The sequence below is a fragment of the Streptomyces liangshanensis genome, from assembly GCF_011694815.1.
Taxonomy (GTDB): domain Bacteria; phylum Actinomycetota; class Actinomycetes; order Streptomycetales; family Streptomycetaceae; genus Streptomyces; species Streptomyces liangshanensis.
Genome location: NZ_CP050177.1, coordinates 7,586,065 through 7,643,037 on the forward strand (window position 1 = coordinate 7,586,065; position 56,973 = coordinate 7,643,037).

The following is a 56,973-nucleotide window of genomic DNA, read 5'->3' on the forward strand; positions in this document are numbered from 1 at the left end:
CGGGCCAGCTCGGCCAACCCTTGGTGCAGGCGCGCGTCCATGGTGAGTGCGACACTGCCACCCCGATGGGAGACGACCGGGGGACGCGACCGGTCGAACGGCAGCGCCAACTCCTCGGGCAGGCCGGCCAGCGCCCGGCGCCAATAGGCCAGCTGCTCGGTCAGAAGGCTGTCGGGATCGGCTTCGTCACCCAGCAGCTCGCGCTGCCACAGGCTGTAGTCGGCGTACTGCACCGGCAGTGGCACCCACTCCGGGGGCCGGCCGGCGGATCGGGCCTCGTACGCGGCCGTCAGATCCCGCGTCAGCGGGGCCAGGGACCACCCGTCCCCCGCGATGTGATGCACCATGATCATCAGGACGTGCTCGTCAGGACCGGTTTCGAACAGCCACGCCCGGAGCGGGATCTCCTGGGCCAGATCGAAGTGGTGCCCCGCGATCCGGGTGAGGGCGGCGTGGAGGCCGGCTGCCCGTTCGACCCCGAGGGGGACCACGACGTCTTCGCGCGGCAGGATCCGCTGGCAGGGCTGCCCGTCCACCGTCGCGAACACGGTGCGCAGGACCTCGTGCCGGCCGACCACGTCGCACAGGGCCGCCTGGAGAGCGCCGACCTCCACGGGCGCGGTCAGGCGCAGGGCGGCGGGGATGTTGTACGTGGCCGACGGGCCTTCCCACTCGCCCAGGAACCACAACCGCTGTTGCGCGAACGACAGCGGCGCCCGCTCCGTCGGCTCCGCCCGTACCAGCGGTGGCCGCCTTGCACCGGAGGAGGCCAGTCGCTCGGCCAGGGCGGCGGGTGTGGGTGCCTCGAACAGCGTCCGGATCGGGACCTCGGCCCCGAGGACCGATCGGATACGGCTCACGAGCCGGGTGGCGAGCAGTGAGTGCCCGCCCAGTTCGAAGAAGTTGTCCTCGACGCCGACCGTGGGCAGGCCCAGGATCTCGGCGAACACCGAGCAGAGGAGTTCCTCCCGCACCGTGGCCGGCCCCCGGCCGCTGTCGGTCGCCCGACGGTCCGGAGCGGGCAGGGCCCTGCGGTCCAGCTTGCCGTTCACGGTCAACGGCAGCGCGTCCAGCACCACCAGTGCGGACGGCACCATGTGCTCCGGCAGCACACCGCGCACATGCTTCCGTATCGCGGCGATGTCCGTACCCGCGGAGTTGTTCGCCGGGACGAGGTAGCCGACCAGGCGCTGGTCGCCGGGGTGGTCCTCACGTACGGTCACCGCCGCTTGGGCGACGTCCGGGTGCGCGCTCAGCGTCGCCTCGATCTCTCCCAACTCGATCCGGAAGCCCCGGATCTTCACCTGGTCGTCCGTACGGCCCAGATACTCCAGCTGCCCGTCGGCGTTCCAGCGGGCCAGGTCGCCGGTACGGTACATCCGCTCGCCCCGGCCACCGAACGGGTTGGCGACGAACCGCTGCGCGGTCAGCCCCGGCCGCCCGAGGTAGCCACGGGCCAGCTGCACCCCGGCCAGGTACAACTCACCCGCGCTGCCCACCGGCACCGGCCGCAGCGCCGCGTCCAGGACATACACCTGGGTGTTCCACACCGGGCGGCCGATCGGGACACCGCTCCTGCCGGCGTGAGTGTCAGTATCAGCGTCAGTGCCGGTGTCGCTGTCACACGTCCACGCGGTGACCTCGACCGACGCCTCGGTGGGACCGTAGAGGTTGTGGAGCGGAACGGCCAGCACGTTCCGGAACTGCCCGGCGACCTCGGTGGAGAGTGCTTCACCACTACAGAACACAGCTCGCAGGTCGGTACAGGCGCCGGCGTCCGGTTCGTGGAGGAAGACCTGGAGCAAGGACGGGACGAAGTGCGCGATCGTGACACGTTCGCGCTGGATCAACCCGGCCAGATAGGTGGGATCGCGATGGCCCGAGGGCTTGGCGACCACCAGCGTGGCCCCCTGGAGCAGCGGCCAGAAGAACTCCCGTACCGACACGTCGAAACCGAAGGGGGTCTTCTGCAACACCCGGTCGGACGCGGTCAGACGGTAGGTGCCCTGCAACCAGGTCAGCCAGTTGACGACACCCGCGTGAGGTACGGCCACCCCCTTGGGCTGTCCGGTGGAGCCGGAGGTGTAGATGACGTAGGCGGGGTGGGTGGGGAGCAGGGCGGTACGGCGTTCGGCGTCGGTGGGGCCGGTGTCCTGGATGTCCGCCCGCGCGCCGATGGCCTGTGGCGCGTCGACGGCCACGTACGGCGGGTGGCTGTCGGTGAGGCGGGGGGCGAGGTCCGTGCTGGTGAGGACGAGGAGGGGTCGGGCGTCGGTGAGGAGGTACGTGACGCGGTCGGCCGGGTAGTCCGGATCGACGGGCACGTACGCGCCACCGGCCTTGAGCACCGCGAGGAGCGCGACGACGAGGTCCACGGAGCGGTGCATCATGACCGCGACCAGGGATTCGGGTCCCACACCCCGGTCGATCAGCAGCCGGGCGAGGCGGTTCGCCCGGGCGTCGAGGTCCGCGTAACTGACCTCCACGCCCTCGAAGACCACCGCGACCGCGTCCGGGGTGCGTGCGGCCTGGCTCTGGAACAGCTCCGGCAGTGTTGCCGCAGGTACCTCACGGGCTGTGTCGTTCCAGTCGGTGAGAACCAGGCGCCGCTCGGAGCGGCTCATCAGCGTGATCTGGTGCAGTCGCTCCTCCGTGGTGGAACGCGCCATCCAGCCCATCACGTCAAGGAATCGCGCGGCGTGCTCGCGCACCGCTCCCCGGCTGTAGAGATCCGGGTTGGCGTCCACGACCACGGACATGCTTCCGTCGGACGACCTGTCGTACACCGAGACCGACAGGTCGTTGAAATTGATGCCGCCGAGCCCGTGCGCCGTGCTGGGGGCGTCGCCGAATCTCAGGCTGTAGTCGAACGAGACGATATTGACCAGCAGAGGGTAGAGCCCGCCGCGCCCCACGAGCTTGAGGTCTCTGAGGATGTCCTCGTAGCGGTATCGCTGATGCCGTAAGGCATCTCTCACCCCGCGGGACACCTGCTTCACGAATTCCCTCACCGTGGCCTTCGGCTGCACGGTGAGGCGCAGGGGAATAATATTCGCCGTCATTCCCGGGACGTCTCGCAGCGCGGTTTTCCTGCCCATGACAGGGACCCCGAGAATGATGTCCTCCTGCCCCGTCGCGCGGTGCAGATAGGCGGCGCTCGCGGCGATGGACAGTCCCGAGAGGCTCGTTCCCAGCCGACGGGCGGAGCTTCTGAGTTCCGCGGCGGCCTCGGGCGGGATGCGGAGCGTGTGACGGGTCAGTTCATTCGGTGTGGTGGACGGCTCCCGGCCGCTCAGGCTGACCGTCCGGGGGCGATCGGAAAGCCGCTCCGTCCAGTACTCCCGGTCCGCTTCGAATTCCGCGGACGCCCGGTAATCGGCGTCGGCGTCCATCAGTACGGAACTTGAGGGAAGCGTACTGTCCGCGAGGGATTCGCCGGCCAGCAGTGCCGTGTACACCGCGGCCACCCGGGCGGCTATCCCGGGTCCCGCGAGTCCGTCCGCGATGATGTGGTGTATTCGCTGGTACCAGAAGAAGTGGTCTTCCCCCACCTTGAACAGCGCCTCGGCGAAGAGTTCGCCGCCCCGGAGATCCGCCGGACGTCGCATGTCCGCCCGCATCCACGTCTCCGCGGCGGAACGGGGATCTCCCTCACCGCTCACGTCGATCACGTGGAACGGCCAATCGTCCCGCGCGTCGAAACGCTGCTGCGGGAGCAGGTCCGCCGCCCCCTCGAATCGCAGATGAAAACAGTCGACTTCCCGGACGACTCTTCGCACGGCCGCTTCGAAGACGCCGGTGTTCACCTCTCCGTGAATCTCTATGTATTCACCCATGTTGTAGATCGGATTGTCTGGATTCATTTGCTGCGCGTGCCACACGCCGAGCTGCCCGGCCATCAATTCACGACGGCCGCCATGTGATCCAGACATCTCCGCACCCCGGTCAACGCTCGCGCTCCGCACCGGGAGCAATCAATTAAGCAATTTGACATCAATGTCGATCAACTTCACTCTCTCAAGCCGAACTGGACACTGTCAACGTTCTTGCCGAAGTGGGCATCTAGGTGGTGTTTGGTGTTTGTTTGCGATGGCTGTCCGGTGTTGCGCCATATTTGTCGCCGGTCGACCGCCGGTCAACAAATCAGGCGTAATGCGGCGGCGCCCCGCGAGGGTTCGTGAGAAGGTTGGGCCGTGCTGCTCGAAACCCCCCGGCTCCGCCTGCGCCACTTCCGGGCCGACGACGTGCCCGCCTTCTCGGCCTACCGGTCCGACCCGGACGTCGCCCGCTACCAGGGCTGGACCGCGCCGGTGCCCGTCGAGGAGGCCGCGGCGCTCGTCAAGAAGTTCGCCGCCGACGACCCCGCCCTGCCCGGCTGGTTCCAGTACGCGATCGAGCTCAAGGCCGACGGCTGCCTGATCGGCGACGTCGGGGTGAACCTGCACGAGAACCTGATGCAGGCCGACCTGGGCTTCACGCTCGCCGCCGACCGGCAGGGCCACGGCTACGCCACGGAGGCCGTACGGGCCGTGCTCGACGACCTGTTCGCGCGCGGCCTGCGCAGGGTGTCGGCGGAGTGCGACCTCCGCAACACCCGCTCCGCCCACCTGCTGGAACGGGTCGGCTTCCAGCGCGAGGGCCTGCGTCCCGCGTTCAGCTGGTTCAAGGGCGAGTGGACCGACGACCTGCTCTTCGGCCTCCTCGCGGACCGCCGGCCGCCCTCAGCCTGAGCGGTGCGACGGTACGCCGGGCGGGGACGCGGCCAGCCGGTCGAGCACCTCGATCAGCCCCGGCAGGGCCGCCAGCTCCGCGGGGCTCAGCGTCGTCTCGATGGCGTACGCCAGCCACGCCTCGCGCCCCTCCATGGCGGCGCGCAGCACGTCCCGCCCCTCGTCCGTGGCCACCACCAGGAACCGGCGGCCGTCGTCGGGGTCGGGGTGGCGGGTGATGAGCCCGCCCTTCTCCAGCGCGGCCAGCGTCTGCGCCATCGACTGGGGGCGCATGTACTCCGCCGCCGCCAGGTCGCTGGTCGTGGCGGGCGGCCCGCCGGCCACCCGGTGCAGGGCGGCGAGCTGGCTCCTGGTCCACACCGACGAGCCGGGACCGCCCTCCGCGCGCAACCGTCCCCGCAGCCTGCCCAGGGCGAGCGACAGGTCCACCGCCGCCCGCGCCGCCTCGTTCCTCCGACCGGTCATGGGTCGCATCGTACCGCAGACTGCACAGGTAGCCTGAAGAACGGGCGGCGGTCCCGTCAGCGCTCCATGCGGTCGATCTGCCGGATCTTGTTCGTCACGTCGAGCGCCGCGACCTTGTACGACTCGGCGAGCGTCGGATAGTTGAACACCGCGTCCACCAGGTAGTCGACCGTCCCGCCGCACCCCATCACGGCCTGGCCGATGTGGATCAGCTCGGTCGCCCCGGAGCCGAAGCAGTGCACTCCCAGCAGCCGCCGGTCCCCCGGTGAGACCAGCAGTTTCAGCATGCCGTGCGTGTCGCCGATGATCTGGCCCCTGGCCAGCTCGCGGTAGCGCGAGACGCCGACCTCGAACGGCACCTTCTCGTCGGTCAGCTGGTCCTCGGTCTTCCCGATGAAGCTGATCTCCGGAATCGTGTAGATCCCGATCGGCTGGAGGTGGTGCATCGCGTTCACCGGCTCGTCGCACGCGTGGTACGCGGCGGCGCGGCCCTGCTCCATGGAGGTCGCGGCCAGCGCGGGGAAGCCTATGACGTCCCCGACGGCGTAGATGTGCGGCACGGTCGTGCGGTAGTGCTCGTCCACACTGATGCGCCCGCGCTTGTCGGCGCTGAGCCCCGCCTTGTCCAGGTCGAGTTCGTCCGTCAGCCCCTGGCGCCCCGCCGAGTACATCACCGCGTCGGCGGCTATCTTCTTGCCGCTCTCCAGGACGGTCAGCGTGCCGTGCTCGTGCCGCTCCACCGCCGCGACCGTCTCGCCGAACCGGAACGTCACGGCCAGGTCCCGCAGGCGGTACTTGAGCGCCTCCACGACCTCGACGTCGCAGAAGTCCAGCATGCCGTCGCGCTGTTCCACCACGGTGATCTTGCTGCCGAGGGCCGCGAACATGGACGCGTACTCCATGCCGATGACCCCGGCGCCCACGATCACCATGGACCGCGGCACGTCGGCCATGTTGAGGACGCTGTCCGAGTCCATGACCGTACGGTCGTCGAACTCCACGGTCGAGGGGCGTGCCGGGCGCGTGCCCGTCGCGATGACGATGTGGTCGGCGGTCAGCAGCCGGTCCTGGCCCGCGCCGTCCCGTACGGCCACGGTGTGGTCGTCCACGAACCGCCCGGTGCCCGAGAGCAGCGTGATCTGGTTCCTGGCCAGCTGGTTGCGCACGACGTCGACCTCACGGCTGACCACGTGCTGCGTACGGGCCGTCAGGTCCGCGACGGTGATCTCTTCCTTGAGCCGGTAGCTCTGGCCGTACAGGTCACGCTGGCTGAGCCCGGTGAGGTAGAGCACCGCCTCGCGCAGGGTCTTGGACGGGACCGTCCCCGTATGGATGGAGACGCCCCCGACCATGTCGGGGCGGTCGACGATCGCCACCCGGCGACCGAGCTTGGCCGCGGCGATGGCGGCCTTCTGGCCGCCCGGTCCTGATCCGATGACAAGCATGTCGAAGTCGGGCACGGGAGGAGTCTGTCAGCCGTCCGCGCTTCCCGGAAGGGCGGGTCCGCTGCGCGGGACGGCCCCATCAATCACGGCCGAGGCCCCGCGACATGGGTACGTTTTGTCCTGCCCCACACCATTCAGCCACCTTCTGTGCGGACATCTCCCCGCCGGTGGCCGAGACGGATCGAGGAACCCCCGTGCCCGCAGTCCCCACCCGTACCCTTAACAACGGCGTCACGATCCCGCAGCTCGGATTCGGCGTCTTCCGGATCCCGCCGGAGCGGACACGCGAGGCGACCCTCCTCGCCCTGGAGACCGGCTACCGGCACATCGACACCGCCGAGGCCTACGGGAACGAGAAGGAGGTCGGCGAGGCGGTCCGCGCATCCGGCATCGATCGGAGCGAGATTTTCGTCACCAGCAAGCTCAACGACCGGGCCCACGCCCCCGAGGACGCCCTGCGGGCCTTCGACCGGACCCTGGAGGTCCTGGGCATCGGCCACCTCGACCTCTTCCTCATCCACTGGCCGATGCCGTCCGTCGGCGACTTCGTGGAGACCTGGCACGCCCTGGAGGAGATGTACCGCGGCGGGCGGGTCCGGGCGGTCGGCGTCTCCAACTTCCAGCCGCACCACCTGCGCCGGCTGCTCCAGAACAGCGTGATCGTGCCGGCCGTCAACCAGATCGAGGTCCACCCGTACCTCACCCAGGACGACGTGCGCGCCTTCAACGCCGAGCACGACATCGCCACCGAGGCCTGGTCCCCGATCGCCAAGGGCAAGGTGCTCGACGACCCCACCGTCACGGCCATCGCCCAGCGACTCGGCCGCACCCCGGCCCAGGTGACCCTGCGCTGGCACATCCAGCGCGGCGACATCGTCTTCCCGAAGTCGGTCACCCGGGCCCGGGTGGAGGAGAACTTCCGGCTCTTCGACTTCACCCTCACCGAGGGAGACATGGCCGAGATCTCGGCCCTCAACCGCGACGAGCGCACGGGCTTCGACCCCGACCGCTATCCCGACCGCTGACCCGGTCCGTCGGCCGCCCCGCCAGGACGGTGTACGGCGCATGATGATTCACTGGGCCGGAGATCCGCGCCTACGTACACCGATGACAGGGATGATGGGGTAGCCAGTGATTCTGAAGACCTTCCGGTGGGCCTTCGTGGTCACCGCGCTCGGCCTGGGGCTGGGGGTCCTCTACGACGGCGCGAAGGCGCTGGGGATCGTCGCGATCCTGGCGGTGCTGGAGATCTCGCTGTCCTTCGACAACGCGGTGATCAACGCCGGGATCCTGAAGAAGATGAGCGCCTTCTGGCAGCGGATCTTCCTCACCATCGGTGTGCTGATCGCCGTCTTCGGCATGCGGCTGATCTTTCCCGTCCTGATCGTGTCCATCACGGCCAAGATCGGTCCGATCGAGTCCGTACGGCTCGCCCTGGACGACAAGGACCGCTACCAGCAACTGGTCACCGACGCCCACCCGTCGATCGCGGCCTTCGGCGGCATGTTCCTGCTGATGATCTTCCTCAACTTCATCTTCGAGGACCGCGAGATCAAGTGGCAGGCCTGGCTGGAGCGGCCGCTGGCCAAGCTCGGCCAGGTCGACATGCTCGCCGTCTGCATCGCGCTCGTCGCCCTGCTCGTCGCGTCCATGACGGTCGCCACCAGCGCCCACCAGCACGGCGGGCACCATGCCGACAAGACGTCCACGGTTCTGACCGCCGGGGTCGCCGGCCTCATCACGTACCTGATCGTGGCCGGGCTCTCCAGCTTCTTCGAAGGCAGACTGGAGGAAGAGGAGGAACGCGAGACGGAGAAGGCCGAGGCGGCCGACCGGGGCCCCTCGGCGGTGGCCGTCACCGGCAAGGCCGCGTTCTTCATGTTCCTCTACCTGGAGGTCATCGACGCGTCGTTCTCCTTCGACGGGGTCATCGGCGCCTTCGCCATCACCAACGACATCGTCCTGATGGCGCTGGGCCTCGGCATCGGCGCGATGTACGTCAGGTCGCTGACGGTCTACCTCGTGCGCAAGGGCACCCTGGACGACTACGTGTACCTGGAGCACGGCGCGCACTACGCGATCGGGGCGCTCGCCGTCATCCTGATCGTCACCATCCAGTACCAGATCAGCGAACTGATCACCGGCCTCGTCGGCGTCGTACTGATCGGCTGGTCGTTCTGGTCCTCGGTCCGCCGCAACCGCCGCCTGGCCGACTCCCCGTCCGACGCCTGACCCCGCCCCGGGCGGCCGCGGGGCCGCCCGGACCCCGGCTAGTGGCCGCTCACCACGGTGAACATCCCGCCGTCCGGGTCGCGCAGCGTCGCCTCCCGGCCGGTCGGCGGGGACGACGCGGGAGCGACGACCTCGCCGCCCGCCGCGACGGCGGCGGCCTCGGCCGCGTCCACGTCCGGCACCCTGAACGAGACCTGCCAGCGCGGCCGGATCCGCGGATCGGGAGCGCTGCCCACCGCCCCGCCGCGCAGCGAGCAGACCGTACGCCCGTCGTCCCGCACGTTCACCCGGTCCTCCTCGTAGTGCACGTCGAGGCCCGGTGTCCCGCCCGGCGCCCCCTCCGCGGCCCACTGGAGGACCTGCCCGTAGAAGATCGCGGCGGCGAAGGCGTCCCGGGTACGCAGCTCCAGCCGCGCGGGGCCCTGCCCCTTCCCGATCGACCAGCCGGGGATGATCCTGCCCTCCCAGAGGCCGAAGACCGCCCCGTCCGGATCGGCGGCCAGCGCGCCGCGTCCGGTCTTCATGGCGAGCGGACCGACCGCGACGGTGGCGCTCCGCTCCCGGACCCGGGACGTGGCCGCGTTCACGTCGTCCACCACGAAGTACGGGGTCCAGGCGACGGCGGTCCGCAGGGTGGACGCGAGAGCGCCGATCCCGGCGACGGCCTCCCCGTCGACGAGCCCGACGGAGAACTCGTCGCCCAGGGACGTCGAACGGAAGGACCAGCCGAGGACGGCGCGGTAGAACTCCTGGGCGGCGGGGAGATCGCGGGCCATCAGACCCACCCAGCAGGGGGATCCGGTGACGGCTTGAGGTGACGCCGACATGACGCTGGTGCGCTCCGTTCGTCCGGGCGGGGACGGACCGACCCCGCCCCGACGCATGACCCCACCTTGCCGCCGTACACGCGCTCGCGCATGTGACGCGCCGCAGCCCCGCCGACCCCTTGGAGACGTCCCCGCGGCATCGCGCCTACACCGTCGCGTCGAGATCCGCCGCGTAGTGCGTGAGGGCCCGCCGGTACCGCTGTACGGACGGGTCGCCGCTCGTCGCGGCCAGCAGCTCCAACAGCGTTCCGGTCGCCTCGCGGTGCGCGCCCGTGTTGTACAGGGCCATCGCCAGGAACGCCCGCAGGGCCCCGTCCTCCGGATAGCGCGCGACGCCGAGCCGCAGGGTCTCGACGGCCTGCCCGTACCGGCCCAGCACCCGGTAGGTGGACCCGAGCCCCAGCAGGGCACCCCGCCGGTCCTCGTCGTACCGCCCCGGACAACAAGTCGTTCCTGCTCCGCGCGCTCATGGGCGACATGCTCGCACCTCCCGCATTGGGGTGAGCCCAGGTCAGGTCCGTTTCCGGCGGCGCGGGGCCGGGCACTCAGGCGTGCATGACCCGGGAAAGTGTTTGTGTGAAATATGACGTGACGCGTCTGGTGCTGGTGGGGCTGGTCTCCGGACTGCGCAGCCAGCTGGGGGTGGCGGCCGTCGCGCTGACCACCGAGCCGGGGGAGAGCGCCCGGCCCGCGTCGCTGTTCGCGGGGGTGTGGGGCAAGCGGGGCGCCGCCGCCGGGGCCGTCGGCGAGCTGGTGGCGGACAAGCTGCCGTGGACGCCGAGCCGGCTGACCCCCGCCGGGGTCGCGTCCCGGATGGCGTTCGGCGGGTTCGCCGCCGTGGCCCTCGCCTCGCGCGAACCGGACGGCGCCCCGCCGGTCCTCGCCGCCGCCGTGGGGGCCGCCGCGTCCGCCGTCGGCACCCTGGCCGGCGCGTACTGGCGCCGCACGGCCGCCGAAGCGGGCCGCCCCGACTGGCCGGCGGCCCTGCTGGAGGACGCCGCCGCCCTCCTGCTGGCCGGCACGGCCGTCGGGCACACCGACGCCGCCCGGCGCGCGGTGGCGCGGGCCGGGGGCGCCGCGTCGGGAGCACTCGCGGGCGCGCTCAGCCCATCGCCCGGTCGAGGTTGATCGCCGAGCTGATCAGCGCGAGATGGGTGAACGCCTGCGGATAGTTGCCCAGGTGTTCACCCGTCAGCCCGATCTGCTCCGCGTACAGCCCGAGGTGGTTGGAGTACGTGAACATCTTCTCCAGCGACAGCCGCGCCGCCTCCACGTCCCCCGTCCTGACCAGCGCCTCCACCCACCAGAACGAGCAGATCGAGAACGTGCCCTCGGTGCCGTCGAGACCGTCCGGCGCCTGCTCGGGGTCGTACCGGAACACCAGGCTGTCCACCACCAGCCGGCGCCGGATCGCCTCGACCGTGGAGCGGAAGCGCGGGTCCACCGGCGAGACGAACTTGACCATCGGCATCAGCAGCAGCGAGGCGTCCAGGATGTTGGCCGGCTGCTGCCCGTCCTCCGCGGAGAGCCGCTGGACGAACGTCCGTTCCTCGTCGTTCCAGCCGCGCGCCATGATCTCGTGGTAGATCCGGTCCCGCACCGAGATCCACCGGCCCAGGTCACCGGGCAGCCCCCGGCGCCGCGCCATCCTGATCATGCGCTCGACCGCGACCCAGCACATCAGCCGCGAGTACGTGTGGTGCTGCTGGCCCGACCGGGTCTCCCAGATCGACTCGTCGACGGTGTTCCAGTGCTCCAGCAGCCAGTCCAGGACGGCGCAGAGATCGGTCCAGCTCTCGTGCGAGATCCCCGCGCCGTACTTGTCGAACAGGTAGATGGAGTCGATCAGCTCGCCGTAGAGGTCCAACTGCCGCTGGCCGCTGGCGTCGTTGCCGGTACGGACCGGGTACGAGCCCCGGTACCCCTCCAGGTGCCCGAGCACCTCCTCGGGCAGGTGCGGGTGGCCGTCGATCGAGTACATGACCCGCAGCGGCCCCGCCTCCCCGTCCGTCGCGTCCCGCAGCCGCTCGGTCAGCCAGTCCATGAAGGACTGCGCCTCCTGCGTGAACCCCAGCCGCAGCAGCGCGTACAGCGAGAACGCGGCGTCGCGGATCCACACGTACCGGTAGTCCCAGTTCCGCACCCCGCCCAACTGCTCGGGAAGCCCCAGCGTCGGCGCGGCGATCACCGCCCCCGACGGTTCGTGGGTGAGCAGCTTCAGGGTCAGCGCCGAGCGGTGGACCATCTCGCGCCAGCGGCCCGTGTACGTGGACCGGCTCAGCCAGCGGCGCCAGAAGGCCACCGTCGCCATGAACAGCTCCTCGGCCGCCGCCGCCCCGACCGTGCCCGTGGAGCCCGCGGCGGACCCGTCCGGCCCGGCGGCCCCGGCGGACGTCTCCAGCACGAACAGCGCCGTCTCGCCCTCCGCGAGGACGAACTCGCCGTACGCGTCGGCGTCGTCCAGCTCCAGACCGACACTCGCCCGTACGGACACGGCGAGCGCGTCGCTGGTGAACCGCACCCCCTCGGGGATCCGCTCCGACCGGTGCTCGTCGCGCGCGTAGTTCATCCGAGGCGCGATCCGCGTCGACATCGCCATCCGCCCCCGGATGTTCACCACCCGCCGCACGAGGCGCTGTTGGTGCTCCGCGTCGTTCTCCCGCAGGATCGGCATGAAGTCCTGGATCTCCACGATCCCGTCCACCGTGAACATACGGGTGATGAGGATGTTGGTGTCCGGGAAGTAGAACTGGTGCCGGTCCACCACCTCGTACACCGGCGCGATCTCCCAGAACCCGCCGCGCCGGACGTCGAGCAGCGACGCGAACACGCTGGGGGAGTCGAAGCGGGGCGCGCAGAACCAGTCGACCCGGCCGTCCGTACCCACCAGCGCGGCGGTCCGCAGGTCACCGATCAGACCGTGCTCGGCGATCGGCAGGTAGTCCTCGCCCCGGCCGCGGGGAGGCTCCGTCCGGCCGTGGGGACGCTCCGCGGAGCGCTGCCCGGCAGCGCTCCGCGGCCGCTGCGCCCCGGTGTCCTGATCGTCGCGGTTCATCCCGTCGAGTCTTGCCCACCGGCCGTGCTCCCGCATGTCGGCGGCGGCCGGCGGGCGCCCCCGGCGAGCCGGGGGCCCGGGTGGGTCAGGGGCGGAGGACGCGCAGGTACGCGACCTCGTACGACATGGTGTTCACGGACGGGTCGGGGGCCGGGTGGTAGGCGCCGGCGCACACGGACAGGTTCACGATCAGGTAGGCACGCCAGAACCACCCGACGCCCCTGTTGTCGGCGAAGACCCGCCTCCCGTTGACCCACCAGACGACCGAGCGCGTGTTGAACTCGACCCGCAGGTCGACCCACGCGCCCGGCGCGATCGCCGGGTCCGTGAAGTACCGCTGCGAGCCCCGGACATGGTTGGTCAGCTCCAGCAGGTCCGGGTTGTCGGGGTGGTACTCGAAGACGTCGATCTCGTTGCCGCCGTCCCGCCACGTCCAGATCGCGGGCCAGGCGCCCATCTCGGCCGGCAGCCGTACCCGCGCCTCCAGGACGTCGCCCGTCCGGACCATGAACCCGTCCTCGCTGCCCTCCGTGGTGAGCAGCCCCGTGTCCCAGTACCCGTCGCTCCTGCGGGACGCCCGGAAGACCCCGTCGCGGCTGAACTCCGCGTCGGGCGAGAGGTGGTCGAGCTTGTTGTCCCGGGGATTGGTCGGCCCGCCGCGCGGATAGGCCCACGAGCGGCCCGCCACCCACTGGTCGAGCGACGAGAAGTCGGCGGTGAACACCGCCGGCGCGCCGGGCCGCGAGGGCACCGGCCCGGTGGGCCCCGGCAGCGCCGGGCCCTGCGACACCGGGCCGGGCGGCCTGCGCCTCGGTCCCGGCACGCGGCCGAGTTTCTCGGCGAGCCATTCCATGAACGGGGATCCTCGCTGGGCCATTGCATCCCTTTCACCGGTACCGACGGGGCACGGCCCGGGAGCGTCGGGCGCACGGGGGCCGTACGAGTGGTGATGTGTCGTCACTCAAGGTAACGGTACGGTCGCCGAGCGCGACAGATCAAGAGGGCGGGTCGATCGAGGGCCTGCGAAAGGTCGCGGCAGAGTTCGCGGCAGAGGGTGCGGGAAGGGGAGCGGGGAAGGCGGACAGGACGCGGGCCGGCAGCCGGGCGAAGCGGATCGTGTCGTGGAACGTCCGGGGCCCGGTCTCGTACAGCAGCCCCACCGCCCCCGGGCCGGTCCCCACCAGGTCCGAGTAGCCGGCGCGGTCCTCCGACAGCGTCCACACGGGCCGCCACGACCGCCCGCCGTCACCGCTCGCCCGCACCTGCATCCGCACCCGGGCCCGCGGATCCGCCGGTCCCGAGTACAACAGCGGCCCCCTGCCCGGCAGTCCGGACACGAGCAGCACGCTGCCCTGGACGACCGGCCCGGTGATCAGGGGCTGCGGCCGGAACGGTACGGAGAGCGTGCGGCCGCCGTCGGAGCTGTAGGCGTCGGCGCGGGCCTCGTCGGTCCTGCCGCTGTGGTCGCGGGAGTTGACGTACACCAGGCCGTTGGGCAGTTCGGCGAGGGTGCTCTCGTTGAGCTGGACGGGCCCGCCGGCCGAGCCGGCCACATAGCCGACGTGCCAGGTCACCCCGCCGTCGTCGCTGTAGAGGGAATGCGCGCCGCTGCGTCCCGTACGGCCCGAGGTGTGGTTCGCCGGGATCAGCAGCCGCCCCCGGTGCGGGCCCCGGCGCAGCGCCACCGCGTGCCCGGGGCCGACCGCGTACCACCGCCAGTGCGCCGGCTTGACCGCGTCGGTGAGGTCACGCTGCGGCGTCCACGTCGCGCCCCCGTCGGCGCTGCGCTGGACGTACACGCGCCGGGTCGACGCGGGCGCGGCGCCCGTCGTCACCTGGCGGCGGCTCGCCCCGCTGATCGTCCGGCAGCTGAGCAGCACGACGTCGCCGCTCGCCGGGTCGATCACCGGCACGGGGTTGCCCGCCGTGTCGGAGCCCGCGTCGGCCACCACCTGGAGCGGCCCCCAGGTGCATCCGCCGTCGAAGGAGCGCCGCAGGACCAGGTCGATGTCACCGTCGTCGGCGGACGAGCGGCGCCGCCCCTCGGCGAAGGCGAGCAGCGCGCCGCCGGGCAGCTGGAGCGCGGCGGGGATGCGGAAGGTGAAGTAACCCGACTGCCCGGAGCGGTACGGCACAGAGGCCGCGCACGCGGCGGGCGCCGCGGCCGCGGACGGCAGCTCGGCGACCGCCGGTCCCGCGGCCAGGGACAGCAGCAGCACCAGGAACCGGCGGCCGGCCCGGGCCCCGGAGGCTCGTACTCTCATCGTGTCCTCGTCCTCGTCCTCGTCCTGAACGGACATGTTCTGTCCGGATATATGAGGTATGACGAGATGAAAGTAGACGGTCGACGGGTCAGTCGGCCGTACCGCCACGCACGGCCGGAGCGGCGGTGAGGGGCGCGCCCGCCGGGGTCGCGGTGTCCTGGGGCGTGGCCGGCTTCGGGCGCTTGCGGCGCGTCAGTGGTCGTTCGATCAGGTAGTACGACGCCGTGGCCGCCGCGAAGGAGGCGGCGAGCGTGACGGGGGTGTGCCAGGTGTCGACGCCCAGCTCCGCCAGCAGCCGCCCGAGGGGGTAGTGCCAGAGATAGAGGGCGTAGCTCAGGTTGCGCCCGACCCAGACGAGCGGCGCGACGGACAGGATCCGGGCCAGCGGGGCGCGCGGCGACAGGTCGAGCGCCGCCAGGACCGTGGCCGTCAGGACGGCGGTGACCAGGAACCCGACCGTGTAGAGCGGGACGGTCCACGCGCCGGGGTGGGTGCTCGGGAGGTACCGGACGAGAAGCGCCAGCACCGCCAGCGCGGGCCAGGCCAGCCGCCCCGACCAGCGCCGCAGCGCCGCCAGCCGCCGGTCCTCGGCGTGCAGCCGGGCCACCACGATCGCCAGGAGCGCCCCGCCGAGCAGCTGGTCCGCCCGGGTGTCGGTGCCGTTGTAGATCCGGTGGGCCGCGGTCGGGTCCCACAGGTACCACCGCCAGAACACCGGCAGCAGGCACAGGACGGCCGCCGCGATCAGCACCGTCCTCGGCCTGACCCACCGCAGGAGCGCCACCAGGACCGGCGGCCACAGCAGGTAGAACTGCTCCTCCACCCCCAGCGACCAGGTGTGCGCGAGGAGCGAGGTGTCGCCCGAGTACGCGCCGGGCTGTCCCGCCCGCACGATGTTGACCAGGAACGTGGCGGACAGCCCGATCGAGGCCCAGGCGTCGTCGAAGCCGGGCAGCCGGGTGGTGAGGGCCAGCACCGCGCACACCGCGCACAGCGCCAGCAGGGCGGGCACCAGCCGCAGCCAGCGGCGCCGGTAGAACGGGCCCATGGCCACGGTCCCGCTCCGGGCGAACTCGGCCAGCATCAGCCGGGTGATGACAAACCCGCTGATGGTGAAGAAGACGTCCACGCCGAAGGCGCCGCCGGGCAGCAGGTCGGCGTCCAGGTGGTAGACCATGACCACCGCGACGGCGAGCGCCCGCAGGCCGTCCACCCCGTCGATCCGCCCGCCCGTCAGCGCGGAGGGGAAGCCGTGTCCGGCCCGGCGCCCGACCCGTACCGGCACCACTCCCAGGGTGCCGCCGGCGCCCGATCTGTCCGTTCCTGTCCTGGTCGCGGGGGCTGTTCGAGTGCTGTCCACTCCCAGCCGCTGCCCACAAACCGCCCGCGCACGCGATCCTCATGGAGATCTCAGGCGGCTTCACGGAAGACTCACAAACGGCGCCGAGGGGGCCCGACGGCGTAATGTGGGGAGTCGATCACGCCGTCGGCCACGACCGGGCGGTGCTTCGCGCGGGAGCGGCCGGCCGAGCAGACCAGGGGTGGTGCGGTGTCATGGTGAATCCGACGATCTTGACCGTGGACGACGATCCGGCGGTCTCCCGGGCGGTGGCCCGCGACATCCGGCGCCGGTACGGCGACCGGTACCGCGTGGTGCGCGCCATCTCGGGAGCGGACGCCCTGGAAGCGCTGCGCGAGATGAAGCTGCGCGGCGAACAGCTCGCGATCATGCTCGCCGACTACCGCATGCCGCAGATGAACGGCCTGGAGTTCCTCGAAGCGGCGATGGACCTCTTCCCGCGGGCCCGCCGGGTGCTCCTGACGGCGTACGCGGACACCGGCGCCGCCATCGACGCGATCAACGTGGTCGATCTCGACCACTACCTCCTCAAGCCGTGGAATCCGCCGGAGGAGCACCTCTACCCGGTGATCGACACGCTGCTCGACGCCTGGCTCGCCACCCCCGACCCGACGGCCACCGAGATCCGCGTGGTGGGACACCGCTGGTCGGCCCCCTCGTTCGCGGTCCGCGACTTCCTCGCCCGGAACCTGGTCCCGTACCGCTGGCTCCAGGCGGACGAGCCCGAGGGCGCGCGGCTCCTGACCGCCGCCGGGGCCACCGCCGCCGACGTGCCGCTGGTCGTCACGTCCGACGGCACCTCGCTGGTGGCGCCCGCCGACGGGGAGCTGGCCGCGCACGTGGGCCTGAGCACGATGCCCACGTCCGACTTCTACGACCTGGTCGTCGTGGGCGGCGGCCCGGCCGGACTGGGAGCCGCCGTCTACGGCGCCTCCGAGGGGCTGCGTACGGTCCTGGTCGAGCGCGCCGCGACCGGCGGCCAGGCCGGCCAGAGCAGCCGCATCGAGAACTACCTCGGCTTCCCCGACGGGGTGTCGGGGTCGCAGCTCACCGACCGGGCCCGCCGCCAGGCGCTCAAGTTCGGCGCCGAGATCCTCAGCACCCGCGAGGTGACCGGCATGGAGGCCGCCGGGTCCGGCCGGGTGCTGCACTTCGGCGAGGGCGCCTCCATCACCGCGCACACGGTCGTCCTGGCGACCGGCGTCTCGTACCGCAGGCTCGACGCGCCCGGCCTGGAGGAGTTCGCCGGCGCGGGCGTCTTCTACGGGGCCGCCGTCACCGAGGCGCCCACCTGCCAGGGCGAGGAGGTCTACATGGTCGGCGGCGCCAATTCCGCGGGCCAGGCGGCCGTCCACTTCTCGCGCTACGCGGACCGGGTCCACATGCTGGTACGAGGCGGCGACCTGAGACGCTCGATGTCCAGCTACCTCATCGACCAGATCGAGGCCATCGACAACATCGTCCTGCACCCGTGGACGGAGGTCGTCGACGGCAAGGGCGACGGCCACCTCCAGCAGCTGACGCTCCGCGACACCCGGTCGGGCGCGACCGACACCGTCAGCACGTCCTGGCTCTTCGTCTTCATCGGCGCCGAGCCGCGCACCGAGTGGCTCGACGGCGTCGTCGTCCGCGACGAGCTGGGCTTCGTGGTCACGGGACCCGACCTGATCGCGGGCGGGCAGCGCCCCGCCGACTGGACGCTGCCCCGGGACCCGTACCACCTGGAATGCAGCATTCCAGGGGTCTTCGCCGCCGGTGACGTCCGCGCGGCGTCCCTCAAGCGCGTCGCGTCCGCCGTGGGTGACGGCGCGATGGCCATCTCGCTGGTCCACCGCTACATGGAGGCACAGTGACCTCTTCGACTTCTTCCGAGCATTCCCCCGACGAACCGGGCGGTGGCCCCGCCGAGCGGCTGAGCCCGGCGGAACTGCGCACGCTCTTCCTCTTCGAGGCCCTCGACGACCGGCAGCTGGCCTGGCTCTCCGAGCGGGGCCGGGTGGAGCGGCGGGACGGCGGCACCGCCGTCTACACCGAAGGCGAGCCCGCCACCTGCTTCTTCGTCCTGCTGAGCGGCGCGATCACCCTCAACCGGCGGCTGCACGGCGACGACATCGAGGTCACCAGGACCGACCAGCGCGGCGTCTACAGCGGCGCCATGCAGGCCTACCTCGGCGACCGCGTCGACCAGGTGTACGGCAACACCCTGCGGGCCGTGAGCGACGTGGAGCTGTTCGTCCTGTCGGCGGACGACTTCACCACCGCGATCCGGACCTGGTTCCCGATGGCGCTCCACCTGCTGGAGGGCCTGTTCTTCGGCTCCCGCGCGGCCAACATGATCGTGGGGGAGCGGGAGCGGCTGGTCGCCCTCGGGTCGCTGTCCGCCGGCCTCACCCATGAGCTCAACAACCCGGCCGCGGCGGCCGTGCGGGCCACCGAGGCGCTGCGCGAGCGCGTGGCGGGGATGCGCCACAAGCTGGCCATGATCGCCGACGGGCGGCTGGACGGTACGCGGCTGCGCGGCCTGGTCGAGCTCCAGGACGCCGCCGTCAAGCAGGCCGCCGCCGCGACCCCGCTGTCCGCGCTCGCCGCGGCCGACGCGGAGGACGCCCTCGGCGACTGGCTCGACGAACAGGGCGTCAGCAGCGCGTGGGACCTGGCGCCCGCGCTGGTCGCCGGCGGCATCGGGGTGCCCTGGCTGGCCACGGTCGCCGACGCGGTCGGCGCCGAGCACCTGGAGTCGGCGGTGCGCTGGCTCGCGTACACCATCGACGCCGAGCTGCTGATGGGCGAGATCGACGACGCGGTGACCCGCGTCTCCGACCTGGTCGGGGCGGCGAAGCAGTACTCCCAGCTGGACCGGGCGCCCCAGCAGCCCGTCGACGTGCACACCCTGCTCGACGCCACGCTGACCATGCTGCGCGCGAAGATCCCGAGCGAGGTACGGGTGGTCAAGGAGTACGACCGCGACCTGCCGCCCGTGCCCGCCTTCGGCGCCGAGCTGAACCAGGTGTGGACCAACCTCATCGACAACGCCGTGTACGCGATGGGCGGGCGCGGCACCCTCACCCTGCGCACGTGGGGCGAGGTCGACCGGCTGATCGTGGAGATCGGCGACACGGGGTCCGGGATCCCCGACGAGGTGCGGCCGCGGATCTTCGAGCCGTTCTTCTCCACCAAGGCGGTGGGTGAGGGAACGGGCCTCGGGCTGGACATCTCGTACCGCATCGTGGTCAACAAGCACCACGGCGACATCCGGGTGGACTCGCGGCCGGGGGACACCCGGTTCCAGATCTGCCTGCCGATGACCGCCGACCCCGACTGGGACACCTCGGCGTCCCGGTGACGCGGACCGGGAGGGCGGGCCCCGTGCGGGGCGGCGACGCCGTGCGGGTCAGGCGGGCGACCGTGCGGGACGCCCGGCGGCTCACCCGGATCGTGCGCTCCTCGGGGGCGTACGAGGGTCCGTACGCGCCGATGATCGCCGGGTACCGGATCGGCCCCGACTACATCGAGGCGCACGAGGTCTTCGTGGCGGAGGAGGCAGGGGAGGCGGGGAAGCCGGGGACGCCGGGGCGGGTGCTCGGGTTCTACGCCCTGCTGCTCACCGCCGCCGAACTGGACCTGATGTTCGTCGCCGACGATGCCCAGGGGCGCGGCGTCGGCCGCCTGCTGGTCGCGCACCTGACGGACCGGGCGCGCGGGGCGGGTCTGAGCGCGGTACGGATCGTGTCGCACCCGCCGTCCGAGGGCTTCTACCTCAGCGTGGGCGCCCGGCGGACCGGCACCGAGTACGCGCGGCCGCCGGCCGTGATGTGGGACCGCCCCGAGATGATCCTTCCGGTCGCGTGACGGACCCGCGGACAGACTCCTGAACGCGGCGTGGCGCAACTCCCCGGACCTGCGGCCGAGTTCGCCCGGACTGCGTTCGGAAGTATTGGTCCATACCAAGGCCTTGACATGGGATGGGTTCACTTCTTAAATCACGAGCGAGCCGTGCCGCCCTGTCCTGGGCGGCGCATCCCCCGGCCCTCGTGCCCGCACGCACCTGTCATATACATGATAGGTAGCTTCCGGCGCGAGATCACCCCCCATGTCCGCAGAAGAAGGGATCATCCCCGGATGACCACAGACAGGGTCCGCGCGAGAAGCGTCGGTGTCCGACTCCTCGCGCTCCTCGCCGTACTGCTCGGACTCACCGCCGCCCCCGCCGCCCACGGAGCCGAACAGAAGGCCGCCGCGGCCCCCTACAAGGTGCTGGCGTTCTACAACGGCACCTGGGACGACGCGCACATCAGCTTCGTACGGGAGGCCAACACCTGGTTCCCCCAGCAGGCCGCCGCCAACAACTTCACGTACACGGCGACCAACGACTGGAACCGGCTGAACAGCATCACCAAGGACCAGTACCAGGTGGTCCTGTTCCTGGACGACGCGCCGCAGACCGCGTCCCAGCGGACCGGGTTCGAACGGTACATGCGCAACGGCGGCGCCTGGATGGGCTTCCACGTCTCCGCGTTCACCACCAACGCGGGCGCCTGGTCCTGGTACTACAACGACTTCCTCGGCTCCGGGAACTTCAAGTCCAACACCTGGGGACCCACCACGGCGACCATCAAGGTCGACGACCGGACCCACCCCACCACCGTCGGCCTGCCCGGCACCTTCACCTCCTCGGTCAGCGAGTGGTACAGCTGGACCAACAACCTGCGGACCCGCCCGGGCATCAAGGTCCTCTCCTCGGTCGACCCGGTCAGCTTCCCGCTCGGCACGGACCCCAACCAGTCCTGGTACAGCGGCGACTACCCGATCACCTGGACGAACACCAACTACAAGATGATCTACGCCAACTTCGGGCACAACGCCATGAACTACAGCACGGGTCAGACCCTGTCCTCCACGTTCGGCAGCGCCACCCAGAACCGCTTCGTGCTCGACAGCCTCAAGTGGCTCGGCACGGGCGAGGGCGGCACGACCACCCCGCCGGGACCGATCGACGAGAACGCCTGGTACTCCCTCGTCAACAGCGGTAACAACCTCTGCGTCGACGCCCGCGCCGCGGCCACCGCCAACGGCACCGTCATCCAGCAGTACACCTGCAACAGCACCCTGGCCCAGCAGTACCAGGTCCGCGCCACCGACGGCGGGTTCTCCCGCATCGGCCCGCGCGCCAACGCCGCCCAGGCCATCGACGTCACCAACGTGTCGACCGCCGACAACGCCCCGCTCCAGCTGTGGAGTTACAGCGGCGGCACCAACCAGCAGTGGCAGGCCGTCGCCGAGACCGGCGGCCGCTTCCACTTCACCGCCCGGCACAGCGGCAAGTGCCTGAGCGCTCCCGACACCGCCACCATCGGGACCGGTCTGGTCCAGCGCGCCTGCAACGGATCGGCCGCCCAGTCGTTCCAGCTCGTCCAGCAGCCGTAGCACACCGCACCCCTCACGTCCCCGGACCGCTCCGCGCGGCCCGGGGACGTGACGGCGGTACGGATGACTCCATCCGGGCCCATCTGCCCGCCCGCGCGGTGTCGGCGCCGCGCTCGCCCGCCCCGGTGGGGCAGGTTGCCACTGAGCGCCCGCGCCGGCCCGGCACCGGACCGCTCGCGAGGCGGTCCAACCGGAGGCGGAGGTCGGGTGACGACGCAGGCGCGGACCGGCCCGCTCGCCCCCCGGCGCGGGGGCACCGCACCGTCCGCCACGGTGGTCACCCTGACACTCGTCACCGGCGCGGTCGACACCCTGAGCTTCATGGCCCTCGGCGACGTCTTCACCAGCGTGATGACCGCCAACCTCGCCCTGCTCGGCCTCTCCGTGGGATCCGACGACCTCACCCTCACCGGACACGTCGCCGTGGCCCTGGCCGGGTACACCTGCGGCGTCCTCCTCGGCAGCCGCCTCTCCGCCCCCGGGAAGCCCGCGCAGGCGCCCCAGCGGGCCGCCCTGGCCGTCGAGACCTTGCTCTTCTGCGGGTTCCTGGCCGGCTGGATCGCCGTGGACGGCAGACCCGCCGGAGGGGCCGAGATGGGGCTCCTGGCCACCGCGGCCGTGGCCATGGGCTGCCAGAGCGGCATGGTCCGCGTCGTCGGCACCCCGACCATGTCCACCACCTACCTGACCGGCACGCTCACCGGCATCCTCGCCGAACTCGCCACGAAGGGACGGCTCCAGCGGGCGAACGTGGTCCTGATCGCCGTGCTGCCCGTGGGCGCCGTCCTCAGCGCGATCCTGGTCACCTGGGCCCGCGTCTACGCGCCGGTGCTGCCCGCCGGCCTGCTCCTGGGCGCGACGCTGCTCTCCTTCGTACCCCCGGGGGAGTCCCTGCCGGAAGCGCACTCCCCGGCCGGCCCCGCCGCCGGGTCTGGGAAGGTGGACCCATGATCGACACCACACTGACCGAACTCGTCGACGGACTCCTCGACGGCCCCCTGCCGCTGCCCCTCGTCCACGTCGGCGACCCGGTGCTGCGCCGCCCCGCCGCACCGTACGAAGGACAGCTCGGCGACGCCCGGCTCCAGCGCCTCGTCGACGCGATGCGCGCCACGATGCACGCCGCCCCCGGCGTCGGCGTGGCGGCGCCCCAGGTCGGGATCCCGCTGCGGATCGCCGTCGTCGAGGACCCCGCCGAGGTGCCGGAGGAGGTCGGCCGCGCCCGGGGGCGGGTGCCGCAGCCCTTCCGCGTCCTGGTCAATCCGTCGTACGAACCCGTCGGCGACCGGCGCGTCGGCTTCTACGAGGGCTGCCTCAGCGTCCCCGGTCTCCAGGCCGTCGTCGCCCGCGCCGCGACGGTCAGGCTGCGCGGACAGGACGAGACGGGGCGGGAGTTCGACGAGGAGTTCTCGGGGTGGCCGGCCAGGATCGTCCAGCACGAGACGGACCACCTCGGCGGCACGCTCTATCTCGACCTCGCCGAGACCCGCTCCTTCTCCACCACCCCGCACATGATCGACCGCTGGTCGCAGCCGACGCCCGAAGCGGCCGCGAGGGACCTCGGATTCACCCTGCCCGGCGACGGCGACGGCGACGGCGCCCGCGGCTGAGGCTGAGGCCGGCGAGCGCCCCTCCCGTCCTCACGCCCCGTCCGGTGTCCCGCCGGGCCACGCCGCCGCCGTGGCGGCGGTCGCCGTCGCCACCGCGGCGAGCCGGTCGTAGTCCAGTGTGTCCGGTGTGTCCGTGGGCCGGTGGTAGTGGGTGTTGCGGAAGTTCGCGGTGCCGGTGAGCATCAGCGCGGGGATCCGGTGGTTCCAGAACGGCGCGTGGTCGCTGCGCGACAGGTGCTGGAGGACGGGCAGGGCCAGCCCGGCGGCCGCCCCGAGCGGCCCGTCCGGGCGCGGGTCGCGCAGCAGGACCGCGGGCAGCGAGGGGGACGCCTCGGCGGCGGCCCGCGCCCACGCGTCCGCGGCCCGGCGGGAGGACGTCCGGTGGATCACCAGGGTGAAGTCGCCCCGGTGGTGGCCCTCGGCGACCGCCTCGGCGGCGGCGGGGAAGGCCAGGCCCGCGCCCGGCGGGAGCCGCTGGCTGCCGAGGGCCGAGGAGAAGTAGCCCACGGACTCCAGGCAGATCATCCCGGCGACCCGACGGGTGCGCGTCAACTGCCGCACGGCTTCCCGGGACCCGATGAGCCCCACTTCCTCCATGTCGAACAGCATCAGGGTGACGTCCGGCGGCAGGGGGAGCCCCGCGAGGATCCGCGCGGTCTCCAGGACCACCGCGACCCCCGACGCGTTGTCGTCGGCCCCCGGGCTGTCCAGCACCGTGTCGAGGTGCGCGCCGACCACGACGGTGGAGCGGCGGGCGGGACCCTCGCCCCGGTCCCGCGACCCCGGCGGCTCGGCGCGCAGGTTGGCGCCCGCCAGCCGCGGGTGCAGACGGATCTTCAGCGGCATGGCGCGATGCCCCGGCCGGTCGGCCGAACCCCACCGCCACCGCACGTCGAACGGGTCGCGGTGCACGTCCCAGCCGGCCTCGGTGAGCTGGTCGGTGACGTACTCCTCGGCCCGCTCCATGGCCTGCGGGGCGTGACGGCGGCTGCGCGGCTCCCCGGCCAGCGCGGTCACATGACGGCGCAGCCGCGCCGGATCGGCCTGAAAGGGGTGCGTGGGCTGTGCCATGGGACCTTCCTGCTCCTGGGGGGTGTCCTCACGGGTGCGCGTTCCCCACACGATCACATGCTCCCGTCCGCGAGGCACGCTCCCGTGCCGGATGTCGGCCGGGACGGCGCCCGGGCCCGTCGTCCGGAGGACCCGGGCGCCCGCGGGTCAGGCGCTGAACCGGCGGACGTACCGGCGCTGCCAGGGCGTCTCGACCGCGTGCCGGGAGTAGTGCGCGCGTACGTACGCGACCGCTCGGTCCGCCGGCACGCCGTCGAGGACGGCGAGACAGGCCAGGGCCGTGCCCGTACGACCGCGCCCGCCGCCGCACGCCAGCTCGACGCGCTCTCCCGCCGCCCGCTCCCACACCTCCCCGAGAACGGCCTTCGCCTCGTGGTGGCTGCTGGGCAGCCGGAAGTCGGGCCAGCGCAACCACCGGGTCTCCCAGGGGACTTCGGGAGGTTCCTTGCCGAGCAGGTACACCCCGAGGGTGGGAGTGGTGCCGGCCGGGAGCGGGTGGCGCAGGCCGCGTCCCCTGACACGGCGCCCGGACGGAAGGGTGAGGATTCCGGTGTCGGTGGGCTGCCAGGTGTCGGTCATGGACCGACCGTAACGGCCCGGTGCGGGCCACGCAGGTGAATCCGGTACGACAAGACCGTGGCGGCGTGACCCCGGGGCGCGCGCCGCGTTACAGGGACCATGAACATGCGCCGATTCCTCACCGCAGCCGCCGCCGGCTCCACCCTCCTCGCCGTTGTCGTTCCCGCCGCCCACGCCGTCGACCTCGGCGACACCCTGCACGGGGCGGCGCGGACCGCGGGTGCCGCGACCGAGGGGGGCGAACACCGCAGTGACCTCGGTGAGAAGGTGGGCGCCGCCGAGGGCATCGTGCGGGGCGGGGCCGACGCGGTGCAGTCCGCCAACGACCTGGTCAACTGAGGTCCGCCACCGGGCGTTCCGGCCCGCGCGGGCGGGCCGGCCGCCATCTCAGCCGGTGCGCTGGATCGTGTAGATCGTGTAGACGCCGCACAACGAGCCGGACTGCTGGTTGACGATCGACCAGCCGCTCGGGATCCTCGACGGCCCGCAGACCTGCATGACGGTCTGCGTGGTCGGCTTCACGATGGTGTAGACGGTGTACATCCCGCACTGGGTGCCCTGCTGGATCGACGTGATGACCCAGCCGTCCGGGACGGCGGAGTGGCCGCAGTCGGTGAGCGAGGTCTGGTCCGTGATCTTCAGGAGCGTGTAGAGCGGGTAGCTTCCGCAGCCGCCGTTGTTCTGGAGGGCCGTGATGACCCACCCGTCGGGGATGGCCGAGTGGCCGCACGCCTGGATCGTCGTCCGGTCGACGAGCTTGACCACGGTGTAGACCGTGTAGACCCCGCACTGGGCGCCCTGCTGGACGGACGTGATGACCCAGCCCGGCGGGATGAACGACTGGCCGCAGTCGGTGACGGTGGTCTGGTCCGTGATCCTGAACAGGGTGTACATCGGGTAGAGGCCGCACAGGCCGGAGTTCTGCATGGCGGTGATGACCCACCAGTCGGGGATGGGTGAGTTCGAACAGGCCTGGATGGTCGTCGAGGTACCCAGTTCGGTGATGGTGCGCGACCCGTACCCGCTGCACCCCGCCGTCGTCTGATTGATGATCACCCAGCCGGTGGGGACGGGGGTGTAGCCGCAGATCGTCGTGGTGGCGCCCGCTGCCGCTGCCGAGACCGCTGTGGTCGCCGTCGTGGCGCCCGCCTGGGCCGAGGTCCCGGCCGCGACGGCGGCGGGGGTTCCCGCCAGCGCCGTACCGCCCAGCAGCAGCGCGGCGACCATCAGCCACCGCGTCATGACCCGTCTCACAGTACCCATCCCAATTCCTCCTGGTAGCACCGGTGTTGAGCGCGGCTGAGAGCTTGGCAGAGCCGCGCTCCCAGCCGCCACCCTTCCGGGCGCCGTCCTCAGATCGTGGGCCGCCTCAGGAAGTCCGCCAGGGCCTCCAGCAGCCGGTCCACGTCCCGGGCGTCGGTGTACGGGGCGAGGCCGGCCCGCAGGCCCCCGGTGTCGCCCAGCCCGAGCCTGCGGGACGCCTCCAGCGCGTAGAACGAGCCGGAGGGCGCCGTGACCCCCCGCTCCGCCAGGAAGCGGTACGCGTCCTGGGTGTCGCGGCCTTCGAGGGTCAGCAGGAGGGTCGGTGTCCGGTCCGCGGCCCGCGAGTGCAGCGTGACCGGCGCGAGGCCCGCCAACCCCTCCTCCATCCGCAGCCGCAGCCCCTCCTCGTGCTCCTCCAGCGCCGCGAACGACCGCTCCAGCCGCTCCCGCCTGCCCTCGGTGCCGGGCGCGGAGGCGGCGGAGTCGGCGGAGGGGCCGCCGTCGGCGAGGTCCGCCAGGAAGTCCACGGCGGCGCGCACGCCGGCGAGGAACTCGTAGGGCAGCGTGCCCAGTTCGAACCGCTCGGGGACCACGTCCGTGGAAGGCGCCAGCTTGTCGGGGGCCAGACTCTCCAGCAGCGCGGGCGCGGCCGCCAGCACCCCCAGGTGGGGACCGAGGAACTTGTACGGCGAGCAGACGTAGAAGTCCGCGCCCAGCGCCTCCACGTCGACGAAGGAGTGCGCCGCGTGATGCACCCCGTCGACGTGGAACAGCGCCCCCCGCGCGTGCGCCAGGCGCGCGAGGGCGGGGAGGTCGGGCCGGGTGCCGATGAGGTTCGAGGCGCCGGTGACCGCGACCAGCCGGGTGCGCTCCGAGAGCACCGCGGCGATGTCCGCCGGGGACAGCTCGCCCGTCGCGGGGTCGAAGTCGGCCCATCGCACCGTGGCTCCCACGGCCTGCGCCGCCTGCACCCAGGGGCGGATGTTGGCGTCGTGGTCCAGCCGTGTGACGACCACCTCGTCCCCCGGCGCCCAGGTCTTGGCGAGCGTCCGCGCGAAGTCGTACGTGAGCTGCGTGGCGCTGCGGCCGAAGACGACGCCTGCGGGGTCCGCGCCGAGCAGATCCGCCATCGCCCGCCGGGCCTCGACCACCGTGCGGTCCGCGTTGCGTTCGCCGGCCGTCGCCGCGCCCCGGTTGGACAGCGGGTTCGCCAGCACCTCGGTGACGGCGTCGATGACCTGGCGCGGCGTCTGCGTACCGGCGGGCCCCTCGAAGTGGGCGCCCCCCGCCTCCAGCGCGGGGAAGTGCGAGCGGACGGCGTCGATGTCGTACTTCACGGGGCACTCTTCTCTGGTCTTCCGGGGGTCTGGTCTTCCGGGTTCTGTCTCCGGGCAGGCGTTCGCCTGCCGTACTCGACATGCTGCTCCCACCGGATGTCAATGCGCGTGACCGGCCACCCACCCGTGTCGGCGGGACGCGTCCCGGGGCCCGTATCCCTGGCCGATCCGCGACCGACCCCAACCTTCCCGCGCCGGCGCACGGTTGCTACGGTGCGGCGGTGTCTCCCTCTTCACGTGACTCGGCCGCAGGCGCGGGCTGGCACGGTCAGGAACCGGGCCAGGAGCCCGGCCACTACCGGAGCCTGATGCCGGAGCGCACCACCCACATCTCCTGGCTGAACCCCGTCACGCTGTGGAAGGCGCGCAACGGCGTGGTCGCCTCGCTGTTCGGCGACCCGACCGGCGCCGACCGGCAGCGCTGGGTACGCGGACAGCTCGACCGGGGTGTCGCGCCGGACCTCGTGGTCGAGCGGGACGACCCGGACACCTTCTCGTTCATGCTGCTCGCGGACACCGGCGAGGGCGACGCCCCGCAGTACGCCGTGGTCCCCGGCTTCCTGAAGGTGTCCGAGGGCACCCGCTTCGCCGTCCTGTCCAGCGACGTGATCTACCCGGTCGGCAGCGGCGACGAGTACGGCCCCAAGTTCTTCCGGCCCTACCAGGACTACCCGGCCCCGATCTACGCCGTACCGGGCAACCACGACTGGTACGACGGCCTCAACGGATTCATGCGCGTCCTGTGCGACGCCCCCGCCCTGCCGCCCGCCCCGCGCCCGGCCCCCCTCTCGGCGGGCTGGTGGCGGGCCCTGCTGTGGCGCCGCCCCGGCTCGGTGGACGAGCGACTGCTCGCCGAGGCGCGGCGGTTGCGGTCCGCCCCGGAGCAGCGGGCCGCCCAGCCGGGACCGTACTGGGCCGTCGACGCGGGCCCGCTGCGGATCATCGGCATCGACACCGGCCTGCTCGGCGACCTCGACCGGGAACAGGGCGAGTGGCTGCGCCGCGTCTCCGCGGGACCCCGGCCGAAGGTCCTGGTGACCGGTTCGCCGATCTACGTGGACGGCGCGTACAAGCCGTGTGCGATCGAGGGCGGCGGCACCGTCGACGACATCGTCCGCGACCCCGCCTGCCACTACATAGCGGCGATAGGCGGCGACATCCACAACTACCAGCACTACCCGGTCGACGTCGACGGCCGGACCCTCACGTACCTCGTCTCCGGGGGCGGCGGCGCGTTCATGCACGCCACCCACACCATCCCCCGTGTCGCCGTCGCCGGTGTCACCGAGGACGACTTCCGCTGCTATCCGCTGCGCGGCGACTCCCTGGCGTTCTACAGCAGGCTCTACGGGCGGCGCCTGCGCATGCGGCGCTTCTTCGAACTCACCGCCGAACAGGCCGCGGCCGTGATCGCCGAGCGCCTCGGCGTGGCACCGACCCGGGAGACCGACGCGCCCGTGACCCGGCGCACCCGCCTGGTGGCCTCCCTCCTCGGGGTGCCCGGCCGGCCGGACACCGGGCGGCGGTTCCGGCTGCCCGTCCGCAAGATCTACGCGCAGGCCTTCTCGCCCGGCTCCACGACCTACACCCCGCCGTTCTTCAAGAGCTTCCTCCGGCTGGACGTCACCCCGGACCACCTGCGGATCCGGTGCTTCGCCGCGACCGGCCACCGTACGGAGGAACTGGCACCGCCCGTCGAGGACGACTTCACCATCCCCCTGCGCTGAGCGGGCGTTCCGCCCACGGCCGTCGCGGTCCGCACGCCCGTGCGTTGACACCGGGCGCTCCGGACGGTTGTAATGATCCCGGTGTCGGGTGACGTCCGCCGAAGAGCAGTGGGCAGGCGGGCAGTTGGGCGACACCCTTCTTCAAGGGGCCACGCCATGAGTTCATACTCCGCACCCCGCGACTGACGTCAGCGCCCGCGCGCGACGTCCTCCGTCCCCGCAGTGTGACGTCCGTACGTCCTGCGCGCATCACGTCGTTCCTCATTCCGTACATCTCGCGCGGAACACCCGCGCCATTCCTGGAGACGCGACAGCGCATGCCCACATCGTTCAACCAGCGGATCATCGACGAGTTCCGGGCCGGCGGAGGAAAGGTAGGCGGCCCCTTCGAGGGCGGAGACCTCCTCCTGCTCACCACCACCGGCGCCAGGTCGGGCGCCGAACACACCGTTCCGCTCGGCTACGTCCGCGACGGCGCGCACCTGCTCGTCGTGGCCTCGGCCGGGGGAGCCCCCCGCCACCCCGCGTGGTACCACAACCTGCTGGCCCGGCCCCTGGTGCGGGTCGAGGCCGGCGCAGAGGAGTTCGCCGCCCGTGCGGTCCCGGCCGAAGGGGCCGACCGGGACCGGCTGTTCGCACAGGTGGTGCGTACGGCCCCCGGATACGCCGACTACCAGTCCCGCACCCCGCGGATCCTCCCGGTCGTGGTGCTCCACCGGGCCCAGGCCGCCGCGGCGGAGGGCGCCCCCGCCGTCCCCACGCTGGCCGACAAGCTCCTGGACGTGCACACCGGTCTCCGCGAACAGGTGCGCGCCCTGTGCGCCGAGGCCGAGGCGTACGTCGCGGAACGGGCGGCCCACCGGGGCCCCGGCACACCCCCGGCGCCGGGCCTGGGACTGCAACTGCGCCGCCACTGCGTGGAGTTCTGCTCGTGGCTGGAGTTCCACCACACCAGCGAGGACACCCATGTGTTCCCGTCGCTCGCGCGCCACCACCCCCACCTGCGGGGCGTCCTGGACCGGCTCGGCGAGGAACACCGTACGGTCGCCCGGATCCAGCGCGAACTCCTCGCGCTGCTCGACGGCATCGGCACGGCCGAACCGGCCCTCTTCCTCGCCGCGTTGCGCGACCTGTCCCACCAACTGGGCGCGCACCTCGACCACGAGGAGGAGATGCTGCTCCCGGCGCTGGCCGAGATCCCCTTCCCACCGGCCTGACCACTCTCCCTCGGGCCCCCGCCGGTGACCGCGGTGACTCCGGGGCCGAGGGGGTAGGCGGTGGGGGAGGGGCGCCCCGGCCGGGGGTGTCCCAACGGACAAGGGACAGTCCCCCGTGAAGCGAACCCCCCACCTCCTTGCCGCGGGCGCGGCCGCGCTGCTCCTGACCGGAGCCCAGGCGGCCGCGTCCGCGGCCCCCGTACCCACCGCCACAGCCGCACCCACCGCCGGACCGTGGACCGGTACCTGGGCCGCGGCGCCGCAGAGCGGCGGCGACACGTTCACGCGGCAGACCGTGCGGCAGATCGTACGGACGAGCATCGCGGGCACCTCGGCGCGCGTCCGCCTGTCGAACGCCTTCGGCACCACCCCGCTGACCGTCGAGGACATACATCTGGCGCGGCGCACGTCGGGCTCCTCGGTGTCCGCCGCCACGGACCGTACGGTGACCTTCGGCGGTCAGCGGACCGTGACCATCCCCGCCGGGGGCTCGGCGGTCAGCGACGAGGTCGCGTTCCCGGTGGCCGCCCTGTCGGACGTCGCGGTGAGCTTCCACCTCCCCGGGACCACCGGCCCGGCCACCTACCACCAGTCGGGGCTTCAGACGAACTACGTCGCCGCCGGGGACGTGAGCGGCAACGCGGACCTCGCCAACCCCCGTACGACCAACAGCTATTACTTCCTCTCCGGGCTCGACGTGGTGAACCCGGCCGCCGAGGGCGCGGTGGTCGCGCTCGGCGCGTCGATCACCGACGGCATCGCCTCCCGCAACGACGCGAACCGGCGCTGGCCCAACGAGCTGGCCGGCAGGCTCGCGGGCGCCGGCCGCACGGTCGGTGTGCTCAACCAGGGCATCAGCGGGAACCAACTGCTCACCGACGGCGCCGGGCAGAGCGCCCTCAACCGGTTCGACCGGGACGTGCTCTCCCAGTCCGGTGTCCGCTGGGTGATCTTCGCCGACAACCCCATCAACGACCTGACGAACACCGATCCCACCGCGGACCGGCTGATCGGCGGGCTCCGGCAGTTGATCGCGCGCGCCCACGAACGGGGCGTCAAGTTCCTCTGCTCGACGCTCACTCCGTTCGAGGGGGCGGGCGGCTGGAAGCCGGAGCGGGAGACGAAGCGGGCCGCCGTGAACAGTTTCGTCCGGAGCGCCGGCAGTGGGTGTGACGGTGTGATCGACCAGGACGCGGCGACACACGACCCCGCGCGGCCGACGACGTTCCGCGCGCAGTACGACAGCGGAGACCACCTGCACCCCAACGAGGAGGGCCTCCGTGCCATCGCCGGCGCCGTCGATCCGGCCCTGTTGCGATGACCCGGATAAGGTTCATATAATGTGATGCAGGTCACAGGAATAGGAGTGACTGAGCGGGCATGGACCGTTCTCTTCACGAGTTACATACATATGTCTCCGGTTGGGAATCGGAGGCAAGCGAGCCGCCCTCGGCGTCGATCGACGCCCCGCGACGACCCACTTCCTGGCTTTCATATGCGGTACCGCAAGATGCGGCTACCGAGGAGGTGTTTCACGATGGCTCTCAGCCCTCGTTTCGCGCTCAACAGCATCGCGCTCATCGCCGGTGCGTTCCTGGCGGTGGTAGCGATGGCCTTCACGGCCTCCGTCGCCGGCTGGATCGGCTTCGGAGTGTTCACCGGCATCGCCGTCCTGGGGATCGTCGGCGCGGTGTTCGCCCGCAAGGCCGCCGCCAAGGCCGGACACGGCATGCTGGCCACGGTCGCCCTGTGGTCGCTGATCGCTTCCCTGGTCTTCTCCGGCACCGTCCTGACCTGGCTGGTGTTCGCCGGTGGAGTCGCGGTGGTGGCGGTCGCGCTGGGCGACCTGGCCGCACACGAACTGCGCACCGAGCGTGTGGTGCACTCCCTGGAGGTCCGCCGCCCGGCGGAACACACCTCCGACACGCCCGCGCGGTCCAGCCACATCGCCGCGTGACGTGGACAGTGACGTCCTGAGGCACTGACACACCGAGGAAGCCCACGACCCCGGCCCACCGCCGAGGTCGCGGGCTTCCCCGCTGTCCGGAGCCCGTACCGTACGGTCCTCGGGCCCGGACGGCCGTCCCGCCGGGGACACGGGCCGCGCCGGACCGGGTACGGACTACCGCGCCGCGTCCAGCTTCGCCCGCTGCTCCGCCGTCAGCTCCAGGTCCACCGCCGCCAGGCTCTCGTCCAACTGCGCCACCGACGACGCGCCCACCAGCGGGATCACCGGGACCTCACCCCCCATCAGCCACGCCAGCACCACCTGGTTCACGGTCGCGCCGGTCTCCCGCGCCACCTCCCCGAGTGCCGCCCGGCGCACCGGCGTCCCCGCGTGGTCGAAGCCGGGGTCCAGCGGCTTGTCCTCCCGTACGTAACCGCCCGCCAGCAGCGGCGAGTACGCGACCAGCGCGAGGGAAGGCTCGGCGCGCGCGTAGCTGAGCAGGTCGCCGCCGGCTATCCCCTGACTGCCGTCGGGCGACCGGAGGCTCGGCAGGTCGGTGCGCCGCCGCAGATAGCTGTGGTGGTACTGGAGGACCTCGTACCCCGGCAGCCCCGCCGCCGCGGCCAGCGCCCGGGCCCGCTCCACCCGCCACGCCCAGTGGTTGCTGACCCCCAGGAGCCCCACGGAGCCCTCCGCGACCAGTCCGGCGAACGCCTCCACCGTCTCCTGGAGTGGCACCGACGGGTCCTCGACGTGCGCGTACAGCAGATCCAGCCTCTCGACGCCGAGCCGCTCCCGGCTCCGCTCCGCCGACTCCCGGATCACCTTCGCCGAGAGCCCCTCGATGTCCTTGCCGAACGTGCTGGTCGGCGCGTTCGGCCGGGCCCCGAGCTTCGTGGCGATCACGATCTCGTCCCCCACGCCCCGCTCGCGCCGCCAGCGGCCGAGCAGCGCCTCACTCTCCCCGCCCTGCGTGCCGCCGACCCAGAACGCGTAGTTGTTCGACGTGTCGACGAAGGTCCCACCCGCCTCGACGTACCGGTCCAGGAGCGCGAACGACGTCGCCTCGTCCGTGACCGAGCCGAACAGCATCGCCCCCAGGCTCAGCACACTGACCTCCCGGCGCGTCGCCGGATCCGTGCCGATCGTGCGATACCTCATCCGTCCGTCCCCTCGTACCGCCCGGCAACTCCGGGCGCCCGGTGGGCAGTCTGGCCGTTGAAGCGCACTCCAAGTCAACCCCGGTCGGCCGGCCCCTCCGGCAGCCGCGGCACACTCGCGAGCAACCGCCGTGTGTACGGGTGAACCGGCGCGCCCAGGACCGCGCGGGTGTCGCCCTGCTCCACGATGCGGCCGTTCTCCAGCACCGCGGTGTGTTCGCACAGCGCGGCCACCACCGACAGGTCGTGCGAGACCATCGCGATGGTCAACCCCCGCGATTCCTTGAGCTCTTCGAGCAGATCGACGATCCGCACCCGGGTGGTGACGTCGAGCGCGCTGACCGGTTCGTCCGCCAGCAGGACCCGGGGGTCGCAGACCGTCGCCCGCGCCAGCGCGATCCGCTGGCGCTGTCCGCCGGAGAACTCGTGCGGATAGCGGTCCCCGGTGTCGGCGGGCAGCCCCACCCCCGTCAGCGCCGCCGCCACCCGCTCCTTGGTGCCGGCCCCGGCCAGCCCCAGGGAGCGCAGCGGCTCCGACACGATGTTCCGCACCCGCTGCCGCGGATCCAGCGAGGAGTACGGGTCCTGGAAGACGCTCTGCACACTGCGCCGGAACGTCCGCATCTGCGCCCGGTCCCTGAGCCGCAGGGTCTCCCCGTCGAAGAGGACCTGTCCGGTCGTGGGCCGGGTGAGCCCGAGGAGCAGCCGCAGCATGGTGGTCTTCCCCGCGCCCGACTCACCCACCAGCGCCACACTGCGGCCGGCCGTGATGTCCAGCGTGATGCCGTGCAGCACGGGAGCGGCGCCGCGGTAGGCGAACCCCGCCTCCCGGGTCGCGAGGACGGGGGCGTTCATCGCGTGATCCGTTCCAGTGCGTTCTCGAAGGTCCTGGCACTCGCCACCAGCCCCTGTGTGTACGGCTGCCGGGGGGTGTGCAGGATGTCCGTGGTGGCCCCCGACTCCACCGCCTCCCCGTCCTTCAGGACGACCAGGCGGTCGGTGACCCCGGAGACGACGGCCAGGTCGTGGCTGACGAACAGCAGCGCCATGTCCTGTTCCGCGATCAGTTCGCCCAGCAGCCGCAGCATCTCGGCCTGGACCGTCACGTCGAGCGCGGTCGTCGGCTCGTCGGCGATCAGCAGGGCCGGTTCACAGGCCAGGGCCATCGCCAGGGCGACCCGCTGGCGCTGCCCGCCCGAGATCTCGTGCGGGAAGGCCCGCGCGATCCGCTCCGGCTCCGGCAGCCTGACCCGGTCGAGCGCCGCGGCGACCGCCCGGCGCAGCTCCGCCCCGCGCAGCCCCCGGCGCCGCCGCAGCGGCTCGGCGATCTGCCGCCCGACCCGCATCAACGGGTCGAGCGCGGTCAGCGGCTCCTGGAACACCACACTCGCGCCCCGCCCGCGCAGCGCGCGCAGGGCGGACTCGCCCGCGCCCACCACGTCGGTACGGTCCAGCCCCGGCGCGTCCAGCACGACACTGCCGGACGCGGTGAGCCCGGGCGGCAGCAGTCCCATCAGGGCGAGGGCGGTCAGGGACTTGCCGGACCCGGACTCGCCGATCAGCCCGAGCCGGCCCCCCGGTTCGACCGTGAACGACAGGTCGGAGACCAGGGCGCGGCCCGACTCCGTACGGATGGTGAGGCCCGAGACGTCGAGCAGGCTCATGCGGTCCTCCTGCGCGTGGGGTCGAGGGTGTCGCGCAGCCCGTCGGCGACCAGGTTGACGCCCACGACGAGGGCGACCAGCAGGACACCGGGGGCGATCGCCCCGTACGGCGCGATCGACACCGTCGCCTGCGCCTCCTGGAGCATGCGGCCCCACGAGGCGTTGGGCGGCGGCGCGCCCAGCCCGAGGAACGACAGGCTGGCCTCCGCCAGCACGGCGAGGCCGAACTGGAGGGCGAGGTTCACGACGAGGGTCGGCCAGATGTTGGGCAGCACATGACCGGTGACGACGCGGAACCACGACGTACCGGACGTGCGGGAGGCCGTGATGTAGTCCTGGGCCAGCACCCGCTTGACCAGGATGCGGGTCAGGCGGGCGACGACGGCCGTCATGGCGAGACCGATCGCGAGGATCGCCGAGCCCAGCGACGCCGACCGCGCGGCGACGACCAGCATCGCCAGCAGCAGGGTGGGGAAGGCGATCAGCACGTCGAGGAAGGCCGAGAACGTGTCGTCCAGCCAGCGCTGGGCGAAACCGGCCGCCAGGCCGACGGCGACCCCCAGCACCCCGCCGATCGCCACCGCCCCGAGCCCCGACTCCAGCGCGATCCGGGCCCCGATCATCACCTGGGAGAGCAGGTCCCGCCCGAGCTTGTCGGTGCCGAGCAGATGCGAGGCCCCGGGCCCGGCCAGCCGGGTGCCCGAGGTGTCGTCCAGCGAGTACGGCAGCCAGAAGAAGGACACCACGGCGAGCGCGGCGATCAGCCCCACCAGCACCCCACCGGTGATCAGGGTCACCGAACGCCGGCGGCGCGGCGCCCGTTCGGCCTTGGGGTGCCCGGTCTCCGGGCGTCCGGCCAGGGTCTGTTCGGTCATGGTTTCCCGCCGGTGAGGGTCGAGCGCAGCCGCGGGTCGATGAGCCGCTGGGCGAGGTCGGCGAGGAACCCGATCACCAGGACCGTGAGGGTGGTGACGAACAGCACGCCCTGGATGGTCGGGTAGTCGTGCTGGGCGACGGCCTGCGACAGCATGCTGCCGAGGCCGGGCAGGGCGAAGACCGTCTCGACGACCACCGCGCCCAGCAGGGTGGAGGCCAGTTCGATGCCCAGGACGGCGACGACCGGTACGGCTCCGTTGCGCAGCCCGTGCCGCCGTATCGCACCTCCGAACGACGAACCGAGCGCCCGCGCCGTCCTCAGGTAGTCGCTGCCGAGGACGTCCAGCGTCGCCGACCGTACGTACCGGATGAGGGACGCCGACATCACCAGGGCGACCGTGACGACCGGCAGGGCCAGTGACCGCAGCGCGCCCGCCGGGTCCGACCAGCCGTCCTGCGGGAAGCCGCCCGCCGGGAGCACGCCCAGGTGCAGCGAGAACACTGTGATGAGGATCATGCCGACCCAGAACACCGGCACGGCGATCCCCAGTTGCGAGACACCACTCAGGACCAGCCCGTACCAGGTGTTCGCCCGGTGCGCCGCGACGAAGCCGACGGGCACGGCGATCACCAGCGCCAGCACGAACGCCATCAGGGTCAGGGGTCCGGTGACCTCGATCCGGGTGGCGATCTCGGGACCCACCGGCAGGGTGCTGACGAAGGAGTTGCCGAGGTCGAACGTGGCCAGGTCGTGCAGCCAGCTCACGAACTGCTGGGGCAGCGGCTGGTCGGAACCGATCTGGTGCCGGGCCGCCGCCAACTGCTCCGGAGTCGCGCCCACCGACGTCAGCGCGTTCGCGGGGTCACCGGGGAGCAGCCGGAGCAGCAGGAACAGCACCACACTGGCGAGCAGCAGGGAGGCGACCAGGAACGCCAGCCGCCGCAGCACGTACACGGTCATGGGCCGGCCGGTCCCGTCGGTCCGGCCGGCCGCGCCGGATCTCTCCGTAGCATCAGCTCTTCTTGATGTCGTAGGCGTAGAACTGCGAGTTCAGGCCGTTGAGAGGGTAGCCCGAGAGCTTGGAGGAGGCCACGACGATCTGCGGGTAGAGGTACAGCCAGTCACTCGCCGCGTCCTGGGCGATCCGCTCGTTGACCTTCTTGAGCAGCGCCGTCTGCTGCGCCGTGGTGTCGGACTGCTCGGCCTGCGTGACCCACTGCGTGACCTGCTTGTTGTCGTAGCCCCAGTAGAAGTCGGGGTTCCCGTACCAGACGACGTCGCGGTCGTTGACGTGCTCCTGGAGCGTCGCGCTGAAGTCGTGGTTCTGGTAGACCTTCGTGTACCACTGGTCCGGCGTGATCACGTTGATCTTGACGTTGATCCCGACCTTGGCCAGCTGCGACTTGATGAACGTGGCGGCGGTGGGGTGCGGGTCGTAGTTCGGGGTGTCGAGGGTGAAGTCGAAGCCCTTGGGGTAGCCCGCCTCGGCCAGTTCCTTCTTGGCGAGCGCGGGGTCGTACGGGTTGACGTGGGTGAGGTCCTCGTACCAGGGGTCGGTCGGCGGGACCATCGACCCGATCAGCTTGCCGTAGCCGCCCCAGATCGACTCCAGGAGCTTCTTGTTGTCGATGGCCGAGGTGATGGCCTTGCGCACCTTGGCGTCGTTGAACGGCTTGACGCGGTCGTTGAAGGCCAGCAGCAGCTTGGTCGTCGAGTTGCCGTTGTTGACCTTGTACGCCGGGTTGGACTTGAACTGGGCGAGCGCGTCGGGGCTCTGCTCGCTGGTCACCACGTCCACGGCGTTGGTGAGCAGCGCGTTGTTCAGGGCGGTCGCGTCCTTGAAGTAGTGGAAGACCACTTCCTTGTTGGTCGCGGGGGTGCCCCAGTAGCCGGTGAACCGCGTGAGGCTCAGCGCGGAGCCCCGGGTCCACTTGTCCAGCTTGTACGGTCCCGTCCCGTCCTCCGCCGTCTTCAGGTTCTTCGCCTGCGCGTTGATGATCCAGACGTAGCTGAGGTTGTAGATGAACGAGATCGACTTGCTCGACAGCGTCACCTTCACGGTGTGCGCGTCGGGCGTCGCGATGGACTTGACGACCGTGAGGCTGCTCTTGCGGGCCGACTGGGACTTGGGGCCCGTCACCTTCTCGATGCTGTACTTCACGTCGGCGGAGTCCAGGGCCTTGCCCGAGTGGAACTTCACGCCGTCGCGGAGTTTGAAGGTGTAGGTCAGACCGTCCGGGGAGACGGTGTAGCTCTGGGCGAGCTGCTTCTCGACCTTGCCGGAGTCGGTGAGCTTGAACAGGCCCTCGTAGACGTTCCCGTTGAGCGCCTCGGTCACGCCCTGACCGCCGCCGCCCGTGTTGTCGAGGTTCTGCGGTTCGTACACGGAGCCGACGCCGATGGTCGCGTTCTTGTCGAAGCTTCCGGACGCGGAGCCGCTCTTCTGGCTCGACGTACCACCCCCGCACGCGGTGAGGGCGACGGACAGGGCGACCACCAGAGCGCCACCGGCGAGGGGCTTGGACAGAGGTTTCACTTGGTTCTCCTGAGAGGCGGCCGCCGGAGGTCTGGCGGAGGCACGGGTGCGTGCGTGCTTCGGTGCGCGCGTGCGGGGTTCATGGGGTGGGGGTCGCGGGGCGGGGGGCCTTCGCGGTGGTACGGGACGGGCGGGGCCGGGTCAGCCGACCGTGTGGCCGTCGCGGAAGACCGGGAGCTTCTCGCCCGCCCTGACGGGCAGGTGGAACCGGTTCTGCGGGGGCGGCAGCGGACAGTTGTACTGCGCGGAGAATCCGCACGGCGGGACGAAGGCCCGGTTGAAGTCCAGTGTGACGCTCTCGCCGCCGTCCTCACGCGGGACGAACAGGAAGCGGCCCGAGCCGTAGGTCTCCACCCCGTTGGTCGGGTCCCCGAAGACGAGGAGCAGGGTGCCCTCGTCGTCGAAGGCGGACAGCGTGTAGTCCACGCCGTCGAGCGTGAGGCTGATGTCACCGGGGACGATCATGCCCCGGCTGCCCCCGTTGTCCCGGATGTACTCGAAGGGGATCAGCCGGTCGGCGGCGACCGGGGTGAAGGTGGCCCGCGTCACCCACGCCGGGTCGTACGCGTAGGTGTCGATGTGCGAGAAGTGCTCGATCGCGGGGGAGCGGGCGTCCCAGAAGCGCAGGCCCTGCTCGGGCTCCCCGGTGAGGATGTCTGCCCGTTCCAGCGTCGTCACCTGGAGGTGCGGGGGCAGCCCGGCCCGCTCGGCCCCGGGGTCGGGCTCCGTACCCGCGGGCAGCCACCGGGTCTCGACCAGGGCGAGGTTGCCGGTGGGCGCCGTGACGGACGCGGCCCGCGCGGCGCGCCACGCGTTCCAGTCGTCCGACGCGGGGTCGGTGGCCGGCGCCGAGGCACTCGACGGGAGGGACATGCTGACTCGATTCAACGGCGAGGATGTGTGCTTGCACACACGTCTCGAAGGGTGAGATGAGGAGGGCCGGGCCCTGGTGCGAACCGGCGTGGTGAGAAGCGGAACGGCCCTGTTCCGTGCGGTGCGACGGAGGGGCGGGCGGCTCTGCTCGTGTCCACTCCGTGGGACATGGGTCCGGCCGGGGCGGCGGCGCGGGCCACGGGGGAGTGGCGGCGCGGCCGAAGGGAGCCCGGGGGGACCGGTCAGGCGGCGGAGCGGCTACAGAGAGCGCTCGCGACGCGGAGGAGGTCCACGTGGGCTCGGCCGACGAGGTGCAGGGAGCGGAACACGGGGCAAGATTCGCACACGCTTTCCCGGGGGTCAAACAAACCAAACCGGATGCTTCATCAGAAGTCGACCCGACGTGTTCCAGCCACCCGCGCGCCGCGATGTGCGCGACGAACATCACCCCGATCACGAACGTCCGCGTCTCCGTCCACGAGCGCGACCACGGCCACGGCCACGGACTCCGACTCCGACTCGGGCGGCGGTCCTCCGCCGTGGGAGCGGGCATCGCGTCGGCGTCGGGATACGGTGCTGAAGTGGTGATCAGCGGAGCGGGGACAGAAGCGGGGACGGCGGTGCTGCTCGCGGCGGCGCCCGCGGGCAAGGGGCGTCTGGTCGACGCGGCGTCGGTCCTGCCGGCGCTCGCGACCGTGGCCCCCGGCACCCTGACGGGCACGTCGACGGCGACCGTGATCGAGCTGGCCGACCCGCTGGACCCCCAGACCGTCCTGACCCGGATCCGCGCGGCGGCCACCACGGCCGGGCCGCTGTTCCTCTACATCGCGGGGCAGCTCCAACTGGACCACAAGCAGAACCTGTTCCACCTGGCCCTGGCCCGTACGTCCCCGGCGACCCTCCGCTACACCGGCCTTCCCTGGCACTGGCTGACCGGCGAACTCAAGCTCCGCAGGCCCGGCACCACCACCGTGGTGGTCGACCTGGTGGCCGACGCGGAGGCCTGGCGGCAGGTCACCACCGAGGGGATCGGGCTCGGCCACGGCACCCGCCTGTACGGACGCGTGGTCCCGGCCCCGCCCCGCCGCAAGGTCCTCACCCCGGCGTACCTCGCGGCGTGCGCGGCGATCTGGCGCAGCGGCATGCGCCCCACCCTCCCCCACCTGCACGAACAGGCAACGTCCCGCTCCACCACCCCAGAAGCCCTCTTCCTGTCACTCGACCCCGCACCAGTGCCCACACCGCCGGACCCGGCCGGGACCGCCCGGCCAGCGCCGACCGACCGGACCGGAGACCCAGGGGCCACCATCGTCCCGGCCGCCCCGGCGGCATCCGGCGGTTCTGCCAGGTCGGCGTCCGCCGGCCGGTCACGAAGCCAGGGGTCCGCCACCCGGCCGGCCGGCCACGAGGCGTCCGCCGCACCCGGCACTCCCGCGCTGCCCGCCGGCTACACCTCAACCGCCCCCGCCCCACCCCCGCCCGCCGCCAGGTCTGCGCCTGTCCGTCGCGCCCCGGCGAAGAGCAACCGGCCGTTGGCCTGGGGGCCGGCCGAGCCCAAGCCCGTCCCGCCCGAGAACCGCCCGGCCGGCGAGGCCGACCCGCATCCGGCGATCCTCGCCGCCGCCCGCGAGGGCCGGCACGCCGAGGCGGCGTCGATCGCGGCCACCTGGGAGAGCGCCGCCCTCCGTACGTACGGACCCGGCTCGGCGCAGGCGATCCACTGGCTGGAGGTACGGGCCGACCTCGCCCGCCTCGCCGAGGACGCCGCCCGCAGCTGCGAGCTCTGGATGGCGGCCGCCCAGGCCCGCCTCGCGCGCGGCGAGGCCGCGGACGACAAGGACGTCGAGGCGAGCGTCGACCGCGCCCACCACCAGTGGGAGCAACTCGACGACCCCGTACGCGCCCGCTCCCTCGCCCCCGCGCTCACCGCGCTGCGCCGCGCGGTGCCGGGCCGCAAGGACGGGGCCCTTCAGGCGATCCAGCGGCGCATCTGACCCCGGCGGGGACCGGCGGGACGAGACCTCGCCGTACCCCGGCCGGCCTCCCCGCGCCTCAGTCGTCCGCCCGATCCTGCGCCCGGTCCTCCGCCTTGGCCGCCTTGGCCTCCTCGCCCTTCTCCGCCTCGTCGTGCCCCTCCTCCGTCCGCCGCCGTCGGCGCCGTACGACATGCCGTACCACCAACGCCGCGATCAACACCCCGAGCCCGATCAGCACATAGGTCTGGTAGCGCGAGATCTCGTCGTAGATCGGCCCGATGTTCGTGCCCGCCGTGTAGCCCAGCCCCGCCCACAACCCCACCCACAACACCGCGCCCAGGCTGTTGAACGCGAGGAACCGCAGCCACGGCATCCCCGTCGTCCCGGCGATGATCCCGTTGGCCTGGCGCAACCCCTCCACGAAGCGGGCGATCGTCACGACCTTCCCGCCGTTGCGGGTGAAGAAGTCCTCGGCGCGGCCGAACCGCTCCGGGGTGAGGAAGATGTACCGCCCCCACCGGTGGACGAACGCCCGCCCGCCGGTCCGGCCGATCACGTACCCGATGTTGTCCCCGACGATCGCGGCCGCCACGGCGATGACCGCGATGGCGAAGATGTTGAGCTGCCCCGCCCCCGCGTAGACCGCCGCCGCGATCAGGATCGTCTCGCCGGGCGCCGGGACGCCGAAGTCCTCGACGAGGATCAGCAGGCCGACCGCCAGATAGCCGTAGTGGTCGAGCAGCGGGGCCAGATACGCGAGCGGGCCGGGCAGGGAAGGTGAAGCCATGAACCCATCTTGCTCTTCCGCCCCACGAACCCACCGCACCCCACCCGCGCGCCACCCCACCCGAGCCCCACCGCGGCGCACCCGCGCGCCACCGCACCCCGCCCCATCGCGGCGGACAGTCCCCGCACGCCCCCTTCCCGCGCGGTACCAATCAGGTACCGTGAACCCATGCCTTCTCTGAACGTGTCCTTCACCGACGAGGAACTCGAACATGTCCGGGTCGCCGCGGCAGCCGAGGGCAAGAGCCTGAAGCAGTACCTGCACGACCTCGGCGTCCGCGAGCACCAGCGCAGGACGTTCGTCACCGGCGCGCTCGACTGGGGCGACAAGCTGCGCGGCCAGTTCGACGAGGCCTTCCCCGAGGAGATCCCCGCCGAGCAGCGCCCCGGATACGGGGCAAGTGCCGCCTGATGCTCCTGTACGTGGATGTGCCCTGGCTGCTCGACGTCCAGGAGGGGGCGGTCCCCGAGGACGTGTCGATAGCCGACTACTCCGCGCTCGTCGCCGCCGTCGCCCGGCACCGGACGAAGCTGCCGACCCTCGCCGCCTCCGACCCCGACGCGGCGTGGCGGGCGGCCGCCCTGCTCCACACCATCGTGCGGCTGGAGTCGCTGCCCCAGCGCAACAGCTGGTTCGCGGCGCTCGTCGCCGCCCAGTACATGGGCCAGTCGGGCGAGGGCATCGACCCGCCGTACGGCGCCCTGCCCGAGCTGGTCCGCAAGATCCAGACCGGCGGGGTGACCCTCTACGACGTCGCCGAGCAGCTCCGCCTCTGGCGCATATGACGGCGCGGGTACGGGCCCGGCCCCCGCCGCGTCCCGAGCGCCGTGCGAGGCCCCGCTACCGGTCGTGACAGGATGTCCGTATGCCTAGCAACATTTACTTCGACATCACCATCCAGGATGAGGCCGCGGGAAGGATCGTCTTCAAGCTGTACGACGACGTCGTACCGAAGACGGCCAGGAACTTCCGGGAGCTGGCCACCGGCGAGCACGGCTTCGGCTACGCGGGCTCGCCCTTCCACCGGGTCATCCCGGACTTCATGCTTCAGGGAGGCGACTTCACCCGGGGCGACGGCACGGGCGGCAAGAGCATCTACGGCGAGAAGTTCGCCGACGAGGGCTTCACCCTCACGCACGACCGGCCGTTCCTGCTGTCCATGGCGAACGCCGGCCCGAACAGCAACGGCTCGCAGTTCTTCATCACCACGGTGAAGACGCCGTGGCTGGACGGCAAGCACGTCGTCTTCGGCGAGGTCGTCGAGGGCGAGGACCTGGTCAAGAAGATCGAGTCCCTGGGTTCCCGCTCCGGAGCCACCCGCGCCAGCATCGCCGTCTCGGCGTCCGGCGTCGTCGACGAGGCCGGCAAGTAGTCCTCCCCGCCTCTCAGCCCCTGATCCGCCCCTGCCCGCCGACCGGTGACCGTCGGCGGCGCGGGGGCGGATCGTTTTGTCACCGGCACCCGCACCCGCCCCGCACCCGCTCCCGCGCCCCCATCCGCCTCCCCGGCGTCTTGATCATGTCGGGGTTGTCGGAGTGCTGTCGGCGTTGTGTCCCGGAGCCGTAACCGGCTGAGGAGGCCGAGTCCCGCCCTCGTACCCCGTGGTGACCGCTCCGGACGTCCCGGGGCGTCCGACCACGGGAGACACGCATGTTGAACCACCGCGCCAAGCTGATCGCCGCCACCGCCGTCGCCGCCGGAGCGATGCTCCTCACGGCCTGCCAGGGCGACGACACCGGCGCCGCGGGTACGGCCGGGGCCTCGACGGCCGCGCCGGGCGGGCACGGACACACGGGCGCGCCGGCGGCCGACGTGATCGGCAAGTACGACCCCGTCGACCGGAGCGGCGCCGTCTTCTTCGCCTCCGTGCTCAACGGCGCCAACGAGGTGCCCACCCAGGGCGGCCCGGCGGTCGGGGACAAGGACGGGCACGCGATCGCCCTGATGCGCGTCCAGGGCGACGAGGTCTCCTTCGCCTTCACCTGGAAGGGCATCGGCACCCCCACGGCGGGACACATCCACCAGGGCGGCGCGGGCACCAACGGCGACGTGAAGATCCCGTTCTTCACCGAGAAGCTGCCCGGCGGCCGCGACTCCGTCTACGGCACCGTCAAGGTCACCGACGCGGCGCTGCTCAAGAGCCTCACGTCCGACCCCGGACAGTTCTACTTCAACCTCCACACCGCCGAGTTCCCCGGCGGCGCCGTCCGAGGCCAGGTCCACCAGCTGCCCCTGCCGATGAACCTCCCCGAGGCCTTCCAGGGCAACAGCCTCCACTCCGTCGTCACGGGCGCCCAGATCTACGCCTGCACCAAGCAGCCGGGCGGCGACTGGAAGTTCACCCAGGACAACGTGAAGGCGACGCTCGACGGCAACATCGCCCACTCCTTCCAGAAGTCCGGCCCCACCGGCCCGCCGCAGTGGATCGCCCCCGACCACTCGGCCGTCACGGGCAAGGTGCTCCGCAAAATCCCGAACGGTGACGGCAACATCCCCGAACTGGTCCTCGCGGCAACCCAGTCGGGCACCCCCGGCGGCGAATTCTCCGCCACGAAGCTGGTGTTGCGCCTGAACACCCGAGGAGGCGTCGCCCCGACCGGCACCTGCGACCCCACCACCCACCCCCAGGCGTCCGTGCCCTACACGGCCGACTACCTGTTCCTCGGCGCCAAGTGAGGCGCGTCACCACCGCATAGAACCCGTCTGACAACGGAGCGCCGGGGGGCCGGCCCTGAACACCGGCCCCCCGCAGCCCAGTTGGATGCTCCGCCGCAAAGGGAATGCGCGAGGCGTCCGACGCATTCCCCAGTATCAGGATGAACTCAAGATCCCCGGGGACCGTTGAATTCGTCAGGGGGCAACAGCGGGCGACCGGAGCCCCGCGCCACGAGAGGAAGAGCATGACCACGAGTGCACGCAGGGTAGTTGTTGTCGGCGGCGGCTACGCGGGGATCAAACTGGCGCGCGGACTGGACGAGACTGCCCAGGTGACACTGATCGACCTGAAGGAGGCGTTCTTCCACCGCATCGCCTCCCTCCGGGCCAGCACGGATCCCACCTGGACGCACGCTCCGTTCATCCCGTACAACCACCTCCTCGACCATGGGCAGGTGCTGCTCGACAAGGTCGTGGGCATCAGGACGGCGGAGAGGGAGGTGGTCCTCGCGACGGGCGACGTCCTCGCCTACGACGTGCTGGTCATCGCCACGGGCGCCGACTACCAGGAACCGGCGCGTTTCACAGGCACCACGGTCGAGGACGCGGCGAGAGCGTTCCGGTCCCACCAGCAGCGCGCGGTGCGGGCCAGGAGCGCGTTGGTCATCGGCGGCGGACCGTCCGGGGTGGAGCTGAGTGCCGAACTGCGCAGGGCCAACCCCGGGGCCACGGTCACCCTCGCCCACTCCGGGCCCCATCTGCTGGCCGACCACCACAGCGCGCGCCCGGGGCGCCGGGCGCAGGCCTGGCTGGAGGCGCACGACGTGCGGGTCCAGCTCAACACCCTCGTCTCTTCCGCAGGCGGCGGACCGAGTCGGCTCCAGGACCAGGCGGGCAACTCCGTGGGGGCCGATCTCGTCTTCTGGACCACCGGCACCACCCCGAACACGCTGTGGCTTCGCCTGTGCGGTCTCGGCGGCTGGCTGACCCCGAGCGGCCACGTGAAGGTGGACGACCACCTGAGGGTGGTGGGGCAGCGTGACGTCTTCGCCATCGGCGACGTCAACGACGTGGCGGAGGCCAAGGTCACCCCGTCCGCCCTGGCGCAGGGAGACGCCGCCGTACACAACATCCAGGAGTACTTCGCGCGCGGGTCCAAGCACGGCGGCGAGGCGCGACCGTACCGTCCCGCCCCGGTCCGGATCCACTCCGTGCCGTTCGGCCCTGAGGCAGGTCTCACGGTCCTGCCGTTCCACGGAAGGGACGCCGCCGTGCTCGGCAGCCGGGTCACGGTGACGGTGAAGAGCAAAAGCCTGATGCTGCCTCATGTGCGCGGGCTCCTGAAGAGCCCCCATCACGGGGATCTCCCGCACGAGGAGAGCGTCCACTCCTGATCGGGGGCCGGACGCGGGTGCGCGCGGGGGCACCGTCCCCGCGGCTGTTCGTGCCGTGTCTCCAGGGGAAGCGGGGCGGCGGCGCGCCCATGTCCGTGCCCGGCGCGAAGCCCGGTGGAGCCCGGCCCGCATGATGATCGCATGACGGACGCATACGTGAGCGGTACGGAGACGGCCTGGCGCGCGCTCGGGGGCGACCCCGGACTCCTCTCCCGGGTCTCGGTCGTGGCACGGGAGCAGGCGCTGCCGGCGCGGCTTCCGGTACGGGAACTGGCCCGCGCCTGCGTGGCGGTCTGCGCCCTCGCCGCGGCCGAGCTCGCCTCGGCGCGTACCGGACGGGACGTGCCCGCCGTACGCGTCGACGACGGCGCCGTCGCCACGGCCTTCGTCAGCGAGCGGCACCTGCGCGTGGACGGCCGGGCGCCCGTCAACTTTGCCGAGCTGTCGCGCTTCTGGCGTACCGCGGACGGCTGGGTCCGTACCCACGCCAACTACCCGCACCACCGCGCCCGCCTGCTGTCCGCGCTCGGCCTCGCGGAGGGGACCGCCTCGGTCGAACGGGTGGCGGCGATCCTCGCCGAGCGGCCCTCACGGGAGGTGGAGGACGAGGTGTTCGCGGCCGGGGGACTGGCCGTCGCGCTGCGCACCGCGCGGGAGTGGTCCGCCCACCCGCAGAGCGCCGCCGTGGCCGCCCGCCCGCTGCTCGACCTGCTGCCGATCGACGCCGCACGCCCGGCCCCGTCCGTCCGCCGCCTGCCGCCGCTCGGGAGCGACCCGCTGCTGCCCGCGGCCGGCGTACGAGTCCTCGACCTGACCCGCGTCATCGCCGGACCCGTGGCCACGAGGACCCTCGCGCTGCTCGGCGCCGACGTCCTGCGCGTGGACCCACCGGGCCTGCCCGAACTGCCCGACCAGCACACCGACACGGGCTTCGGGAAACGCTCGACGCGCCTCGACCTCGCCGACACCCGCGACCGCGCCGCCTTCGAGGAGTTGCTGACCATGGCCGACGTCGTGGTCAGCGGCTACCGGCCGGGCGCCCTGGACCGCTTCGGCCTCGCCCCGGAGGCCCTCGCCGAACGCCGGCCGGGACTGGTCGTCGCCCAGCTGTCGGCCTGGGGCGACACGGGGCCGTGGGCCGGCCGGCGCGGGTTCGACAGCCTCGTCCAGGTCGCGACCGGGATCGCGGTGGAGGAGGGCTCCGCCGAACGGCCTGGCGCCCTCCCGGCGCAGGCGCTGGACCACGGTACGGGCTACCTGCTCGCCGCCGCGGTGCTCAGGGCCCTCACCGAACAGCTCGGCGGGGCGGGCGCGTTGTGCGTACGGCCGGTCCTGGCCCGCACGGCCCACTGGCTCCTGCACGACCTGCGCGACGCGGGCGATCTGCGCGACACCGGCGACCCGCATGACCCGCGCGACCTCCCCCCGGCCGCCGCCCAGCCGCGAGACGCCCGACCCCCCGCCCCGTACGACCCGGATCACGCCTCCCAGTGGCTCACCGAGACGGACAGCCCGCTCGGCCGACTCCGGTACGCCGAGCCGCCGGTCACCCTCGACGGCGGCCCCCAGGACTGGGCCCGGCCGCCGGGGCCCTCGGGTACGGACGACCCGGTGTGGCGCGCGAGCGCTCAGGGCCGCGCCGGCGGCGACAGGTAGACGCGCGACGCGGCCTGCCCCGGCAGCGCCGGCAGCGGAGCCGACCGCCACCCCCGCGCGTACCCGGGCACGGGCCTGCCCGGGGCCACCAGCACCCCCAACGGCTGCCGCGCGGCCAGCTCCAGCAGACCCGCACGCGAGATGCTGCCGTCGTGACCGGCGAGCTGCCGCGACGAGCAGCCCGCCTGGAAGCCGATCCGCACGGACTCGTTCCCGGTCACCGTGCACGGCGGCCGGACCCCCTGGCGGTGCAGCTCGGCGGAGATCCGGGCCAGCGCCTCCCGGGTGGCGCGGCTGCGCGACACGAGCCGGTCCGCCGTCACGTACTGCGACACCCCGTGGGTCAGCAGGACCACGGCGATCACCGCGACGGCCATCGGCCGCAGCACCGGCCGCGCCGTCGTGACGAACCGACAGAGGCAGAACGCGACCGGCAGCGCGAGCAGCGCGTACGTCGGCAGCAGGAACCGCGCCGCCGCGTAGTCGATCGTCAGCAGGTACGGCAGCGCGAGGACCAGCCCCGTGAGGGCCGGCAGGAGCACGACGGCCCGCAGCGGGGTGCGCGCGGCCGCCCGCACCCCGCCGGCCGCGAGAACGGGCAGGGCGAACCACCACAGCGCGGTGGCCGGGTCGCGCCACCGCATGTCGCACGGCCGGCACAGCGACCGCCCCTCCAGCGCCCGCAGTTGGTGACCGAAGGCGGGATGCCAGCCCAGGCCGCCCTGGATCTCACCGGCACGGTGCAACCGGGCGGCGAGCCCGCCGTACGACACGTACGCCTCGACCACCCACGCGGAGGCCCCGGCGGCCGCGCCCGCGGCCAGGATCACCAGGACGGCCGGGCGGCGCCAGGACCGTACGCACAGCGCGGCCACCGCGAGCGGCGCGACCAGCCAGCACGCGTCGGTGGGGCGCATCAGCGCCGCCACCGCGACCGCGCAGCCCAGCCCGACCCGCGCCGCGCGGTCCCCGGGGTCCAGCACGGCGCGCAGGAAGCAGCCGGTCGCCCCGAGCGCCGCGAACGCGACCCACAGGTTGGGCATGACCTGGGGTCCGTAGAAGAGCGTGATCCACAGCGTCGCGAACAGCGCCCCGGCGAGCGCGACCACCGGGACCGGCAGCAGCCGCCGCCACACCTGGAGCCCCAGGAACAGCGCGCCGCCGGACAGCAGGGCGAGGTAGCCGCGCAGCACGTCCACCGACGTGGTGAACGCGGCCACGGGCGCCACCAGGAAGCTGATGCCACGGGCGCGCGGCGCGCTGAAGAACGCCGCGGGCGCCTGCGGGCTCACCTGGCTGACGTACACCGTCTCGTCCCACCCCAGCCCCACGCCGGGCATCATCAGGACCGCCTGCGCGGCCACGAACGCCCCCGCGACCACCACGAACGCCAGCGGCGGACGCGCGGCACGCCCACCGCCCCGGTCCGCGTCGGCACGAGGATCCTTCTCCGGCAGGTCCGTGGCGAGAGACGCTTGCTGCATGGCGCCACGCTGGGCCCGGAGCGCCCTCCACGGCGTGCGACACCTGCGGGCGTTCGAATGATCGCCCCCGAAAGGACCCCGGCCGTCGTCCGTCCGAGCGAACCGCCGGCCCGCGCCCCCGTACCGTCGTCGGCCCTCTGCCCGTGAGGCCGCCCGATTTACTCAAAGAAGTCCCGCACATGGGTCTTGTGCGCTGGACAGACCGTCATGAACTTCCCAGACTTCCCCTGGTGGCCTCCCGGCCGCCACTCGTGAACAAGGGAGCGTGCTGGTGTCGGTCATCCTTCGGGACGTGTGGTCGACCCTGGTGCCGGGACGGGACGAGAAGCACGGCCCCCTGCCCCCGCTGCTGATCGGCCTCACGGTGCTCACCGGCCTGGTGGACGCGTTCAGTTACCTCGTCCTCGGTCACGTCTTCGTGGCGAACATGACGGGCAACGTCGTCTTCATGGCCTTCGCCGTCCTCGGGGCGCCCGGATTCTCCGTCGCCGCCTCCGCCACCGCGCTCGGCGCGTTCGTCGTCGGCGCGCTGGCCGGCGGACGCCTCGCCCACCAGGTTCGCCGGCACCGGGGGAAGCTGCTGTACGCGGCCCTCGGCGTGGAGGCGGTGCTCGTCCTGGTCGCGTACGCCATCGCCCAGTTGGTGGACTCGCCGTCCTCGGGGGGCGCCCGCTACGTCCTCATCGTGCTGCTCGGCCTGGCGTTGGGGGTGCAGAACGCCGCCGTACGGGCGCTGGCGGTCCCCGACCTGACCACTACGGTCCTCACGCTCACGATCACCGGGATGGCCGCGGACAGCCGCCCGGCCGGCGGGTCCGGCGGCAAGATCGGCAGGCGCTCCCTGTCGGCGGTGTCCATGTTCCTGGGCGCCCTGATCGGCGCCGCCACCGTCCTGCACGCCGACGACGCGCTGCCGTTGCTGATCGGCGGGCTGCTGCTGGTGCTGTCGTTCCTTGCGGCGTTCTCCCTGCCGCACGCGAGGGAGGCGTGGGTCGGCGAGGACTGACGCCGCCACCCGCGCGGGGAAGGGCGGTCAGGAGGTGGGGGTAGCGGTGTTCGGCGTGGCCGCGAGGAGCCGCCGCCGTGTCTCCTTCTCCTGCGCCCGACGGGCCGTCACATCGCGGATCACGGCGCCGACATGGCCTGCGGTCCCGTCGGGAGCGGTCAGCAGCACCACGCTGAACTCGATCGACACCGTGCTGCCGTCCGCGGTCAGCGCGGGTACGGCGAGGAGGTCGTCGTCCCCGTACTTGCTGGTCCCGGAGGCCATGGCCGCGACAAAGCCGTCCCAGTGCCGCTGCCGGTGCTTCTCGGGGATGATCACGTCCAGGTTGCGGCCGTCCACCTCGGCCGCCGTGTAGCCGAAGATCCGCTCCGCGCCCCGGTTCCAGTACCGGATCAGCCCCTCACGGTCGATGATCACGATGCCGTCGGGGGCCTGCTCCGTCATCGCCAGTACGACGTCGGGGTCCAGGTCTGCCATGTCGCCTCCGAGATAGAGCATTCCGGTCAGGGTCGTGGACGCCGATCCCGACCGCGAGTGTATACAGTCGACCATGCGCGCGGCGAGGCCCCTGCCCTGACGCGGGGTCCGTCGCGGCCTAAGCTGCTGGTCATGAGCGGTGAGACGGACCTGCGCGCGTTGCTGAGCGGCATGCGCCCCGAACTGAACCCCGGACGCTACGTGTTCACGACCGTCGCGCACCCCGTCACGTCCGACGGCCCGGCCGGGATACCGCCCGGCGTGCCACTCGGTGTGACACCCGTCGTGACCGTCGCCGAACCGGAGGGGCTGACCCTGGTCGCCCGCCTGGAGGAGGCGGAGGCGGCGGGACTGCCGTACGACTACGTCGCGGGGTGGATCACCCTGCGCGTGCACTCCGCCCTGGAGGCGGTCGGCCTGACCGCCGCGGTCGCCCAGGAGCTGGCCTCGGCGGGCGTCAGCTGCAACGTGGTCGCGGGATTCCACCACGACCACCTCTTCGTCCCGTACGAGAGGGCCGCCGACGCCGTCGGGCTGCTGGAGCGCCTCGCGGACCGGCCGGACCGGCTCTAGGGCCGCCCCGGGCCCGCACGCCCGGGGCGCGACAGCTGACAGCCCTCCGGGTGCCGATCCCCGACCCACGTCTCAGGAACCGGGCGGCAGCTCCAGCTCGGCCCAGACGATCTTCCCGTCGGCCGTGAGGCGGCTGCCCCAGCGGTCCGCCAGCGAGGAGACGAGCAGCAGCCCCCACCCGGACTCGCTGAGCCCGCGCGGGCGGCGCAGACGCGGCGCGCTGGTGTCGGCGTCGGAGACCTCGCACACCAGCGAGTGGTGCCGGATCAGGCGGAGCCGTACCGTACCCGTGCCGTAGCGCAGCGCGTTGGTGACCAGCTCGCTCACGACCAGCTCCGCCGTCTCGGCGAGGTGCCCGAGGCCCCACGACGTGAGCCGGTCGGTGGTGCGGGAGCGCGCGTCGGCGACGGCGGCGGGGTCGCGCGTCAGGTCGAACGAGGCCACCTGGTCCGCGTCGAGCGTGCGGGTACGGGCCAGCAGGAGGGCCACGTCGTCCTCCGAGGGCGCCGTCGTGGCCGCCCGCCCGAGAGCCGCGCCGGCGGGCCACGCGGTGCGCGCCGTCATGGTCGCGACCACCTCGTCGCAGAGGTCCTCCAGGGAGGTCCCGGTCCGGGACAGGGCCGTGCCCAGCCGGGCGAGCCCGGCGTCGATGTCGGCCTCGCGGCTCTCGACCAGCCCGTCGGAGTACAGGGCGATCACACTGCCCGGCGCGAGCTCCAGCTCGACGGACTCGAAGGACGCCAGACCGAGGCCGATCGGCGTACCCGCCGGCAGGTCGGGGAACGTGACCTGCCCGTCCGGGCCCACGATCGCGGGCGGCGGATGCCCGGCCAGCGCCACGGTGCAGCACCGGCCGACGGGGTCGTACACGGCGTACACACACGTGCCACTCATGACCGGGGTGGTGAAGTCCCGGTCCCCGGCGTCCCCTTCGGACAGGTGGACGATCAACTCGTCCAGCCGGGCGAGCAGTTCGTCGGGCGGCAGGTCCATGTCCGCCAGCGTCCGCACCGCCGTGCGGAGTTGGCCCATCGTCGCGGCGGCGGCGATGCCGTGCCCGACGACGTCACCGACCACCAGGGCGACCCGGGCACCCGGCAGGGGGATCACGTCGAACCAGTCCCCGCCGACGCCCTCGCGCACGTCGGTGGGCAGGTAGCGCGACGCGATCTCGACGGCGCTGCCGCCCGAGAGGAAGCGGGGGAGCAGGCTGCGTTGCAGGGCGAGGGCGGCGGTCCGCTCCTGCGTGTACCGGCGCGCGTTGTCCAGGCTGAGCGAGGCACGGGCGCCGAGATCCTCGGCGAGGAGGAGATCGTCCCTGGTGAACGGGGCGAGGTTCTCCGTACGGACGAAGACGGCCACGCCCAGCACCGTGCCGCGCGCCTGGAGCGGGACGACGATCAGTGAGTGCATGCCGGTCGCCGCGATGGCCCGGGCCCGGTCCGGGTCGTGGTCGAGCCAGGTGCCCGGGGAGGTGTCCAGCTCCGGTTCGAAGTGGGACGTCCGCGACGCGAGGGCCTTGGTGAACGGCGAGGACGGCGGGACGAACACCGCTTCCCCGACCGGCCACAACGACTCGGGCAGCGCCGGGTGGATGGAGGCCACGCCCGCCCGCCGGAAGACCGGGATGCTCTGCGCGGTGGCGGCGAGCCGGCCGAGCGGCTCGCTGCCGAGTGGCTCGCTGCTGAGCGGGACCGAGTCGGCCAGGTCGACGGTGACGTAGTCGGCGAGGAGCGGCACCGCGACGTCGGCCAGCTCCTGGGCGGTGTGCATGACGTCGAGCGTCGTCCCGATCCGCGTACCCGCCTCGCCGAGGACCGCGAGGCGCTCCCGCGCCCAACTGCCGCTGACGTCAACCGACATGGCGCACACGCCCAGAGGCCGCCCGTCCTCCCCGTCCAGGCGGAAGTAGGAGCACGAGAACACCCCCTGAGGGATCCCGCCCGGGGCGATCCACCGGGAGGCGTGGTCGACCACCGGTACGCCCGTGTCGAGAACGCGCTCCATCACCGCCTCGACGGCCGCCGTCTCGCCGGTGTCGTGCGTCTCGGTCACCCGCCGTCCCAGGCGCTCCCGGCGCGGGACTCCGTCCTGCGCCTCCGCCGCGCCGTTCAGCCACACGCACCGCAGCGCGCGGTCCCAGAAGGACAGGCCGATAGGGGAGCGCGCGAGGAGGGCCGCCTCGGCCGTGGCCGCCGGGCCGGGGGAGGAGAGGGCGTCGGACAGCTCGGCCGCCGAGACCAACCAGTCGGTCCCGCCGTTCCCGGTGGACATCGGAGACACGTGCAGCAGCAGTGTGACCCCATGACCCTCGCCGTGACGGATCTCGGCCATCCCGGTCCACGGCTCCCGCTCTGCGGCGCGAGCCGCCCAGGGCCCGGGAGCGGGCGATGCGCCGGAAGGCATCAGCAGCCGCCCGGCGGGCCGGCCCACGACGTCGCCGGCCCGGCGCCCGACCAGGCCCTCGGCGGCCTTCGTCCACCCGACGACGGTCCCGTCCGCGGCGATCACGCCGACCGCCACGAAGGGCCCGGCCGCCGGTCCGCCCGCAAGCGGCCCACGATCGGGCGCCACCCCGTCGAAACCCGCCATCACCGGCATCCCATCGACTCGCGTATGTCCCCTTCGCGGTATTTCATTCTCCGCCTCATACCCCGCACGGCGGCGAAAATAGGTGGTATGACCAGGATAGGTGTCGGGAATACGAGCGCGCGGCGAGGCCCGTGGCCGCGGCGGGCGAGGTGAGGCCGGCGGGCTCCGACGGGTAGAACGGCCGCCACGACGGTCTTCTACTGCGCGAAGTGTGGGGAGGAGCTCGCCACCGGACTGGTGGCACTGCCCACGGTCCCCGGCCGGCTCCTGAAGGAGCGGGACCGCGACCGGAGGACAAGGCTGGCCCCCTCGACGGTGCCGCGCGGCCGGAGCCCACTGGGGCTGCTGCGGCCCGCTGGGCACGGGAGGACGGAACATGGCCTGCGGCTGCGGGACGCTCGTCGCCACCCTCGTCGCCGACTGCATGGGCCCGTACGAGCTGCACCTCGATCCGGTGCGCGTGTACCTGTACGCGAGCGAACGTCCCACCCCGGGAGCCCAAGACGCCGAAGACGTCGACGCCGCCGGGTAGAGCGGGCGGCTCGGGTCGAGACAGGGCGACACCTGTTCAGGTAGTGTCGCCGCTGTCCATGATCGTGCCAGGCGCGCGGCGCGCGGCACGAGACACCCGGAACGAGAGAGCGAGCAGACGATGCGCGGAGTCGTAGTACGAGAGTTCGGCGGTCCGGAGCGACTGGAACCCACCGAACTCCCCGAACCCACCCCGGGCCAGGGGGAGATCGTCCTCGCGGTCGAGGCCGCCGGCGTCAACCGCGCCGACGTGCTCGCCCGCGCCGGGAAGTACCACCGCGCCGGCAGCCCGCCGCTGCGCCTCGGTCTCGAAGGCGCGGGAACGGTCGTCGCGGTCGCCGACGACGTGACCGACGTGGCCGTCGGGCAGCGCGTCCTGGCCTTCGGCGCGACCAACGAACCGGGCTTCTACGCCGAGCGGGTATCGATCGCGGCGAGCCAGACGGTGCCCGTTCCCGACGAGGTCGACAGCCTCAGCGCCGCCGCCCTGCCCACCGCGTGGCTGTCCGCCTGGTACACCCTGAAGACCCTCGCCCGCCTGGAGGCCGGCGAGACCGTCCTCGTCCACGCCGGCGCGAGCGGCGTCGGCAGCGCGGCCGTACAGATCGCCGTGGACGCGGGAGCCACCGTGATCGCCACGGCCGGATCCCCCGAGAAGCGGGAATGGGTCGAGTCCCTGGGCGCCCACCACGTCCTGGACTCGCGGGGCCCGACCTCCGCCGAACGCGTCCGGCAGGTGCTCGACCTCACCGGCAGCAAGGGCGCGGACGTCGTCCTGGACACCGTCGGCGGCGCCATCTTCAGCGAGAGCCTGCTGGTCGCGGGCAACGCGGGGCGCGTCATCGCCATGGCCAACGTGGCGCTCGAACCGAGCACCATCGACACCCGCGACTTCTACCCGAAGAACATCCGCATCTTCGGCTTCCAGATCACCGCCCTCAAGGAGGACGGCTACGACCCCCGCCCCGACCTGCGCGAACTCCTCGCGGGCCTGGCCGAGGGGCGGTTCAGCGTCCCCATCGACGCCACCTACGACCTCGCCGAGGCCGGGAAGGCGCACGCCCACCTGGAGGACCGCTCCATCCGGGGCAAGGTGCTGCTCACCGCCGGGGAGCAGTGACGGCGGGACGCGGGCCGGAAGGTCAGGCGCGCCGCGCGGTACGCGAGCGGTAGCCCGCCACCTTGGCGAGGTTGCCGCAGCGTTCCATGGAGCACCAACGGCGCCGCCTGGCCTGTGAATCGTCCAGGAAGAGCAGGGTGCAGACGGGATTCTCGCACTCCTTGACCCGGGCCAGCAGGGGGCTGCCCAGCAGAGTGACCGTGTCGCGCGCGACGGTCGACAGGGCCGCCCCCACGACGTCCTCGCCGGACCACCCGGTGGCCGCCGCGGGCCCCTCGGGCGGTGTCCAGGTCAGCCGCGGTACGAGGTCGGGCGCGGCGGCGAAGCCGTTCACGAGCGCCACGTCCGCCGGGTCCGGCGCGCGGCCCTCCGGCTCCGCGCGGACGAGCCGGTACGCCGACTCACGCAGACCGCGCGCCCGCTCCAGCTCCGCGTCCGTCACCCGCATCGTCGTGGTCGGCGCGGTGAGTCCCGACTCCGAGAACCACCGGACGAGGGACTCCGGATCCGGCAGCCGCTCCAGGTCCAGGCTGCCGCGCCGCCCCACCGTCGCCGCGAAGTCCAGGCACGGCCGCCCGCCGACGAACACGAACGCGGCCGACGTCTCGGCGACCCCGCGCGGCGCCACCGAGCCCCCCGCCGTACCGCCTGCCGTGTTTCCCATCCTGGCTCCCACCTGTTCTCCCGACACTTGCTCCCCGCCTGTTCCCCGCCCGTTTCCCCGCCCTGGGGCGAGGCTACCTCCTGGCGCGGGACCGACACTGGTTGAAGCGGTCGTCCCAGGTCCGGGCAACCCCCAACAGACCGCGGACCCCCCAGATTTCCGGGATACCCCTGGCCGGCGACGTACACGATCATGAGCACGGTCCCGGACCGGGATCGTCCGGGGCCGGAACCTTCGTACCCCCACTCATTCCGACCAGCAGGAGTTGTTCGTGTCTGGCAAGAGATCTCCCCGTCGTACCCGCGTGGCGTCCGCTCTGGCCGCGACCGGGACGGCCGCCACCGCCATGATCGCGTTCGCCGCCCCGGCCCAGGCCGGCGGTCCGTACTTCCCG

Annotated in this window: 52 protein-coding genes and 1 pseudogene (2 of these 53 cut by a window edge); 27 read left to right on the plus strand and 26 right to left on the minus strand. The window is 72.3% G+C overall.

All coding sequences use genetic code 11. The annotated features are described in order from the left end of the window. On the minus strand, positions 1-3,932 hold the 5' end (the start) of the coding sequence (locus HA039_RS32925; protein ID WP_341830048.1) for a non-ribosomal peptide synthase/polyketide synthase. Its footprint begins 12,853 nt before the window's first position; 3,932 of the gene's 16,785 nt are visible here — the first part of the coding sequence; the start codon lies at positions 3,930-3,932; its stop codon lies beyond the left edge, outside the window. 261 nt (positions 3,933-4,193) lie between these two features. Here HA039_RS32925 and HA039_RS32930 point away from each other — a divergent pair, with 261 nt between their 5' ends. Continuing rightward, positions 4,194-4,730: a GNAT family N-acetyltransferase gene (locus HA039_RS32930; protein ID WP_167035629.1), complete on the plus strand. Its 537-nt coding sequence runs from the start codon at positions 4,194-4,196 to the stop codon at positions 4,728-4,730. Here HA039_RS32930 and HA039_RS32935 read toward each other — a convergent pair. Then, the gene (locus HA039_RS32935) at positions 4,722-5,195 is read right to left on the minus strand and encodes a MarR family winged helix-turn-helix transcriptional regulator (protein WP_167035631.1); all 474 of its coding nucleotides are present in this window, start codon (positions 5,193-5,195) and stop codon (positions 4,722-4,724) included. The genes HA039_RS32930 and HA039_RS32935 overlap by 9 nt on opposite strands. Positions 5,196-5,251: 56 nt before the next feature. Further along, positions 5,252-6,655, minus strand: coding sequence for a Si-specific NAD(P)(+) transhydrogenase (gene sthA, locus HA039_RS32940; protein WP_167035633.1), 1,404 nt, complete (start codon positions 6,653-6,655; stop codon positions 5,252-5,254). Positions 6,656-6,834: 179 nt separating this feature from the next. Between sthA and HA039_RS32945 the strand changes: the two genes are divergently transcribed. Then, positions 6,835-7,665 (plus strand): aldo/keto reductase, encoded by an 831-nt coding sequence (locus tag HA039_RS32945; protein WP_167035635.1) that lies wholly within the window; start codon positions 6,835-6,837, stop codon positions 7,663-7,665. A gap of 106 nt (positions 7,666-7,771) precedes the next feature. Beyond that, positions 7,772-8,872 carry a DUF475 domain-containing protein gene (locus HA039_RS32950; protein ID WP_167035637.1) on the plus strand — a complete coding sequence of 367 codons (1,101 nt, stop codon included), beginning with the start codon at positions 7,772-7,774 and terminating at the stop codon, positions 8,870-8,872. A gap of 38 nt (positions 8,873-8,910) precedes the next feature. Here the strand turns inward: HA039_RS32950 and HA039_RS32955 are convergent, their stop codons facing one another. Together HA039_RS32955 and HA039_RS32960 are read right to left on the minus strand one after the other, a co-directional pair. Next, positions 8,911-9,648 carry a VOC family protein gene (locus HA039_RS32955; RefSeq protein ID WP_167035639.1) on the minus strand — a complete coding sequence of 246 codons (738 nt, stop codon included), beginning with the start codon at positions 9,646-9,648 and terminating at the stop codon, positions 8,911-8,913. A 196-nt stretch (positions 9,649-9,844) separates the two neighbouring features. Further along, positions 9,845-10,135, minus strand: a pseudogene (locus HA039_RS32960) (tetratricopeptide repeat protein); the annotation flags it as partial. 140 nt (positions 10,136-10,275) lie between these two features. Here HA039_RS32960 and HA039_RS32965 point away from each other — a divergent pair. Next, positions 10,276-10,827, plus strand: coding sequence for a hypothetical protein (locus HA039_RS32965; RefSeq protein WP_167035641.1), 552 nt, complete (start codon positions 10,276-10,278; stop codon positions 10,825-10,827). Here the strand turns inward: HA039_RS32965 and HA039_RS32970 are convergent. The 4 genes from HA039_RS32970 to HA039_RS32985 all read right to left on the minus strand — a co-directional run bounded on the left by HA039_RS32970 (position 10,802) and on the right by HA039_RS32985 (position 16,303). Beyond that, positions 10,802-12,754, minus strand: a complete 1,953-nt coding sequence (locus HA039_RS32970; protein WP_167035643.1) for a glycoside hydrolase family 15 protein — start codon at positions 12,752-12,754, stop codon at positions 10,802-10,804. The two genes, HA039_RS32965 and HA039_RS32970, sit on opposite strands and share 26 nt — an antisense overlap. Positions 12,755-12,839: 85 nt before the next feature. Beyond that, a complete protein-coding gene (locus tag HA039_RS32975; RefSeq protein WP_167035645.1) occupies positions 12,840-13,607 on the minus strand; it encodes a LamG domain-containing protein in 768 nt (255 codons plus the stop codon). A 142-nt stretch (positions 13,608-13,749) separates the two neighbouring features. Then, entirely contained in the window at positions 13,750-15,054 is a 1,305-nt protein-coding gene (locus tag HA039_RS32980; protein WP_243869932.1) for a sialidase family protein, read from the minus strand. A 52-nt stretch (positions 15,055-15,106) separates the two neighbouring features. Beyond that, positions 15,107-16,303, minus strand: coding sequence for an acyltransferase family protein (locus HA039_RS32985; RefSeq protein ID WP_243869934.1), 1,197 nt, complete (start codon positions 16,301-16,303; stop codon positions 15,107-15,109). Between the two features lie 269 nt (positions 16,304-16,572). On the opposite strand from HA039_RS32985, the gene HA039_RS32990 reads away from it, so the two are divergent. From HA039_RS32990 to HA039_RS33015, 6 genes are all read left to right on the plus strand, one after another. After that, complete coding sequence (locus HA039_RS32990; protein WP_167035647.1) at positions 16,573-18,231, plus strand: NAD(P)/FAD-dependent oxidoreductase; 1,659 nt, start codon at positions 16,573-16,575, stop codon at positions 18,229-18,231. Continuing rightward, the gene (locus HA039_RS32995; RefSeq protein WP_167035648.1) at positions 18,228-19,721 is read left to right on the plus strand and encodes an ATP-binding protein; all 1,494 of its coding nucleotides are present in this window, start codon (positions 18,228-18,230) and stop codon (positions 19,719-19,721) included. Before HA039_RS32990 ends, HA039_RS32995 begins: the two co-directional genes overlap by 4 nt. A 23-nt stretch (positions 19,722-19,744) precedes the next feature. Next, on the plus strand, positions 19,745-20,227 hold the full coding sequence (locus tag HA039_RS33000; protein ID WP_243869936.1) for a GNAT family N-acetyltransferase: 483 nt from the start codon (positions 19,745-19,747) through the stop codon (positions 20,225-20,227). A gap of 270 nt (positions 20,228-20,497) precedes the next feature. After that, positions 20,498-21,802 (plus strand): ThuA domain-containing protein, encoded by a 1,305-nt coding sequence (locus HA039_RS33005; RefSeq protein WP_167035650.1) that lies wholly within the window; start codon positions 20,498-20,500, stop codon positions 21,800-21,802. Positions 21,803-22,009: 207 nt separating this feature from the next. Further along, complete coding sequence (locus HA039_RS33010; protein WP_167035652.1) at positions 22,010-22,753, plus strand: YoaK family protein; 744 nt, start codon at positions 22,010-22,012, stop codon at positions 22,751-22,753. Further along, positions 22,750-23,412: a peptide deformylase gene (locus HA039_RS33015; RefSeq protein ID WP_167035654.1), complete on the plus strand. Its 663-nt coding sequence runs from the start codon at positions 22,750-22,752 to the stop codon at positions 23,410-23,412. The genes HA039_RS33010 and HA039_RS33015 overlap by 4 nt, the downstream gene beginning before the upstream one ends. Before the next feature lie 30 nt (positions 23,413-23,442). Here HA039_RS33015 and HA039_RS33020 read toward each other — a convergent pair whose 3' ends face one another. Both HA039_RS33020 and HA039_RS33025 read right to left on the minus strand, forming a co-directional pair. Then, on the minus strand, positions 23,443-24,483 hold the full coding sequence (locus HA039_RS33020; RefSeq protein WP_167035657.1) for a M28 family peptidase: 1,041 nt from the start codon (positions 24,481-24,483) through the stop codon (positions 23,443-23,445). Positions 24,484-24,630: 147 nt separating this feature from the next. Further along, a complete protein-coding gene (locus tag HA039_RS33025) occupies positions 24,631-25,062 on the minus strand; it encodes a protein-tyrosine phosphatase family protein (protein WP_167035659.1) in 432 nt (143 codons plus the stop codon). Between the two features lie 99 nt (positions 25,063-25,161). Between HA039_RS33025 and HA039_RS33030 the strand changes: the two genes are divergently transcribed. Further along, on the plus strand, positions 25,162-25,401 hold the full coding sequence (locus HA039_RS33030) for a hypothetical protein (RefSeq protein ID WP_167035661.1): 240 nt from the start codon (positions 25,162-25,164) through the stop codon (positions 25,399-25,401). A gap of 48 nt (positions 25,402-25,449) precedes the next feature. Here the strand turns inward: HA039_RS33030 and HA039_RS33035 are convergent, their stop codons facing one another. After that, positions 25,450-26,325 carry a hypothetical protein gene (locus tag HA039_RS33035; RefSeq protein WP_167035663.1) on the minus strand — a complete coding sequence of 292 codons (876 nt, stop codon included), beginning with the start codon at positions 26,323-26,325 and terminating at the stop codon, positions 25,450-25,452. A gap of 89 nt (positions 26,326-26,414) precedes the next feature. Further along, complete coding sequence (locus tag HA039_RS33040; RefSeq protein WP_167035665.1) at positions 26,415-27,662, minus strand: cysteine desulfurase-like protein; 1,248 nt, start codon at positions 27,660-27,662, stop codon at positions 26,415-26,417. A 221-nt stretch (positions 27,663-27,883) separates the two neighbouring features. On the opposite strand from HA039_RS33040, the gene HA039_RS33045 reads away from it, so the two are divergent. The 4 genes from HA039_RS33045 to HA039_RS33060 all read left to right on the plus strand — a co-directional run bounded on the left by HA039_RS33045 (position 27,884) and on the right by HA039_RS33060 (position 32,563). Next, positions 27,884-29,389 carry a metallophosphoesterase family protein gene (locus HA039_RS33045; protein ID WP_167035667.1) on the plus strand — a complete coding sequence of 502 codons (1,506 nt, stop codon included), beginning with the start codon at positions 27,884-27,886 and terminating at the stop codon, positions 29,387-29,389. 317 nt (positions 29,390-29,706) lie between these two features. Next, positions 29,707-30,606 (plus strand): nitroreductase/quinone reductase family protein, encoded by a 900-nt coding sequence (locus tag HA039_RS33050; protein WP_167035669.1) that lies wholly within the window; start codon positions 29,707-29,709, stop codon positions 30,604-30,606. Between the two features lie 115 nt (positions 30,607-30,721). Continuing rightward, positions 30,722-31,927, plus strand: a complete 1,206-nt coding sequence (locus tag HA039_RS33055) for an SGNH/GDSL hydrolase family protein (protein WP_208298748.1) — start codon at positions 30,722-30,724, stop codon at positions 31,925-31,927. A 216-nt stretch (positions 31,928-32,143) separates the two neighbouring features. Further along, positions 32,144-32,563 carry a hypothetical protein gene (locus HA039_RS33060; protein WP_167035671.1) on the plus strand — a complete coding sequence of 140 codons (420 nt, stop codon included), beginning with the start codon at positions 32,144-32,146 and terminating at the stop codon, positions 32,561-32,563. Between the two features lie 165 nt (positions 32,564-32,728). Here HA039_RS33060 and HA039_RS33065 read toward each other — a convergent pair whose 3' ends face one another. From HA039_RS33065 to HA039_RS34675, 8 genes are all read right to left on the minus strand, one after another. Beyond that, positions 32,729-33,715, minus strand: coding sequence for an aldo/keto reductase (locus tag HA039_RS33065; RefSeq protein WP_167035673.1), 987 nt, complete (start codon positions 33,713-33,715; stop codon positions 32,729-32,731). Positions 33,716-33,789: 74 nt separating this feature from the next. Next, positions 33,790-34,569, minus strand: a complete 780-nt coding sequence (locus tag HA039_RS33070) for an ABC transporter ATP-binding protein (RefSeq protein ID WP_167035675.1) — start codon at positions 34,567-34,569, stop codon at positions 33,790-33,792. Continuing rightward, positions 34,566-35,378: an ABC transporter ATP-binding protein gene (locus HA039_RS33075; protein ID WP_167035677.1), complete on the minus strand. Its 813-nt coding sequence runs from the start codon at positions 35,376-35,378 to the stop codon at positions 34,566-34,568. The genes HA039_RS33070 and HA039_RS33075 overlap by 4 nt, the downstream gene beginning before the upstream one ends. Continuing rightward, positions 35,375-36,253, minus strand: a complete 879-nt coding sequence (locus tag HA039_RS33080; protein WP_167035679.1) for an ABC transporter permease — start codon at positions 36,251-36,253, stop codon at positions 35,375-35,377. Before HA039_RS33080 ends, HA039_RS33075 begins: the two co-directional genes overlap by 4 nt. After that, the gene (locus tag HA039_RS33085; protein ID WP_167035681.1) at positions 36,250-37,215 is read right to left on the minus strand and encodes an ABC transporter permease; all 966 of its coding nucleotides are present in this window, start codon (positions 37,213-37,215) and stop codon (positions 36,250-36,252) included. Before HA039_RS33085 ends, HA039_RS33080 begins: the two co-directional genes overlap by 4 nt. Before the next feature lie 52 nt (positions 37,216-37,267). Further along, positions 37,268-38,791 carry an ABC transporter substrate-binding protein gene (locus tag HA039_RS33090; protein WP_208298749.1) on the minus strand — a complete coding sequence of 508 codons (1,524 nt, stop codon included), beginning with the start codon at positions 38,789-38,791 and terminating at the stop codon, positions 37,268-37,270. Between the two features lie 141 nt (positions 38,792-38,932). After that, positions 38,933-39,664, minus strand: a complete 732-nt coding sequence (locus HA039_RS33095) for a DUF1684 domain-containing protein (RefSeq protein WP_167035683.1) — start codon at positions 39,662-39,664, stop codon at positions 38,933-38,935. 242 nt (positions 39,665-39,906) lie between these two features. Continuing rightward, a complete protein-coding gene (locus HA039_RS34675) occupies positions 39,907-40,011 on the minus strand; it encodes a putative leader peptide (RefSeq protein ID WP_388334372.1) in 105 nt (34 codons plus the stop codon). 234 nt (positions 40,012-40,245) lie between these two features. Between HA039_RS34675 and HA039_RS33100 the strand changes: the two genes are divergently transcribed. Beyond that, complete coding sequence (locus tag HA039_RS33100; RefSeq protein ID WP_167035685.1) at positions 40,246-41,658, plus strand: hypothetical protein; 1,413 nt, start codon at positions 40,246-40,248, stop codon at positions 41,656-41,658. 58 nt (positions 41,659-41,716) lie between these two features. Here HA039_RS33100 and HA039_RS33105 read toward each other — a convergent pair whose 3' ends face one another. Beyond that, on the minus strand, positions 41,717-42,427 hold the full coding sequence (locus tag HA039_RS33105) for a DedA family protein (RefSeq protein ID WP_167035687.1): 711 nt from the start codon (positions 42,425-42,427) through the stop codon (positions 41,717-41,719). Between the two features lie 168 nt (positions 42,428-42,595). Between HA039_RS33105 and HA039_RS33110 the strand changes: the two genes are divergently transcribed. From HA039_RS33110 to HA039_RS33135, 6 genes are all read left to right on the plus strand, one after another. Continuing rightward, complete coding sequence (locus HA039_RS33110) at positions 42,596-42,838, plus strand: hypothetical protein (RefSeq protein WP_167035689.1); 243 nt, start codon at positions 42,596-42,598, stop codon at positions 42,836-42,838. Beyond that, a complete protein-coding gene (locus tag HA039_RS33115; protein WP_167035691.1) occupies positions 42,838-43,212 on the plus strand; it encodes a toxin Doc in 375 nt (124 codons plus the stop codon). Before HA039_RS33110 ends, HA039_RS33115 begins: the two co-directional genes overlap by 1 nt. A gap of 80 nt (positions 43,213-43,292) precedes the next feature. Next, a complete protein-coding gene (locus tag HA039_RS33120) occupies positions 43,293-43,799 on the plus strand; it encodes a peptidylprolyl isomerase (protein WP_167035693.1) in 507 nt (168 codons plus the stop codon). 278 nt (positions 43,800-44,077) lie between these two features. Then, on the plus strand, positions 44,078-45,103 hold the full coding sequence (locus HA039_RS33125; RefSeq protein ID WP_167035695.1) for a CHRD domain-containing protein: 1,026 nt from the start codon (positions 44,078-44,080) through the stop codon (positions 45,101-45,103). Between the two features lie 224 nt (positions 45,104-45,327). Next, positions 45,328-46,476, plus strand: coding sequence for an NAD(P)/FAD-dependent oxidoreductase (locus tag HA039_RS33130; protein WP_167035697.1), 1,149 nt, complete (start codon positions 45,328-45,330; stop codon positions 46,474-46,476). 141 nt (positions 46,477-46,617) lie between these two features. Beyond that, complete coding sequence (locus tag HA039_RS33135; RefSeq protein WP_167035699.1) at positions 46,618-48,132, plus strand: CoA transferase; 1,515 nt, start codon at positions 46,618-46,620, stop codon at positions 48,130-48,132. Here HA039_RS33135 and HA039_RS33140 read toward each other — a convergent pair. Continuing rightward, a complete protein-coding gene (locus tag HA039_RS33140) occupies positions 48,105-49,616 on the minus strand; it encodes a hypothetical protein (RefSeq protein WP_243869939.1) in 1,512 nt (503 codons plus the stop codon). The two genes, HA039_RS33135 and HA039_RS33140, sit on opposite strands and share 28 nt — an antisense overlap. Before the next feature lie 271 nt (positions 49,617-49,887). On the opposite strand from HA039_RS33140, the gene HA039_RS33145 reads away from it, so the two are divergent. Next, the gene (locus HA039_RS33145) at positions 49,888-50,622 is read left to right on the plus strand and encodes a YoaK family protein (protein ID WP_167035701.1); all 735 of its coding nucleotides are present in this window, start codon (positions 49,888-49,890) and stop codon (positions 50,620-50,622) included. A gap of 27 nt (positions 50,623-50,649) precedes the next feature. Here HA039_RS33145 and HA039_RS33150 read toward each other — a convergent pair whose 3' ends face one another. Further along, positions 50,650-51,120: a PAS domain-containing protein gene (locus HA039_RS33150; protein WP_243869941.1), complete on the minus strand. Its 471-nt coding sequence runs from the start codon at positions 51,118-51,120 to the stop codon at positions 50,650-50,652. 111 nt (positions 51,121-51,231) lie between these two features. On the opposite strand from HA039_RS33150, the gene HA039_RS33155 reads away from it, so the two are divergent. Beyond that, positions 51,232-51,672, plus strand: coding sequence for an ACT domain-containing protein (locus HA039_RS33155; protein ID WP_167035703.1), 441 nt, complete (start codon positions 51,232-51,234; stop codon positions 51,670-51,672). 72 nt (positions 51,673-51,744) lie between these two features. Here the strand turns inward: HA039_RS33155 and HA039_RS33160 are convergent, their stop codons facing one another. Beyond that, entirely contained in the window at positions 51,745-54,264 is a 2,520-nt protein-coding gene (locus tag HA039_RS33160; RefSeq protein WP_167035705.1) for an ATP-binding SpoIIE family protein phosphatase, read from the minus strand. A 376-nt stretch (positions 54,265-54,640) separates the two neighbouring features. On the opposite strand from HA039_RS33160, the gene HA039_RS34285 reads away from it, so the two are divergent. Together HA039_RS34285 and HA039_RS33170 are read left to right on the plus strand one after the other, a co-directional pair. After that, complete coding sequence (locus HA039_RS34285; RefSeq protein WP_243869943.1) at positions 54,641-54,796, plus strand: hypothetical protein; 156 nt, start codon at positions 54,641-54,643, stop codon at positions 54,794-54,796. A 120-nt stretch (positions 54,797-54,916) separates the two neighbouring features. Then, positions 54,917-55,915 carry a quinone oxidoreductase family protein gene (locus tag HA039_RS33170; protein WP_167035707.1) on the plus strand — a complete coding sequence of 333 codons (999 nt, stop codon included), beginning with the start codon at positions 54,917-54,919 and terminating at the stop codon, positions 55,913-55,915. A 22-nt stretch (positions 55,916-55,937) separates the two neighbouring features. Here the strand turns inward: HA039_RS33170 and HA039_RS33175 are convergent, their stop codons facing one another. Further along, positions 55,938-56,579 (minus strand): CGNR zinc finger domain-containing protein, encoded by a 642-nt coding sequence (locus HA039_RS33175; RefSeq protein ID WP_167035709.1) that lies wholly within the window; start codon positions 56,577-56,579, stop codon positions 55,938-55,940. A gap of 271 nt (positions 56,580-56,850) precedes the next feature. Here HA039_RS33175 and HA039_RS33180 point away from each other — a divergent pair, with 271 nt between their 5' ends. After that, positions 56,851-56,973 carry the start of a hypothetical protein gene (locus tag HA039_RS33180; protein WP_167035711.1) on the plus strand. It continues 561 nt past the right edge of the window, so only the first 123 of its 684 coding nucleotides appear in the window; the start codon lies at positions 56,851-56,853; its stop codon lies beyond the right edge, outside the window.

What these genes read in the sequence shown, in the direction of transcription:
- HA039_RS33060 (WP_167035671.1), top strand. Translation starts at nt 32,144, where the DNA reads ATGGCTCTCAGCCCTCGTTTCGCGCTCAACAGCATCGCGCTCATCGCC.
- HA039_RS33015 (WP_167035654.1), top strand. Translation starts at nt 22,750, where the DNA reads ATGATCGACACCACACTGACCGAACTCGTCGACGGACTCCTCGACGGC.
- HA039_RS33030 (WP_167035661.1), top strand. Translation starts at nt 25,162, where the DNA reads ATGAACATGCGCCGATTCCTCACCGCAGCCGCCGCCGGCTCCACCCTC.
- HA039_RS33135 (WP_167035699.1), top strand. Translation starts at nt 46,618, where the DNA reads ATGACGGACGCATACGTGAGCGGTACGGAGACGGCCTGGCGCGCGCTC.
- HA039_RS33065 (WP_167035673.1), bottom strand. Translation starts at nt 33,715, where the DNA reads ATGAGGTATCGCACGATCGGCACGGATCCGGCGACGCGCCGGGAGGTC.
- HA039_RS33085 (WP_167035681.1), bottom strand. Translation starts at nt 37,215, where the DNA reads ATGACCGTGTACGTGCTGCGGCGGCTGGCGTTCCTGGTCGCCTCCCTG.
- HA039_RS33155 (WP_167035703.1), top strand. Translation starts at nt 51,232, where the DNA reads ATGAGCGGTGAGACGGACCTGCGCGCGTTGCTGAGCGGCATGCGCCCC.
- HA039_RS32970 (WP_167035643.1), bottom strand. Translation starts at nt 12,754, where the DNA reads ATGAACCGCGACGATCAGGACACCGGGGCGCAGCGGCCGCGGAGCGCT.
- HA039_RS33170 (WP_167035707.1), top strand. Translation starts at nt 54,917, where the DNA reads ATGCGCGGAGTCGTAGTACGAGAGTTCGGCGGTCCGGAGCGACTGGAA.
- HA039_RS33075 (WP_167035677.1), bottom strand. Translation starts at nt 35,378, where the DNA reads ATGAGCCTGCTCGACGTCTCGGGCCTCACCATCCGTACGGAGTCGGGC.
- HA039_RS33175 (WP_167035709.1), bottom strand. Translation starts at nt 56,579, where the DNA reads ATGGGAAACACGGCAGGCGGTACGGCGGGGGGCTCGGTGGCGCCGCGC.
- HA039_RS33050 (WP_167035669.1), top strand. Translation starts at nt 29,707, where the DNA reads ATGCCCACATCGTTCAACCAGCGGATCATCGACGAGTTCCGGGCCGGC.
- HA039_RS33105 (WP_167035687.1), bottom strand. Translation starts at nt 42,427, where the DNA reads ATGGCTTCACCTTCCCTGCCCGGCCCGCTCGCGTATCTGGCCCCGCTG.
- HA039_RS32980 (WP_243869932.1), bottom strand. Translation starts at nt 15,054, where the DNA reads ATGTCCGTTCAGGACGAGGACGAGGACGAGGACACGATGAGAGTACGA.
- HA039_RS32990 (WP_167035647.1), top strand. Translation starts at nt 16,573, where the DNA reads ATGGTGAATCCGACGATCTTGACCGTGGACGACGATCCGGCGGTCTCC.
- HA039_RS33125 (WP_167035695.1), top strand. Translation starts at nt 44,078, where the DNA reads ATGTTGAACCACCGCGCCAAGCTGATCGCCGCCACCGCCGTCGCCGCC.
- HA039_RS34285 (WP_243869943.1), top strand. Translation starts at nt 54,641, where the DNA reads ATGGCCTGCGGCTGCGGGACGCTCGTCGCCACCCTCGTCGCCGACTGC.
- HA039_RS33080 (WP_167035679.1), bottom strand. Translation starts at nt 36,253, where the DNA reads ATGACCGAACAGACCCTGGCCGGACGCCCGGAGACCGGGCACCCCAAG.
- HA039_RS33160 (WP_167035705.1), bottom strand. Translation starts at nt 54,264, where the DNA reads ATGGCGGGTTTCGACGGGGTGGCGCCCGATCGTGGGCCGCTTGCGGGC.
- HA039_RS33035 (WP_167035663.1), bottom strand. Translation starts at nt 26,325, where the DNA reads ATGGGTACTGTGAGACGGGTCATGACGCGGTGGCTGATGGTCGCCGCG.
- HA039_RS32975 (WP_167035645.1), bottom strand. Translation starts at nt 13,607, where the DNA reads ATGGAATGGCTCGCCGAGAAACTCGGCCGCGTGCCGGGACCGAGGCGC.
- HA039_RS33150 (WP_243869941.1), bottom strand. Translation starts at nt 51,120, where the DNA reads ATGCTCTATCTCGGAGGCGACATGGCAGACCTGGACCCCGACGTCGTA.
- HA039_RS33110 (WP_167035689.1), top strand. Translation starts at nt 42,596, where the DNA reads ATGCCTTCTCTGAACGTGTCCTTCACCGACGAGGAACTCGAACATGTC.
- HA039_RS32935 (WP_167035631.1), bottom strand. Translation starts at nt 5,195, where the DNA reads ATGACCGGTCGGAGGAACGAGGCGGCGCGGGCGGCGGTGGACCTGTCG.
- HA039_RS33020 (WP_167035657.1), bottom strand. Translation starts at nt 24,483, where the DNA reads ATGGCACAGCCCACGCACCCCTTTCAGGCCGATCCGGCGCGGCTGCGC.
- HA039_RS33120 (WP_167035693.1), top strand. Translation starts at nt 43,293, where the DNA reads ATGCCTAGCAACATTTACTTCGACATCACCATCCAGGATGAGGCCGCG.
- HA039_RS32955 (WP_167035639.1), bottom strand. Translation starts at nt 9,648, where the DNA reads ATGGCCCGCGATCTCCCCGCCGCCCAGGAGTTCTACCGCGCCGTCCTC.
- HA039_RS33115 (WP_167035691.1), top strand. Translation starts at nt 42,838, where the DNA reads ATGCTCCTGTACGTGGATGTGCCCTGGCTGCTCGACGTCCAGGAGGGG.
- HA039_RS33005 (WP_167035650.1), top strand. Translation starts at nt 20,498, where the DNA reads ATGACCACAGACAGGGTCCGCGCGAGAAGCGTCGGTGTCCGACTCCTC.
- HA039_RS33025 (WP_167035659.1), bottom strand. Translation starts at nt 25,062, where the DNA reads ATGACCGACACCTGGCAGCCCACCGACACCGGAATCCTCACCCTTCCG.
- HA039_RS33095 (WP_167035683.1), bottom strand. Translation starts at nt 39,664, where the DNA reads ATGTCCCTCCCGTCGAGTGCCTCGGCGCCGGCCACCGACCCCGCGTCG.
- HA039_RS33070 (WP_167035675.1), bottom strand. Translation starts at nt 34,569, where the DNA reads ATGAACGCCCCCGTCCTCGCGACCCGGGAGGCGGGGTTCGCCTACCGC.
- HA039_RS33130 (WP_167035697.1), top strand. Translation starts at nt 45,328, where the DNA reads ATGACCACGAGTGCACGCAGGGTAGTTGTTGTCGGCGGCGGCTACGCG.
- HA039_RS33140 (WP_243869939.1), bottom strand. Translation starts at nt 49,616, where the DNA reads ATGCAGCAAGCGTCTCTCGCCACGGACCTGCCGGAGAAGGATCCTCGT.